The sequence below is a fragment of the Pantoea sp. SGAir0184 genome (assembly GCF_043544755.1).
Genome location: NZ_CP028050.1, coordinates 2,003,650 through 2,060,081 on the forward strand (window position 1 = coordinate 2,003,650; position 56,432 = coordinate 2,060,081).

Annotated in this window: 53 protein-coding genes, 2 tRNA genes and 1 other RNA gene (2 of these 56 only partly in view); 29 read left to right on the forward strand and 27 right to left on the reverse strand. The window is 55.6% G+C overall.

Annotation, left to right across the window (positions count from 1 at the left end):
- On the forward strand, positions 1-545 hold the end of the coding sequence (rnd, locus tag C1N60_RS09395) for a ribonuclease D (RefSeq protein ID WP_059009717.1). 577 nt of this gene lie to the left of the window's left edge; the window shows 545 of its 1,122 coding nt (coding positions 578-1,122); its start codon lies off the left edge, out of view; the stop codon is at positions 543-545.
- 55 nt (positions 546-600) lie between these two features.
- Here the strand turns inward: rnd and minE are convergent, their stop codons facing one another.
- The 3 genes from minE to minC are packed head-to-tail and all read right to left on the reverse strand — an operon-like array spanning position 601 to position 2,427.
- Complete coding sequence (gene minE, locus C1N60_RS09400; RefSeq protein ID WP_010616394.1) at positions 601-870, reverse strand: cell division topological specificity factor MinE; 270 nt, start codon at positions 868-870, stop codon at positions 601-603.
- A 3-nt stretch (positions 871-873) separates the two neighbouring features.
- Complete coding sequence (gene minD / locus C1N60_RS09405) at positions 874-1,686, reverse strand: septum site-determining protein MinD (protein WP_021510042.1); 813 nt, start codon at positions 1,684-1,686, stop codon at positions 874-876.
- Between the two features lie 33 nt (positions 1,687-1,719).
- Positions 1,720-2,427, reverse strand: a complete 708-nt coding sequence (minC, locus tag C1N60_RS09410) for a septum site-determining protein MinC (protein ID WP_021510043.1) — start codon at positions 2,425-2,427, stop codon at positions 1,720-1,722.
- Between the two features lie 153 nt (positions 2,428-2,580).
- On the opposite strand from minC, the gene C1N60_RS09415 reads away from it, so the two are divergent.
- The 3 genes from C1N60_RS09415 (at position 2,581) to C1N60_RS09425 (ending at position 4,298) form a co-directional block, all read left to right on the forward strand.
- Positions 2,581-2,856 (forward strand): YcgL domain-containing protein, encoded by a 276-nt coding sequence (locus C1N60_RS09415; RefSeq protein WP_021510044.1) that lies wholly within the window; start codon positions 2,581-2,583, stop codon positions 2,854-2,856.
- Positions 2,857-3,126: 270 nt separating this feature from the next.
- The gene (locus tag C1N60_RS09420) at positions 3,127-3,786 is read left to right on the forward strand and encodes a fumarylacetoacetate hydrolase family protein (protein ID WP_021510045.1); all 660 of its coding nucleotides are present in this window, start codon (positions 3,127-3,129) and stop codon (positions 3,784-3,786) included.
- Between the two features lie 65 nt (positions 3,787-3,851).
- A complete protein-coding gene (locus C1N60_RS09425) occupies positions 3,852-4,298 on the forward strand; it encodes a YcgN family cysteine cluster protein (protein ID WP_021510046.1) in 447 nt (148 codons plus the stop codon).
- Positions 4,299-4,355: 57 nt separating this feature from the next.
- Here the strand turns inward: C1N60_RS09425 and dsbB are convergent, their stop codons facing one another.
- Complete coding sequence (dsbB, locus tag C1N60_RS09430; RefSeq protein ID WP_040679952.1) at positions 4,356-4,886, reverse strand: disulfide bond formation protein DsbB; 531 nt, start codon at positions 4,884-4,886, stop codon at positions 4,356-4,358.
- A gap of 309 nt (positions 4,887-5,195) precedes the next feature.
- Between dsbB and fadR the strand changes: the two genes are divergently transcribed.
- Positions 5,196-5,915 (forward strand): fatty acid metabolism transcriptional regulator FadR, encoded by a 720-nt coding sequence (gene fadR, locus C1N60_RS09435; protein WP_058757728.1) that lies wholly within the window; start codon positions 5,196-5,198, stop codon positions 5,913-5,915.
- Between the two features lie 324 nt (positions 5,916-6,239).
- Here fadR and C1N60_RS09440 read toward each other — a convergent pair whose 3' ends face one another.
- Positions 6,240-7,775, reverse strand: a complete 1,536-nt coding sequence (locus C1N60_RS09440; protein WP_031280208.1) for a SpoVR family protein — start codon at positions 7,773-7,775, stop codon at positions 6,240-6,242.
- A 499-nt stretch (positions 7,776-8,274) separates the two neighbouring features.
- Here C1N60_RS09440 and C1N60_RS09445 point away from each other — a divergent pair, with 499 nt between their 5' ends.
- Entirely contained in the window at positions 8,275-9,576 is a 1,302-nt protein-coding gene (locus tag C1N60_RS09445) for a D-amino acid dehydrogenase (RefSeq protein WP_058771249.1), read from the forward strand.
- Positions 9,577-9,597: 21 nt separating this feature from the next.
- Positions 9,598-10,668: a catabolic alanine racemase DadX gene (gene dadX, locus C1N60_RS09450; RefSeq protein WP_394521714.1), complete on the forward strand. Its 1,071-nt coding sequence runs from the start codon at positions 9,598-9,600 to the stop codon at positions 10,666-10,668.
- On the opposite strand, the gene C1N60_RS09455 is transcribed toward dadX, so the two are convergent.
- The 6 genes from C1N60_RS09455 to yeaG all read right to left on the reverse strand — a co-directional run bounded on the left by C1N60_RS09455 (position 10,661) and on the right by yeaG (position 19,387).
- Complete coding sequence (locus C1N60_RS09455; protein ID WP_238561973.1) at positions 10,661-11,854, reverse strand: multidrug effflux MFS transporter; 1,194 nt, start codon at positions 11,852-11,854, stop codon at positions 10,661-10,663. The genes dadX and C1N60_RS09455 overlap by 8 nt on opposite strands.
- 120 nt (positions 11,855-11,974) lie before the next feature.
- A complete protein-coding gene (wbaP, locus tag C1N60_RS09460; protein WP_058757724.1) occupies positions 11,975-13,441 on the reverse strand; it encodes an undecaprenyl-phosphate galactose phosphotransferase WbaP in 1,467 nt (488 codons plus the stop codon).
- Between the two features lie 378 nt (positions 13,442-13,819).
- The gene (locus C1N60_RS09465) at positions 13,820-14,053 is read right to left on the reverse strand and encodes a DUF1480 family protein (RefSeq protein WP_021510054.1); all 234 of its coding nucleotides are present in this window, start codon (positions 14,051-14,053) and stop codon (positions 13,820-13,822) included.
- Between the two features lie 75 nt (positions 14,054-14,128).
- Complete coding sequence (locus C1N60_RS09470) at positions 14,129-15,856, reverse strand: potassium/proton antiporter (protein WP_021510055.1); 1,728 nt, start codon at positions 15,854-15,856, stop codon at positions 14,129-14,131.
- Between the two features lie 231 nt (positions 15,857-16,087).
- Positions 16,088-17,362 (reverse strand): YeaH/YhbH family protein, encoded by a 1,275-nt coding sequence (locus C1N60_RS09475; RefSeq protein ID WP_031280211.1) that lies wholly within the window; start codon positions 17,360-17,362, stop codon positions 16,088-16,090.
- Between the two features lie 90 nt (positions 17,363-17,452).
- The gene (gene yeaG / locus C1N60_RS09480) at positions 17,453-19,387 is read right to left on the reverse strand and encodes a protein kinase YeaG (protein ID WP_021510057.1); all 1,935 of its coding nucleotides are present in this window, start codon (positions 19,385-19,387) and stop codon (positions 17,453-17,455) included.
- Between the two features lie 409 nt (positions 19,388-19,796).
- Between yeaG and C1N60_RS09485 the strand changes: the two genes are divergently transcribed.
- Positions 19,797-20,546, forward strand: a complete 750-nt coding sequence (locus C1N60_RS09485) for a MipA/OmpV family protein (protein WP_058774604.1) — start codon at positions 19,797-19,799, stop codon at positions 20,544-20,546.
- 83 nt (positions 20,547-20,629) lie between these two features.
- Entirely contained in the window at positions 20,630-21,478 is an 849-nt protein-coding gene (locus C1N60_RS09490) for an aldo/keto reductase (protein WP_152390960.1), read from the forward strand.
- Between the two features lie 24 nt (positions 21,479-21,502).
- Here the strand turns inward: C1N60_RS09490 and C1N60_RS09495 are convergent, their stop codons facing one another.
- Positions 21,503-22,378 (reverse strand): D-hexose-6-phosphate mutarotase, encoded by an 876-nt coding sequence (locus tag C1N60_RS09495; RefSeq protein ID WP_058771253.1) that lies wholly within the window; start codon positions 22,376-22,378, stop codon positions 21,503-21,505.
- Positions 22,379-22,452: 74 nt separating this feature from the next.
- Entirely contained in the window at positions 22,453-23,451 is a 999-nt protein-coding gene (gene gapA / locus C1N60_RS09500; protein ID WP_021510061.1) for a glyceraldehyde-3-phosphate dehydrogenase, read from the reverse strand.
- Positions 23,452-23,789: 338 nt separating this feature from the next.
- Here gapA and msrB point away from each other — a divergent pair, with 338 nt between their 5' ends.
- Both msrB and C1N60_RS09510 read left to right on the forward strand, forming a co-directional pair.
- Positions 23,790-24,200 carry a peptide-methionine (R)-S-oxide reductase MsrB gene (gene msrB, locus C1N60_RS09505; protein ID WP_021510062.1) on the forward strand — a complete coding sequence of 137 codons (411 nt, stop codon included), beginning with the start codon at positions 23,790-23,792 and terminating at the stop codon, positions 24,198-24,200.
- Positions 24,201-24,202: 2 nt separating this feature from the next.
- Positions 24,203-24,484: a YeaC family protein gene (locus C1N60_RS09510; RefSeq protein WP_104189023.1), complete on the forward strand. Its 282-nt coding sequence runs from the start codon at positions 24,203-24,205 to the stop codon at positions 24,482-24,484.
- Between the two features lie 35 nt (positions 24,485-24,519).
- Here C1N60_RS09510 and pncA read toward each other — a convergent pair whose 3' ends face one another.
- The 3 genes from pncA to sppA all read right to left on the reverse strand — a co-directional run bounded on the left by pncA (position 24,520) and on the right by sppA (position 28,100).
- Entirely contained in the window at positions 24,520-25,128 is a 609-nt protein-coding gene (gene pncA, locus C1N60_RS09515; RefSeq protein ID WP_058781815.1) for a bifunctional nicotinamidase/pyrazinamidase, read from the reverse strand.
- A gap of 16 nt (positions 25,129-25,144) precedes the next feature.
- Positions 25,145-26,158, reverse strand: coding sequence for an asparaginase (gene ansA / locus C1N60_RS09520; RefSeq protein ID WP_058757717.1), 1,014 nt, complete (start codon positions 26,156-26,158; stop codon positions 25,145-25,147).
- A gap of 85 nt (positions 26,159-26,243) precedes the next feature.
- The gene (gene sppA, locus C1N60_RS09525) at positions 26,244-28,100 is read right to left on the reverse strand and encodes a signal peptide peptidase SppA (protein ID WP_394521715.1); all 1,857 of its coding nucleotides are present in this window, start codon (positions 28,098-28,100) and stop codon (positions 26,244-26,246) included.
- 171 nt (positions 28,101-28,271) lie between these two features.
- Between sppA and C1N60_RS09530 the strand changes: the two genes are divergently transcribed.
- The 4 genes from C1N60_RS09530 to C1N60_RS09545 all read left to right on the forward strand — a co-directional run bounded on the left by C1N60_RS09530 (position 28,272) and on the right by C1N60_RS09545 (position 32,260).
- Positions 28,272-28,823: an NAD(P)H nitroreductase gene (locus C1N60_RS09530; RefSeq protein WP_058774609.1), complete on the forward strand. Its 552-nt coding sequence runs from the start codon at positions 28,272-28,274 to the stop codon at positions 28,821-28,823.
- A 153-nt stretch (positions 28,824-28,976) separates the two neighbouring features.
- Positions 28,977-30,020, forward strand: a complete 1,044-nt coding sequence (gene selD, locus C1N60_RS09535) for a selenide, water dikinase SelD (RefSeq protein ID WP_059009697.1) — start codon at positions 28,977-28,979, stop codon at positions 30,018-30,020.
- A gap of 21 nt (positions 30,021-30,041) precedes the next feature.
- Positions 30,042-31,964: a DNA topoisomerase III gene (locus C1N60_RS09540; protein ID WP_104189030.1), complete on the forward strand. Its 1,923-nt coding sequence runs from the start codon at positions 30,042-30,044 to the stop codon at positions 31,962-31,964.
- Positions 31,964-32,260 carry a YnjH family protein gene (locus C1N60_RS09545; protein WP_021510070.1) on the forward strand — a complete coding sequence of 99 codons (297 nt, stop codon included), beginning with the start codon at positions 31,964-31,966 and terminating at the stop codon, positions 32,258-32,260. Before C1N60_RS09540 ends, C1N60_RS09545 begins: the two co-directional genes overlap by 1 nt.
- Positions 32,261-32,293: 33 nt before the next feature.
- On the opposite strand, the gene xthA is transcribed toward C1N60_RS09545, so the two are convergent.
- From xthA to C1N60_RS09575, 6 genes are all read right to left on the reverse strand, one after another.
- A complete protein-coding gene (gene xthA, locus C1N60_RS09550) occupies positions 32,294-33,100 on the reverse strand; it encodes an exodeoxyribonuclease III (RefSeq protein WP_264443376.1) in 807 nt (268 codons plus the stop codon).
- Positions 33,101-33,458: 358 nt separating this feature from the next.
- Positions 33,459-33,585, reverse strand: a non-coding RNA gene (locus tag C1N60_RS09555) — RtT sRNA.
- 40 nt (positions 33,586-33,625) lie between these two features.
- Positions 33,626-33,710: transfer RNA gene (locus C1N60_RS09560), tRNA-Tyr, on the reverse strand.
- Positions 33,711-33,754: 44 nt separating this feature from the next.
- Positions 33,755-33,839, reverse strand: a tRNA-Tyr gene (locus tag C1N60_RS09565).
- Positions 33,840-33,983: 144 nt separating this feature from the next.
- Positions 33,984-34,832, reverse strand: a complete 849-nt coding sequence (gene purU, locus C1N60_RS09570) for a formyltetrahydrofolate deformylase (RefSeq protein WP_031280214.1) — start codon at positions 34,830-34,832, stop codon at positions 33,984-33,986.
- A gap of 57 nt (positions 34,833-34,889) precedes the next feature.
- Positions 34,890-35,345: a YchJ family protein gene (locus tag C1N60_RS09575; RefSeq protein ID WP_040679954.1), complete on the reverse strand. Its 456-nt coding sequence runs from the start codon at positions 35,343-35,345 to the stop codon at positions 34,890-34,892.
- Between the two features lie 96 nt (positions 35,346-35,441).
- Here C1N60_RS09575 and rssA point away from each other — a divergent pair, with 96 nt between their 5' ends.
- The 5 genes from rssA to C1N60_RS09600 all read left to right on the forward strand — a co-directional run bounded on the left by rssA (position 35,442) and on the right by C1N60_RS09600 (position 40,952).
- Positions 35,442-36,347, forward strand: a complete 906-nt coding sequence (gene rssA / locus C1N60_RS09580) for a patatin-like phospholipase RssA (RefSeq protein ID WP_021510074.1) — start codon at positions 35,442-35,444, stop codon at positions 36,345-36,347.
- Between the two features lie 101 nt (positions 36,348-36,448).
- Positions 36,449-37,465: a two-component system response regulator RssB gene (rssB, locus tag C1N60_RS09585; protein WP_021510075.1), complete on the forward strand. Its 1,017-nt coding sequence runs from the start codon at positions 36,449-36,451 to the stop codon at positions 37,463-37,465.
- Between the two features lie 192 nt (positions 37,466-37,657).
- A complete protein-coding gene (galU, locus tag C1N60_RS09590; protein ID WP_021510076.1) occupies positions 37,658-38,566 on the forward strand; it encodes a UTP--glucose-1-phosphate uridylyltransferase GalU in 909 nt (302 codons plus the stop codon).
- Between the two features lie 23 nt (positions 38,567-38,589).
- Positions 38,590-39,930 carry a UDP-glucose dehydrogenase family protein gene (locus tag C1N60_RS09595; RefSeq protein ID WP_021510077.1) on the forward strand — a complete coding sequence of 447 codons (1,341 nt, stop codon included), beginning with the start codon at positions 38,590-38,592 and terminating at the stop codon, positions 39,928-39,930.
- A gap of 14 nt (positions 39,931-39,944) precedes the next feature.
- Positions 39,945-40,952, forward strand: coding sequence for an NAD-dependent epimerase (locus C1N60_RS09600; RefSeq protein WP_394521716.1), 1,008 nt, complete (start codon positions 39,945-39,947; stop codon positions 40,950-40,952).
- 98 nt (positions 40,953-41,050) lie between these two features.
- Here C1N60_RS09600 and hns read toward each other — a convergent pair whose 3' ends face one another.
- Positions 41,051-41,458, reverse strand: coding sequence for a histone-like nucleoid-structuring protein H-NS (gene hns / locus C1N60_RS09605; protein ID WP_031280215.1), 408 nt, complete (start codon positions 41,456-41,458; stop codon positions 41,051-41,053).
- A gap of 82 nt (positions 41,459-41,540) precedes the next feature.
- Positions 41,541-41,852 carry a hypothetical protein gene (locus C1N60_RS09610; protein WP_146068783.1) on the reverse strand — a complete coding sequence of 104 codons (312 nt, stop codon included), beginning with the start codon at positions 41,850-41,852 and terminating at the stop codon, positions 41,541-41,543.
- A gap of 10 nt (positions 41,853-41,862) precedes the next feature.
- Here C1N60_RS09610 and tdk point away from each other — a divergent pair, with 10 nt between their 5' ends.
- Positions 41,863-42,483 (forward strand): thymidine kinase, encoded by a 621-nt coding sequence (gene tdk / locus C1N60_RS09615; protein WP_058774613.1) that lies wholly within the window; start codon positions 41,863-41,865, stop codon positions 42,481-42,483.
- A gap of 53 nt (positions 42,484-42,536) precedes the next feature.
- Here the strand turns inward: tdk and adhE are convergent, their stop codons facing one another.
- Positions 42,537-45,215: a bifunctional acetaldehyde-CoA/alcohol dehydrogenase gene (gene adhE / locus C1N60_RS09620; protein ID WP_058771261.1), complete on the reverse strand. Its 2,679-nt coding sequence runs from the start codon at positions 45,213-45,215 to the stop codon at positions 42,537-42,539.
- Positions 45,216-45,659: 444 nt separating this feature from the next.
- On the opposite strand from adhE, the gene C1N60_RS09625 reads away from it, so the two are divergent.
- The 7 genes from C1N60_RS09625 (at position 45,660) to oppF (ending at position 54,270) form a co-directional block, all read left to right on the forward strand.
- On the forward strand, positions 45,660-46,307 hold the full coding sequence (locus C1N60_RS09625; RefSeq protein WP_031280216.1) for a YchE family NAAT transporter: 648 nt from the start codon (positions 45,660-45,662) through the stop codon (positions 46,305-46,307).
- Positions 46,308-46,878: 571 nt separating this feature from the next.
- A complete protein-coding gene (locus C1N60_RS09630; RefSeq protein ID WP_394521717.1) occupies positions 46,879-48,513 on the forward strand; it encodes an ABC transporter substrate-binding protein in 1,635 nt (544 codons plus the stop codon).
- 158 nt (positions 48,514-48,671) lie between these two features.
- Positions 48,672-50,312: an oligopeptide ABC transporter substrate-binding protein OppA gene (gene oppA, locus C1N60_RS09635; RefSeq protein WP_021510084.1), complete on the forward strand. Its 1,641-nt coding sequence runs from the start codon at positions 48,672-48,674 to the stop codon at positions 50,310-50,312.
- 81 nt (positions 50,313-50,393) lie between these two features.
- A complete protein-coding gene (oppB, locus tag C1N60_RS09640) occupies positions 50,394-51,314 on the forward strand; it encodes an oligopeptide ABC transporter permease OppB (RefSeq protein ID WP_136547356.1) in 921 nt (306 codons plus the stop codon).
- A gap of 15 nt (positions 51,315-51,329) precedes the next feature.
- Positions 51,330-52,238, forward strand: coding sequence for an oligopeptide ABC transporter permease OppC (gene oppC / locus C1N60_RS09645; protein WP_021510086.1), 909 nt, complete (start codon positions 51,330-51,332; stop codon positions 52,236-52,238).
- 11 nt (positions 52,239-52,249) lie between these two features.
- Positions 52,250-53,269: an ABC transporter ATP-binding protein gene (locus tag C1N60_RS09650; protein ID WP_021510087.1), complete on the forward strand. Its 1,020-nt coding sequence runs from the start codon at positions 52,250-52,252 to the stop codon at positions 53,267-53,269.
- Positions 53,266-54,270 carry a murein tripeptide/oligopeptide ABC transporter ATP binding protein OppF gene (oppF, locus tag C1N60_RS09655; protein ID WP_021510088.1) on the forward strand — a complete coding sequence of 335 codons (1,005 nt, stop codon included), beginning with the start codon at positions 53,266-53,268 and terminating at the stop codon, positions 54,268-54,270. The genes C1N60_RS09650 and oppF overlap by 4 nt, the downstream gene beginning before the upstream one ends.
- Before the next feature lie 58 nt (positions 54,271-54,328).
- Here oppF and C1N60_RS09660 read toward each other — a convergent pair whose 3' ends face one another.
- Both C1N60_RS09660 and cls read right to left on the reverse strand, forming a co-directional pair.
- On the reverse strand, positions 54,329-54,658 hold the full coding sequence (locus C1N60_RS09660) for an HI1450 family dsDNA-mimic protein (RefSeq protein WP_013509338.1): 330 nt from the start codon (positions 54,656-54,658) through the stop codon (positions 54,329-54,331).
- Positions 54,659-54,695: 37 nt separating this feature from the next.
- Positions 54,696-56,156 carry a cardiolipin synthase gene (cls, locus tag C1N60_RS09665; protein WP_104092997.1) on the reverse strand — a complete coding sequence of 487 codons (1,461 nt, stop codon included), beginning with the start codon at positions 56,154-56,156 and terminating at the stop codon, positions 54,696-54,698.
- A gap of 162 nt (positions 56,157-56,318) precedes the next feature.
- Here cls and C1N60_RS09670 point away from each other — a divergent pair, with 162 nt between their 5' ends.
- A protein-coding gene (locus tag C1N60_RS09670) for a YciY family protein (protein WP_088517180.1) crosses the window boundary here: on the forward strand, positions 56,319-56,432 show its 5' portion. Its footprint extends 60 nt past the window's final position; the window shows 114 of its 174 coding nt (coding positions 1-114); the start codon lies at positions 56,319-56,321; its stop codon lies off the right edge, out of view.

Below are 56,432 nucleotides of genomic sequence, written 5' to 3' on the forward strand. Positions count from 1 at the left end.
TACTGCAGCCGGAAGAGGCGTGGCGCGATATCACCAACGCGTGGCAGCTGCGTCCGCGCCAGCTGGCGGTGCTGCAGCGCCTGGCCGCGTGGCGTCTCAACCTCGCCCGGCAGAAAGACATGGCGGTGAATTTTGTGGTGCGCGAAGAGAACCTGTGGAAAGTCGCGCGCTTTATGCCCGGCAGCCTTGGCGAGCTGGATCATCTCGGCCTGAACGGTCACGAAATTCGCTTCCACGGTAAGGCGCTGGTGGCGATGGTGGCAGAAGCGCAGGCGCTGGATGAGGCCGCATTACCGCCGCCGTTGCCTAATCTGATTGACCACGCGCATTACAAGCAGGCGTTTAAAGCGATTAAAGCGCTGGTACAGCAGGTGAGTGAGCAGACCGGTTACAGTCAGGAGCTGTTAGCATCACGGCGCCAGATTAACCAGGTGCTGAGCGTGCACTGGGGACTGAAGAGCGCCACGCGTCCGCCGGAACTGCTGGCAGGCTGGCGGGGTGAGGTGTTGAAAGCCGGTATCGACGAGATTTTACACACGCTGTAAGCGGAACGTTTTCCCCTGCGCAACCACGCAGGAGAAAATCAGGAACCCGCTACAATCATTTAGGAACGTCTTCCGTCTCCGGCAGCGTCACGTTGAGCTCGAGGATAGAGATGTCATCCCCTTTCTGATCCAGCTGCACCGTGACCATGTCCGGGTCAATTTTCACGTATTTACAGATCACTTCCAGGATATCGCGCTTGAGCTGCGGCAGATAGTGGGGCTCACTGTCGCCCCTTCTGCGTTCGGCCACGATAATCTGCAGCCTCTCCTTGGCTATGTTGGCTGTGTTCTTCTTACGGGATAAAAAGAAATCAAGTAATGCCATTGGTTATCCCCCGAACAGGCGTTTCAGGAAACCCTTCTTCTCTTCTTCGATAAAGCGGAAGGGGCGTTCTTCGCCAAGCAGGCGATCTACGGTATCAGCGTAAGCTTTACCGGCGTCAGAGTTTGCATCGAGGATCACGGGCTCACCCTGGTTAGACGCGCGCAGCACCGACTGATCTTCCGGAATCACGCCGACCAGAGGAATGCGCAGGATTTCCAGCACGTCTTCCATGCTCAGCATGTCGCCACGCGTTACGCGTCCCGGGTTATAGCGGGTCAGTAACAGGTGCTCTTTTACCGGCTCTTCGCTGTTTTCAGCGCGACGTGATTTCGACGAGATGATGCCGAGAATACGGTCTGAGTCACGCACGGAAGAGACTTCCGGGTTGGTGGTAATGATCGCTTCATCCGCGAAGTACAGCGCCATCAGCGCACCGGTTTCGATACCGGCCGGCGAGTCGCAGACGATAAAATCGAAGTCCATTGCCGCCAGGTCGTTCAGCACTTTTTCCACGCCTTCGCGGGTCAGGGCATCTTTATCACGGGTTTGTGAGGCGGGCAGAATATAAAGCTGCTCGGTGCGCTTGTCGCGAATCAGTGCCTGATTCAGCGTCGCATCGCCCTGAATAACGTTGACAAAGTCATACACCACGCGGCGTTCACAGCCCATGATCAGGTCGAGGTTACGCAGACCGATATCGAAATCGATCACCACGGTTTTTTTGCCTTTCTGCGCTAACCCTGTGGCGATGGCCGCGCTTGACGTGGTCTTGCCAACGCCCCCTTTACCCGATGTAACTACAATGATGCGTGCCATAAATGTTGATTTCCTTAACGAAAGAAAAGGGGCCTAATTAAGTGTCTGGATGGTGAGCGCGCCCTCTTTAAGGCACAGGCGCGCAGCTTTACCAAAGAATTCCGCCGGGATCTGGTCCATGATCCAGTATTCGCCGGCAATGGAGACCAACTCTGCTGACAGGTTGGTGCAAAAAATCTGGCAGTCGCGATCGCCGCTGGCACCGGCCAGCGCGCGGCCGCGCATCATGCCGTAAATATGAATGTTGCCGTCTGCCACCAGTTCGGCACCGGCGCTGACGCTGCTGGTGACGATCAAATCGGCGTTGCGCGCATAAATCTGCTGACCGGAACGCACTGGCGTATTGATGATACGCGTTTTGCTGGCCGGTTCGCTGACCGGCGGCGCGACCGCTTCCGGCTCCGGCGCGGGCGCATCAGCGCGTTTGCGGTTCTCTTTACCCTCTGACAGCACCGGCAGGCCAGCGCGGGCAATCATCTTTTTCAGGGCTTCATCTTTGCAGCCGCTCACGCCCACAATGCGTAAGCCGGTGGCGCTGACGGCCTGCTGCATCTGCTTCCAGTTGATGTCACCGTTCAGGGCTGACACGTTCAGCACCACCGGCGCGTTGTGCAGAAAAGCCGGGGCCTGGTCGATTTTGTCCTGCAGCGCCTGACGAATCACCTCGGGTTGCGAATGGTGCAGATGAACAACTGACAGGGTAAAACTGCTGCCCTTGAATTCGATTGGCGATTGCGACATCTGTCCTGACTCAGTCCTGTTTTACGACCCTGAAGTAAACGCCGATAAAATCGTCATTAACACCCGCGGGTCAATATTCGAAGTTCTGCAAGCATGTTATAGTTACTGCTATATTCAGGCAAGTGACGCCCTTAGTTAATTCGAGTAAAAAATATGTTTTGTGTGATCTATAGAAGCCCGCAACGCGACCAGACTTATCTGTATGTAGAAAAAAAAGACGATTTTTCGCGCGTCCCTGAAGAACTGCTGCGCGGCTTTGGCAAACCGCAGCTGGCGATGGTGCTGTCGCTCGACCAGCGCGACAGGCTGGCCAACGCTGACATCAATAAAGTGAAGCAGGGTTTAAGCGAACAAGGTTATTATTTGCAGATCCCACCACCGGTTGAAAGTCTGCTCAACATTCATCTTGAACAGGGTAAAAAAGTTTAATTCAGATTCATCTGTAAAAATATATCCTGTAAATATAATCAGTGCTTCGGCATTAATTTAATTGCTCACCTTAACCCATTATTGTGGGCAATAATCGTTGTCTTAAGCGGCGGACCTGATGAACAGGGGAACGGCTTTTGCCGCTTTCCGTCACGTGCGCCGCGATAAACCCGCTAATATAGTGCTCAGCAGCCTGCCACGTTCCGGCGGCTGATGAGACATCTTCGCCAGCGCGGCTGGCACCAAACACAACTCAAGCAGGGGATTAGCATGTATCAGCATCGTAACTGGCAGGGCGCGCTGTTGGATTATCCGGTCAGCAAAGTGGTGTGCGTCGGCAGCAACTATGCAAAGCATATTAAAGAGATGGGCAGCGCCACCCCGAGTGAGCCGGTGGTGTTTATCAAACCGGAAACCGCAGTGTGCGATTTGCGGCAGCCACTGTCGATCCCGGCCAGCTTTGGTGAGGTGCATCATGAAGTGGAGCTGGCGGTGCTGATTGGTGCCACCCTGAAGCAGGCCAGTGAAGAGCACGTGGCAAAAGCGATTGCCGGTTATGGCGTCGCGCTGGATTTAACGCTGCGCGATTTGCAGGCCGGGTTTAAGAAAGCCGGTCAGCCATGGGAGCGCGCCAAGAGTTTCGATAACTCCTGTCCGCTGTCCGGGTTTATCCCGGCGGCTGAATTCAGCGTCGATCCGCAGGATGCCGAACTCAAGCTGGTTATTAATGGCGAGGTGCGCCAGCACGGCACCACGGCAGATATGATCCACAAAATTCTGCCGCTGATTGCTTACATGAGCCAGTACTTCACGCTGCGCGCCGGTGACGTGGTGCTGACCGGTACGCCTGAAGGCGTGGGCCCGCTGCGCTCCGGCGATAAGCTGGAAGTGTCGCTGGCCGGTCACGGTATCAGCACCCGCGTACTGTAATACTTGCATCACCGCACCTGAAGCTTTATAAGGTGCGGTCTTGTTGCTCAACCCGGACCGCTATCATGACCGACCAACCTTTCTGGCAGACCAAACGCCTGGACCAAATGAACGACGCAGAGTGGGAATCGCTGTGCGACGGCTGTGGACAGTGCTGTCTGAATAAGTTGCAGGATGCGGATACCGATGAGATTTACTTCACCAACGTTGCCTGCAATCAGCTCAACATCAAGACCTGTCAGTGCCGCAATTATGAGCGTCGCTTCGAGTACGAAGAAGATTGCATCAAGCTGACGCGAGAGAATCTCACCACCTTTAACTGGCTACCGCGCACCTGCGCTTACCGGCTGTTGGGGGAGGGCAAAACGCTGCCGGCGTGGCACCCGCTGATTGCCGGGTCGAAGAAGGCGATGCATGCTCAGCGTATTTCGGTGCGATACATCGCGGTGCGCGAGAGTGAAGTGCGCGACTGGGAAGAACACATTATAGACCGGCCGGATCGTAACGGCTGATAATGCAACAGGCAGCCGCGGCTGCCTGTTTTGTCTGAGACTTAGTTTGACTGGGACTCAGCGACCAAACAGATCGCGACGTTTTGCTTTGAACGGTTGCGCAATCAATACCAGAATGCCCACCAGTAGATAAGCGGCAAAAATCACGATCATCCACTGCGGCATGCTCCAGGTCAGGAAAGTCCATCCGCGTTCGGCGCAGTCACCGCTGGCGACAAATACCGCCGGCAGCCATTTATCCAGCGGCAGCCAGCTCGGGAAGCGAGCAGCAAAATCGCAGGTCACAAACGGGTTGGGATGCAGCTGAATCATGGTGTGCTCATAAGAGAGGCGTACCCCTTCATAAGCGCTGTAGAGCCAGATGGCGATGGCTGCCCAGCGCAGCGGCGTTTTAGGCGCAATTGCACCCACCAGGCCGGCGCCCATGACGCCAAACAGCGCACAACGCTCATAGATACACATTACGCAGGGTTGCAGTCCCATCACGTGCTGAAAGAACAGCGCAACCAGTTCAAAAACCAGGGCGGTCAGGGCCATTAATAACCAGGCACCGCGTCCGCGTGAGCATTGATTCAAGTATCGCAACATATTGCTTTTCCCGTAGCCGTTAATGCATCGCAGTGTAAACCAAAAGCGTACCCGTGCCAGCCAGGCAGGGGGAAAAAATCATGTATAAAAATGACTTATCCCTGATCCACGCCAAAAAATCGTGGCTTTTAGCACACGGCATCAAAAGCGCCCACGCAAGCGCAGCGTAACCCACGGCTTTTTTCGCTGCGCAGCTGCCGAATTTTGCGCCAGCGCGCGCTTTTAATCCGCTGGCAGGCTATTTCCGCTATGACCCCTCTGGTATGATGAGTGCCATTACGACAAAGAAAGCAACGAGAAATAAATGCTATGGTGATTAAGGCACAGAGCCCTGCAGGATTCGCTGAAGAGTACATAATTGAAAGCATCTGGAACAGCCGTTTTCCGCCGGGATCGATTCTTCCTGCCGAACGTGAGCTTTCTGAACTGATCGGCGTGACCCGCACCACTCTGCGTGAAGTGCTGCAGCGGCTGGCTCGTGATGGCTGGCTGACCATTCAGCATGGTAAACCCACCCGCGTCAATGATTTCTGGGAAACGTCTGGTCTTAATATCCTCGAAACGCTCGCCCGTCTTGACCACGACAGTGTGCCGCAGTTAATTGATAACCTGCTGTCAGTGCGCACCAATATCGCGTCGATCTTTATCAGTCGCGCGCTGCGCCATCATCCGGATAAGGCGCGTGAAGTGCTGGAGAGTGCGCTGAGCGAGGAAGATCAGGCTGAAGCCTATACCGAGCTGGATTACCGCGTATTTCGCGGCCTGGCCTTTGCTTCCGGCAACCCGATTTACGGCCTGATTCTCAACGGTCTGAAAGGGCTGTACACCCGCGTTGGCCGCCATTACTTCTCAAATCCGGAAGCGCGTGAACTGGCGCGTAACTTTTATCGTCAGCTGGCGGATCTGTGTGGCAAACAGCCGACGCAGGATCAGATCGTCGACAGCGTGCGTAACTACGGCCGCCGCAGCGGTGAAATCTGGCACAGTATGCAGAAAAGCATGCCGGATGATTTGAGCAGTAAGCGCTAACAGCGCACTAAGGTTTGGCGGGCTCCTGTCCCGGACAGCCAGTATCCGCTGCTGCCGGGCTGCTCCTCGCGCCGCTTACGCGGTACCTTCGGCGTTCACGTTGCGCCTGACGGACCGGCCGGTATCGGTCTTCCTGACCGGCCCGGCCTGATTCCCGCCTCCCCGCGGGAATCTCCTGGCGCAACGTAAAAGCCTCAGCGCTGCGAATAGCCCGCCGCATCAGCGGATACTGACTGTCTGTGAAGTTGGTGCAGGATTATCTGTGAGATTAGGGGCTTACAACGCAGGATGATAAATGCTCGTCCCTGAGCATGGAGATTTTGTTTAAAGCGCCGGTCCGCGCGCCGGACAGCGATCCAGCAGCTCCACGCTGCCATCTTCGTTCTGCTGTTCCAGATTGACATCAAAACCCCACAGCCGATGCACATGCTTCAGCACATCGCGACGGCTCTTATCGAGCGGGGCGCGCTGCTGCGGCACATAGCGTAGCGTCAGAGAACGGTCACCGCGCAGGTCAACGTTGTACACCTGAATATTCGGCTCCAGATTGCTCAGATTGTACTGCGCTGACAGCTGCTGACGAATCGCGCGATATCCCGCCTCATCATGAATGGCGGCAATCTCAAGATAGTTATTACGATCGTCGTCCATTACCGTAAACAGACGGAAATCCCGCATCACTTTCGGCGACAGGAACTGGCTGATAAAACTCTCGTCTTTAAACTCGCGCATGGCGAAATGCAGCGTCTTAAGCCAGTCGGAGCCGGCGATGTCCGGGAACCAGTAGCGATCTTCCTCAGTTGGCGACTGACAGATGCGCTTGATGTCCTGGAACATGGCAAAGCCCAGCGCATACGGGTTGATACCGTTATACCACTGGCTGTTATACGGCGGCTGATACACCACGTTGGTATGGCTGTGCAGGAACTCCATCATAAAGCGCTCCGACACTTTGCCCTCATCGTACAGGTGATTCAGAATGGTGTAGTGCCAGAAGGTCGCCCAGCCTTCATTCATCACCTGGGTCTGTTTCTGCGGGTAAAAATACTGGCTGACTTTACGCACAATGCGCAGCACTTCACGCTGCCACGACTCCAGCAGTGGCGCGTTCTTTTCCATAAAGTACAGCAGGTTTTCCTGCGGCTCAGAGGGATAGCGCGCCGCCTCGACCTGAGTAAACTCTTTCTCTTTGCGTGGCAGGGTGCGCCACAGCGTATTGACCTGGCTCTGCAGATACTCTTCCCGGCTTTTCTGCCGCGCTTTCTCTTCCTGCAGCGAAATCTTTTGCGGGCGTTTATAGCGATCGACGCCATAGTTCATCAGCGCATGACAGGAGTCCAGCAGTCGCTCGACCTCTTCCACGCCATAACGCTCTTCGCAATCAGAGATGTAGTTACGCGCGAACAGCAGATAATCGACAATTGAGCTGGCATCGGTCCAGCTGCGGAACAGGTAGTTGTTTTTGAAGAAAGAGTTGTGGCCATAGCAGGCGTGCGCCATCACCAGCGCCTGCATGGTCATGGTGTTCTCTTCCATCAGGTAAGCGATACAGGGATTCGAGTTAATGACGATTTCATACGCCAGTCCCTGCTGACCATGTTTATAGCGCTGCTCGGTTTCGATGAACTTCTTGCCGAACGACCAGTGGGCATAATTGATGGGCATCCCCACGCTGGAGTACGCATCCATCATCTGCTCGGAGGTGATCACTTCGATTTGGTGCGGGTAGGTATCGAGCCCATAGCTTTTGGCCACGCGGTCGATCTCCGCCAGGTAGACATCAAGCAGCTCAAAGGTCCAGTCGGGACCGTCACTGAGTCGTTTGCTGTTGCGGGTTGGCTCGTCAAACATTGTCGTCATAGCGCACCTCTGTTTTGCAAGCGGCAGGCAACAGAGTGTCACCTGTCACGATCGTTTAAGGCTTCATCCTGAGAAAGACAGCCCAAAAAAACTGAGCGAACACTTCAATGATAGTCCACTGTCGCTTATCCGATGCGGGAACTCAATCGAATTCTTTTGGTACAAAATCATCATAATAGGCGTGCTTTGGTAGCTAATAAGGTTATGTGTTATCTGAGTGATAAATTGCAGCATTAAATCCTGTTTATAAGCGCGCGATATGACTGCGGCGCTTTCTCCTGAAAAAAGTGAGATGCTCTGCCTTTCGCATAATAATTCGCTGGTTAACGCTTTTAAGGCACAAAAAACTCTGATTTTGGCGCGACCGCATGATTTCAGTGTGCAGTTAAGTGAAAAACATGTGAAATGAAAGGGTCGAATGTAATATCAGTTCAGCCATCGGGTTATGCTAAACCCGATGGTGATACCAGTTAATTATGCTTTTCGCGATGAGGGGCTTATGCGCGTAGTCATTCTGGGTAGTGGTGTCGTAGGGGTAGCCAGTGCGTGGTATCTGGCGCAGGCGGGGCATGACGTCACCGTAATCGATCGCCAGCCCGGCGCGGCGCTGGAAACCAGTGCCGGCAATGCCGGGCAAATTTCGCCCGGCTATGCGGCACCCTGGGCGGCGCCCGGTGTACCGCTTAAGGCGGTAAAGTGGATGTTTCAGAAGCATGCGCCGCTGGCAGTGCGACTCGACGGCAGCAAATTCCAGCTGGAGTGGATGTGGAACATGCTACGCAACTGCGACATGCGTCACTACCAGGAAAACAAGGGCCGTATGGTGCGTATCGCCGAATACAGCCGCGACTGCCTGAAGGCACTGCGCAGCAGCACCGGTATCGCCTATGAAGGGCGCCAGGGCGGCACTTTGCAGCTGTTCCGCACGCAGCAACAGTTTGACAGCGCCAGCAAAGACATCGCGGTACTGCGTGAAGCGGGGGTGCCCTATGAGCTGCTGGAAGCGCATCAGCTGCACAGCGTGGAGCCGGCGCTGGCGGGTACCGCGCACAAGCTGACCGGCGGCCTGCGCCTGCCGAATGACGAAACCGGTGACTGCCAGCTGTTTACCCAGCGTCTGGCGGCGATGGCAGCCGCAGCCGGCGTCACTTTCCGTTATGACACGTCGGTGGATCAACTGTTGCGCGAAGGCAATCGCATCTATGGCGTGAAGTGCGGCGATGAGGTCATCAAAGCCGATGCTTACGTCGTGGCGTTTGGCTCTTACTCCACGGCGCTGCTGAAAGACATCGTGTCGATTCCGGTCTATCCGCTGAAAGGCTATTCCCTGACTATCCCGATCAAAGATCCGCAGGGCGCGCCGGTCTCCACCATTCTGGATGAAACCTATAAAGTGGCGGTAACACGCTTTGATGACCGCATTCGCGTCGGTGGCATGGCCGAAATCGTTGGTTTTAACACCAAACTGTTGCCGGCACGACGTGAAACGCTGGAGATGGTGGTCCGCGATCTCTATCCTGAAGGCGGGTATGTTGAACAGGCTACCTTCTGGACCGGACTGCGCCCGATGACGCCAGATGGCACGCCAATTGTCGGGCGCACGCCGCTGACCAATCTCTGGCTGAACACCGGGCACGGTACGCTGGGCTGGACGATGGCCTGTGGTTCCGGCCAGTTGCTGGCCGATCTGATTTCGGGACGTAAACCGGCCATCGCCGCCGACGACTTGTCGGTGCTGCGTTATCTGCCGGGCTTTGCGGCCCCGGCATCGCCGCTGCGTAATGCCAGCGCGACGCGCTGATACTTCAGGGAGAGTAAAAACATGTCACGTCCTACGGGTGCCACCATTAATCAACAGGCGCTGCGCCACAATCTGGCGATTGTGCGTCAGGCGGCACCGCACGCGCGCGTCTGGTCGGTGGTGAAGGCCAATGCCTACGGCCACGGCATTGCCCGCGTATGGCAGAGTCTGGCGGAGACCGACGGTTTCGCGCTGCTGAATATGGAAGAGGCGATCCTGCTGCGCGAGCAGGGCTGGAAAAAGCCAATTCTGCTGCTGGAAGGCTTCTTTCACGCCGATGACCTGACGCTGATCGATCGCTATCGCCTGACCACCAGCGTACATAGTAACTGGCAGATTCAGGCGCTGGCGAAGGCGCAGCTGTCGGCGCCAGTCGATGTTTATCTGAAGATCAACAGCGGCATGAACCGTCTCGGTTTTCGTCCGGAACAGGCGCAGGCGGCCTGGCACAAGCTGCGTGCGTTGCCCAGCGTGGGGGAAATGACGCTGATGGCGCACTTTGCCGATGCGGAAAACCCGCAGGGGCTGGTGGAACCGATGCAGCGCGTCGAACAGGCGGCGGAAGGGCTGAACTGTCCGCGTTCGCTTGCCAACTCAGCGACCACGCTGTGGCATCCGCAGGCGCATTTTGACTGGGTGCGGCCCGGCATTATTCTCTACGGCGCGTCACCGAGCGGCGACTGGCAGGATATCGCCAGTACCGGTCTGCAGCCGGTAATGACGCTCAGCAGTGAAATTATTGGCGTACAGCAGATCGGTGCCGGCGAGGGTGTTGGCTACGGTTATCGCTACCACGCGGCCGCGCCACAGCGTATCGGTATTGTGGCCTGTGGCTATGCTGACGGCTATCCGCGCCATGCGCCGACCGGTACGCCGGTCAGCGTTGATGGCATCCGCACGCAAACGCTTGGGGCGATCTCGATGGACATGATGATGATTGACCTCGAACCCTGCCCGCAGGCGGGTATCGGTTCGCGCGTGGAGCTGTGGGGCAACGAGGTGAAAATTGATGAGGTAGCGAAAGCCGCCGGAACGGTAGGCTACGAGCTGATGTGTGCACTCGCGCCGCGCGTCCCGGTCACGCTTAGTTAAGCGCCGTCACTGTACCACGCATGTTCTTACTGCAGCGCCAGGCGATCAGCGCCAGCGCTGCACCCACCAGCATCATCAGCGCTAACGCTGATTTCTCCGCCACCGGCAGCGCCACCATCGCCAGGCTGCCACCTGCACCGCCCGCCATCTGGATAAATCCCTGCAGCGCCGCTGCCACACCCGCCTGCTGCTGATACGGCTCCAGCGCATAGCTGGTGGCCGGACCGACGGTGAAGGCCAGGCCGGCTACCGAGATCGCCACCGGAATCATGTACAGCGACCAGTGCGTCTGCCAGGCCGCAGGTAACAGCGTCATCCCCGCCACCAGCAGCAGCGCACCGAGCAGCATGGTGACAAACCCCATGGCGAGACAAAATGGCCGGCCCGCCTTGCGAATGGTTTTATTAACAAAGGCGCTGACCAGCATGATCCAGAAACCGTTGGCGCCAAAGGCAAAGGAAAACTGCAGCGGCGTCAGGCCACCTTCGGTCATCAACACGTGCGGCGCCAGCGAAACGTAGGTCAGCACCATGCCGAGCGCGCCCGCGTTGGCAAAGGCGAAAGCGAGAAAGCGCGGCTGCCGGGCGATGGCAGCATACTGCGCCAGCGGCAGCCCTTTAACGCGCAGCGTGTCCGCCGGACGCGTTTCCGGCAGTGCGACCACCACAATGACGCCAATCACCAGCGCATAGCCGCACAGGAACCAGAAGGGCGCACGCCAGCCATAGGCTTCCGCCAGAATACCGCCGAGCAGCGGTGCCAGCGCCGGCACGATGTTCAGCGCGCCATTGAGGAAACCATAAGCGCGCGCCGCGGCATCGCCGCTCAGCCGATCGCGCACGCCGCTAAATGCCACCACCGCGCTACAGCATACCGCGCAGCCCTGAATCAGGCGCGCCAGGAAGAACACCGGCCAGACGGTGGCGGTTGCAGCCACTGCGCTGCCGATGATGTAGAGCGCGAGGCCGATCAGCGCGATCGGCTTACGGCCAAAATTATCCACCAGCGGACCAGTAACCAGCTGACCGATACCCATCACCAGCAAAAACAGCGGAATGGTGGTCTGGATCAGACTGACCGGGCTATGAAGACCGTCGGCAATCTGCGGCAGCGTGGGGAGGTAGAGATCAATGCCCAGCGGTGCCAGCAGCACCAGGCTCAAAAGGAGTAGGGTAAACTTTTGCATTACGAACCAGTAACGTCCTGTTAAACAGGCGAGAAGGGTAATGAGTCTGCGGCCAAAAAGAAAGGGCTAAAACGAAAAGGCGATGTCTGCCGGGACGGCGCAGACATCGCGTCGAGGGTATCAGTAAGCACCGTCGCGGCGCAGCACCACGCCAGCGGTTTTGAACAGAATGGCGATGTCGGTCCACAGCGCCCAGTTCTTCACGTACCAGGAGTCAAAATAGACGCGCGTGTCGTAGTCGATATCGTTACGCCCGCTGACCTGCCACAAGCCGGTCATGCCCGGTTTGGCCATCAGATAGTAGTCGACATCGCCCGCGTAGCGTTCCAGCTCAGCTTCAATCACCGGACGCGGTCCCACCAGACTCATTTCGCCGCGAATCACGTTCCACAGCTGGGGCAGTTCATCCAGGCTGGTTTTCCGCAGGAAGCCACCGATTTTGGTGATGCGCGGATCGTTCTTCAGTTTGAAATCACGATCCCACTCAGCGCGCGCTTCGGCACTGGTGGCCAGCAGATTCTGCAGCACTTCCTGCGAGTTGGTCACCATTGAACGGAACTTCAGGCACTTAAACTTCACGCCATCCTGACCGACGCGCTCGTGGCCGTAAATAGCGTTACCGCCATCGCGCTTCACCATCCAGCACAGCAGACCGAACACCGGGGCAAGAAACAGCAGCAGCAGTGAGGCAACCACCACGTCGAAAGTGCGCTTGAGGAAACGCGAGGAGCGTTTCGCCAGGTTGTTACTGACGCGCAGGATCATCACTTCATGGCTGAAGATAAACGACATATCGGTGCCATACAGCGGCACACCGCGCAGCGTAGGGATAACCGAAATTGAGCGGCATTTCATCTTGGACAGAAACTTCAGCCATTTATCGCGCACCACCTGCTGTTCAAATTCGGTGGCGACGATAAATTGCGTGTTGTCACGGTCCATGGTTTGCCAGTTGATGTCTTTCCAGGTAATAACCGGCACGCCGTTAACACTTTCCTGGTGAGGCTCATCATCCAGCGAGATAAACGCCTGCACGTTATAGCCCAGAATCTCCTCGCTCTGCAGCGCTGCGTAGGCTTCCATGGCGTTTTTACCGGAGCCGATGATAATGGTCTCTTTCTGCCACTGGCCAGCGCGATTGATGGCACGCTTCACGCCGGCGCGCATCAGCGGCAGCAGCAGCAGGGCATAGGTCCAGCTAAACACCCACACCATGCGCGAGAAGTCCCATTTGGAAAAGGCAATCAGCGCCAGATCCAGCAGCGAAAACACAAACAGCGTTTTGACAATTTCTTTCAGCTCAAACCAGAACGGTTTGCGGTAGGTATAGTGGCGCATACGCACCCAGAACCAGGCTGTGCACAGCACTGACAGACCTAACTGTGCGACAAAGCGGTATTCAATTTGCTGCGGCGGAATAAAACTGTCCAGTTCTCCCCAAATACCCTGGACGGTGGCCGCGGATAAAAATAATGCCAGGTTCAGTGCAATTAAATCCGAAAAGCTGAGTGCCACTTTCGCGATGAGATTTTTGCGCAGTCCGCTCCACGAGCGGGTTGCATCGTTCATTACCAATGTACTTGCCATAAAACCTGCTCTCTTTTCTTAAGTAAAAGATGGCCTGACCAGAATCAAGTACGCGCTCAGGAGTCGTCCGCTGAAAGCAGAAATAAAATAATATTCAGCGAGATATGAGTCAGTGCTGCCATAAGCGCTGCATGGAAAGGGCCGTTTGAGACGTGATTTACGTCACGAAAAGCTGCAGCAACGTTTAAGAGTATGCAGGAGTTATTTGACAGAGTTAATATGGAAAGAGTCTGAAAAAACAATATTTGATTAAAGTACGGACTACCTAATCTGTTGAAAAATAATATTAAAAGTAAAAGGTGCCATGAAATAACAGACTATTTTAAGACTACTTTTCGGAATGACCGCCAGTCAAAGTGAATGGCGGTGAGGAAAATATCAGGCCGGTTTTTTCAATACCCAGCGGTCTTGCTGCTTGTCATAGTGGCCGATCTGCAGATCGACCGGTTCGCCATCAATCCACGCCGGTACGCTGGTTTCATGATCCCAGCCGTCGAGCTGATAACTCAGGCCGGGGTTGGTATGGCAGGGGATGCCGACGGTATCCAGCTTCTCCACATCCATTACTGCATCGACGATCTCGTAACGACCAATCTTCACCACGTGTCCCATCATCTTCTCCCGTTTGCTGGGTGGAATAGTGATCATAGACGCTGACACGCAGTTTACGAGCGATACGGCCTCGGATTATTCCTTCTCTTCCCGCACGCGTACCCCGATTTTGACGATTTGGTTATCCTCTTTTTCCGCCACCGTCCACGTCAGCTGGTTCCACTCGACCTGATCTCCCACCACCGGCGTGCTGCCGAGCAGACCCATAATCAACTGGCCGAGCGACTGCTGATCGTTAGTCTCTTCATCAAGCTCCAGGCCATAGATCTGCGCGACATCGCGCAGGCGCGCCTCGGCATCAAGGATAAAGTCACCAAAGAAGCGCTGATCCAGCGCCACCGGCGGCGTCTGGCTGAACATTTTGCCCAGCGCCGGCAGGTCGCGCTCGCGGCCAATAACGCACAGCACGTCACCCTCTTTCAGACGCGTATTGCCGTTGGGGTGCATCAGCGCGTTATCGCGGAACAGGGCGGCAATACGCGTTTCGCGCGGCATTTGTAAATCGCGCAGCGCGGCGCCGACGCACCATTTGTCGGCGCTGAGCTGATAAACAAACTGCTCCCACGGATTTTCCGGATGGATATCCAGCCCGACGCGGCTGATGGGTGACGCGGTCGGCGGTACCACTACCTTAGCCCGTTTAGCGGCATAGCCCAGCGACGTGCCCTGCAGCATCAGAGATACCAGTACCACGAAGAAGGCGATATTGAAGTAGAGTTTTGAATTCTCCAGCCCGGCCATCATCGGGAACACCGCGAGGATAATCGGCACCGCACCGCGCAGGCCTACCCAGCTGATAAAGATGCGTTCACGTCCGGTAAAGCCTTTAAACGGCAGCAGCCCGACCAGAATCGACAGCGGACGCGCCACCAGAATCAGCCACAGCGAGAGAATCATCGCCGGCAGCGCGATATGCCACAGATCAGACGGCGTCACCAGCAGGCCAAGCACGATAAACATACCAATCTGGCTCAGCCAGGCCATGCCGTCGAAAGTTTGCAGAATGCCGTGGCGGTTACGAATCGGGCTGTTGCCCAGCAGGAAACCACACAGATAGACCGCCAGGATGCCGCTGCCTTCCATCACCGTGGTCAGGGCAAACACAATGATGCCGCCGCTCAGCGCCAGCAGCGGATAGAGCCCTTGCGCCAGGCTGATGCGGTTGATCAGTTGCTGCAGCGCCCAACCGCCGCCCAGTCCGAGCACAATGCCCAGGCCGAACTGCTGCACCAGATGCACCACAAACATCCAGCTCAGACCGCTCTGCCCCTGCTGGATCATGTCGATCAGCGTAATGGTAAGAAACACCGCCATCGGATCGTTACTGCCTGATTCAATCTCCAGCGTGGAACTGACACGCTCGTTAAGCCCTTTGTCGCCCAGCAGTGAAAACACCGCTGCGGCGTCGGTCGAGCCGATAATGGCGCCAATCAGGAAGCCCTGCATCAGATCGAGCTTAAACAGCCAGGCGGCAGCCAGACCGGTGAGGCCGGCGGTAATCATCACGCCAACGGTGGCCAGCGACAGCGCCGGACCAAGCGCCACCTTGAACGAGCTGGCCTTGGTGCGCATGCCGCCGTCGAGCAGAATGATGGCCAGCGCCAGGTTGGACACCAGATAGGCCACCGGATAGTTATCAAAGGCAATACCGCCGATGCCGTCCACGCCGGTCAGCATCCCCAGCGCCAGGAAGATCACCAGAATCGGGATACCGAGACGCGACGAGAAGGAACTCAGCAGAATACTTGCTGCGACCAGCACGGAACCAATAATGAACAAACTGTAAATCATGCTGGCATTCAACGGCGTTCTCCTGCGGCGGGGCATAAAAAAGCAAATTGCGGGCAATTCACACAGACAAGGTGAAAAGATAATGCCTTATCAATAGCTTGTCAGCGGTTAATTGCACATTTTTTCATTCTGTGGCGTGCTATCCCATAGAAGGTTAAATCCGCACAGAAAAACAGCAGGGTTTTCAGAGGGGTTAAGCCGGGCGGGGTAAAGAAAAAGCCGGTCGGTGACCGGCTGGTAAACTCAGGCTTCAGCGACCTGTTTGTGGAAAAGCTCACGAAATACCGGGTAGATGTCTTCCGGCTCGCGGATGTGCTGAATGGCAAAGTTATCAAACATCGCCTGCAGATGCTCATACTCGCGCCACAGGGTTTGGTGCGCCCGTCGGGTAATCTCAATGTAGCTGTAGTAGCGCACCACCGGCAGAATATGCTTCGCCAGAATTTCATGACACAACGGTGAGTCATCCGCCCAGTTATCGCCGTCCGAGGCCTGCGCCGCATAGATATTCCACTGCGACGGGTCATAACGCTCTTTCACCACTTCGTCCATCAGCTTAAGCGCGCTGGAGACGATAGTGCCGCCGGTCTCCTGAGAGTAGAAGAACTCCTGTTCATCGACTTCTTTCGCCTGAGTATGGTGACGGATATACACCACATCGACGTTTTTGTAAGTCCGGCTGAGGAACAGATAGAGCAGGATATAAAAGCGTTTCGCCATATCCTTGGTCGCCTGGTCCATCGAGCCGGAAACGTCCATTAAGCAGAACATTACCGCCTGGCTGGACGGTTCAGGCCGCTTCTCGAAATTCTTGTAACGCAGGTCAAAGGTGTCGATAAACGGCACGCGCTCAATGCGCGCCCGCAGTTCCGCAATCTCTTTACGCAGCCGCTCCTCTTCCAGCAGTTGCGCCGGCTCGCTGTTTTCGACTTCGCTCAGTGTGGCTTCAAGTTCGTGCAGCATACGACGCTTGCCTGCGGTCATGGCGGTTCTTCGCGCCAGCGAGTTTTGCAGCGAGCGCACCACGCTGATATTGGCCGGCACGCCATTCGAGGTGAAGCCCGCGCGGTGAGTTTTGTACTCATTGAGCTGGCGATGCTGATTTTTGCGCAGGTTAGGCAGCGCTAAGTCTTCAAACAGCAGATCGAGGTACTCATCCTTCGATATCTGAAACACAAACTCGTCCTGACCTTCTCCGTCCTGGCTGGCATTACCCTGACCGCTGCCGCCACCACCGCCGCCCTGCGGCCGCTCAATGCGGTCGTTTTGCACAAAGTGGTCGTTCCCCGGATGCACGCGATGACGACTGCCGCCGCGCCCCTGATGGAAAATCGGCTCGTTGATGTCGTCAACAGGAATCGACACCGATTCGCCACTCTCCACGTCGGTGACCGAACGCTTGTTGATGGCCTCGGAGATCGACTGTTTGATTTGCGACTTATAACGGCGCAAAAAGCGCTGCCGGTTGACCGCACTTTTATTCTTGCCGTTAAGACGCCGATCGATGAAATAGGCCATAAATTCCCCCAAACTACGCTGTAAGCCAGGCCGGAACGGGTCCGGCCTCCTCAGACGGCATGTGAACGCCGCGTAGCTTACCTCTGTCGATTATGACGATTTGCGCACGCGCAGATACCATTCGCACAGCAGACGCACCTGCTTGCGGGTATAGCCTTTTTCCATCATGCGATCGACAAAATCGTCGTGTTTTTTCTGTTCATCCGTCGATGTTTTGGTGTTGAACGAAATCACCGGCAGCAACTCCTCGGTGTTGGAGAACATTTTCTTCTCGATCACCGTGCGCAGTTTTTCGTAGCTGGTCCAGTTTGGATTGCGTCCGTTATTCTGCGCCCGTGCGCGCAGCACAAAGTTAACAATCTCGTTACGGAAATCTTTCGGATTACTGATCCCGGCAGGTTTCTCGATCTTTTCCAGCTCGGCGTTGAGTGATTCACGATCGAACAGCTGGCCGGTATCCGGATCGCGATACTCCTGATCCTGAATCCAGAAATCCGCGTAAGTGACGTAGCGGTCAAAGATGTTCTGACCATACTCCGAATAGGATTCGAGGTAAGCGGTCTGAATCTCTTTGCCAATGAACTCCGCATATTTCGGAATCAGATAGCCTTTCAGGTGTTCCAGATACTTCTCCGCCTGATCCTGCGGGAACTGCTCGCGCTCGATCTGCTGTTCCAGCACGTAAAACAGGTGCACCGGGTTAGCCGCTACTTCGGCATGGTCGAAGTTAAACACGCGTGACAGAATTTTAAACGCGAAGCGGGTCGACAGGCCGTTCATGCCTTCATCCACACCGGCGTAATCGTGATACTCCTGCCACGATTTCGCTTTCGGATCAGTGTCTTTCAGGCTTTCACCGTCATAGACGCGCATCTTCGAGTAGATGCTGGAGTTTTCTGGCTCTTTCAGGCGCGACAGAATCGAGAAACGTGCCAGCGTTTCCAGTGTGCCGGGTGCGCATGGCGCGGTGGTCAGCTCACTGTGGTTGAGCAGTTTTTCATAAATTTTGATCTCCTCGGACACGCGCAGGCAGTAAGGCACCTTCACGATGTACACACGGTCAAGGAAAGCTTCGTTGTTCTTGTTGTTACGGAATGTCACCCACTCTGATTCGTTGGAGTGCGCCAGAATAATGCCGTTAAACGGCAGGGCGGAAATCCCTTCGGTACCGTTATAGTTACCTTCCTGAGTGGCGGTCAGCAGCGGATGCAGCACTTTAATGGGTGCTTTAAACATCTCCACGAATTCCATGATGCCCTGGTTAGCGCGGCACAGCGCACCCGAATAGCCGTAGGCATCCGGATCGTTCTGCGCGTGGTTTTCCAGCTTACGGATATCCACTTTACCCACCAGCGCTGAAATATCCTGGTTGTTCTCATCACCCGGTTCGGTTTTGGCGATAGCCAGCTGTTCCAGAATCGACGGCCACACTTTCACCACTTTGAAGCGGGTGATGTCGCCGCCAAAGTCATGCAACCGTTTTGCCGCCCACGGCGACATGATGGTGCCAAGGTAACGCCGCGGCACGCCGTACTCTTTTTCCAGAATATTGGCGTCTTCCTGCGGATTAAACAGGCACAGCGGATGGTCATTGACCGGGCTGCGTTCACCGTCGGCACTCAGCACATAGATCGGCACGCGCTGCATCAACGCTTTAAGCCGTTCGGCCAGCGAGGATTTACCGCCGCCCACCGGGCCGAGCAGATACAGAATCTGTTTCTTCTCCTCCAGCCCCTGCGCGGCGTGTTTCAGGTAGGAGACGATCTGCTCAATCGCTTCCTCCATACCGTAAAACTCTTCAAAGGCCGGATAGCGTCCGATGACGCGGTTCGAGAAGATACGGGAAAGGCGAGGCTCCTGGGCAGTATCGACCATCACAGGCTCACCGATGGCCATCAATAGTCGTTCTGCCGCGTTGGCGTATGCACTGCGATCCTGCTTACAGATGGTGAGGAATTCCTGCAGTGTGAACTCTTCGTCCTTGGCAGCTTCATAACGCTGACGATAGTGATCGAATATATTCATAGCGATGCCCGTCCTTTCGTTTTTAGCACAGGTAAAGGAGCGTAATAAGATGCTCTTGCAGCTCCCGGAAGATATTCTTTATTGAGTACAGCAACCCTTATGCCAACCTGACGATTTTTTATCGGGATTCACAATTCTTATGGTTACTCTGCTCGTACAAAAAATTCTCGTCTTACTTTTACTGTAGAAGGCAATCAGAAAAATTGCTCCGTCTTTTCTCCTTATTTAGCGATATATCAATAACAAAGTCTCATAAGCGCTAAGGGCGTCACGCCCTTGCGGCAACAGGTGCGCTGCGTCTCAGACGCTTTTGACAGGATAAAAAGGAAATCAACATTAAAAGTTAAACCAGTGGCAAAATTTGGTTAGACTCTGCGTGTGATTGTTATATTAATGGAATGAATAAATTGTGAACCATTTCAAACTTAAAGCGCTTGCTCTGATGTGTCCTTGCTATTTTGCGGCGTTCAGCACTTACGCTGAACCCGTGTCACTTGGGGCTTCGGTTATTTATGCCCAGTCGCCGTACCGCGGCGGCCAGGACCGATATCTGCCGATCCCGGTCATCAATTATGAGGGGGAAAACTTTTGGTTCCGCAGCCTGCAGGGCGGTTATTACCTGTGGAAAGACCCGCAAAATCAGCTGTCGTTAACGCTGCTGGGCTCGCCGCAGCAGTATGACCCGAAAGATAACGATCTGGGCGATATGAAAGGGCTGGACAAGCGTCGCATGACGCTGATGGCCGGCGCGACTTATCGTCACGTCGCTGACTGGGGGATTGTGCGTACCGCGCTGCTGGGCGATGTGCTGAATAACAGCAACGGCATGATTTGGGACCTGACCTACCTGTACCGCTTTGATTTCGGCGCGTTCAGCCTGACACCGGGCATTGGCGCAATGTGGAACAGTGCCAACCAAAACCGCTATTACTACGGCGTTTCCGGCCACGAAAGCGCGCGTACCGGCATTGATCGCTATCACCCGGACGACAGCTGGTCGCCTTACGTCGAGATGAACGCCAGCTACCAGATTAGCGAGAGCTGGAACGCCAGCCTGTCAGGCCGTTACACCCGTTTCGCCAGCGAAATTAAAGACAGTCCGATGGTAGATAAAGACGGTCAGTTTACGCTGTGGACCGGCGTCAGCTACAGCTTCTGATGACCGCACGAACGCCTCATAATGAGGCGTTTTTGTTACCCTGCACCAATATTGCGCCCTGTAATGGCGCAACGGGAGGTGAGATGAAGACAATTCAGTTCAATGACGATACGCCGTTACCGGCTATCGGCCAGGGCACCTGGTATATGGGCGAAAATCCGGCACAGCGGGCGCAGGAAATCGCTGCGCTGCAGGCTGGACTGGACGCCGGACTGAAACTGATCGATACCGCTGAGATGTATGCCGAAGGCGGCGCGGAAGAGGTGGTCGGCGCTGCGCTGCGCGGACGGCGCGATCAAGCCTGGCTGGTATCAAAAGTTTACCCGTGGAACGCCGGTGAGGTCGATGCGATTGACGCCTGTGAGCGCAGTCTGCGCCGTCTGCAGACGGACTATCTCGATCTTTATCTGCTGCACTGGCGCGGTAATGTACCGCTGGAAGAGACCGTGCGCGCCATGCAAACGCTGCAGCAGCAGGGCAAAATCCGCCACTGGGGCGTCTCCAATTTTGATAGCGACGATCTGCAGGAGCTGTGGAGTGAAGCCGGAGGGATGGGCTGCGCGACTAATCAGGTGCTATACCATCTGGCTTCACGCGGTATTGAATTCGATTTACTGCCGCTCTGTCAGCAGCACCATACGCCCGTCATGGCTTACTGTCCGCTGGCGCAGGCCGGACGGCTGCGTCAGGCGCTGTTTGACGATGCGACTTTGCAGCAGATTGCACAACAGAAGGGCATCAGCATCGCTCAGTTGCTGTTGAGCTGGGTGATTCGCCAGCCGGGCGTAATGGCCATTCCCAAGGCGGGCAGCGTGGCGCACGTGCAGGAGAATGCGGCGGCCCTGAATATCACCCTGACCAGCGATGAGCTGGCGCTGCTGGATCGCGCCTTTCCGCCGCCGCAGCATAAACTGGCGCTGGATGTGGTGTAAACGGCGCGTGCGCGCCGTTCAGCATTACTTATTGCGGATTCTCAGCGTGACGCCAAGGCGGGCAGGGGTTTCTCCGGCACTTTTCATCGGTTTGCTAATCCGCGCCGTCTCCACGCATACCATGGTTTTATAACCATCATTAGGCATATCGGCCATGCTGCAGGACAGTGCCGGGCCAGGATTCCAGGTGACAACGTCACTTTGATAATGGTGATAGACTTCAATCTGGCGTTTACCGGCGCGATCGTGGATCACGCTGCAGTCTTCCGCTGCGGTATGAATGCGATCAACCCGATCGGGATAAGTTTGTTTCCCGTCCGCTGCGCTGCCGATGGCACTGTCCTGCACCTTATCGATGTAGCTGTTGCCGAGCCCGCTGACTTCAACCTGCGCAATGTCCGCCACCTGAAAATAGCTGTGCAGCGCGGCAGTGGCTTCATAATCGCCCCAGGCTTCCAGCTCAATCTCACAGTGTTCAGCAATGCGGAAGCGCGCCAGCAGTGTGAAGTCGTGCGGCCACAGTTTTTTCGTTTGTGCATTACTTTCCAGCGTGAACGTCAGCATGACCGCATCTTCGTTCTCATCATGCGCCGTCAGCGTCCACGGCTGATTGCGGGCAAAGCCATGCGCAGGTTCACCTGCCGGACCAAACCACGGCCAGCAGACCGGCACGCCGCCGCGAATGGCTTTTCCGCTGACGAATGGCGTCTTGTCGCTGAGCCAGATGGCGGGCTGCTGACCGGCCGGTTGCCATGCCAGCAGGTGCGCACCCTGCAGGGCAATGGCGGCGCGCACTTTCGGATGGCTGATCACCAGAATCGATAATTCACCCATCTGACGCTGCGACAGGTAAGGGGTGATCTGCGTCACCACGGGCAAGTTAAAGAGCGAATTGTGCATTGTCAGACCTTCTCTCATCCAATCGAAAAAAAAGGGGCGACCGAAGTCACCCCTTGTCTGTTTAGCCGGTTAGCTTACTTAGCAGCAACCAGTGCAATCAGATCCAGAACCTTGTTGGAGTAACCGGTTTCGTTATCGTACCAGGAAACCAGTTTCACAAAGTTGTCGTTCAGAGCGATACCGGCTTTCGCGTCGAACACGGAAGTCAGGGTTTCGCCGTTGAAGTCGGTAGAAACCACGTCGTCTTCGATGTAGCCCAGCACGTCTTTCATGTCACCTTCAGCAGCGGCTTTGATGGCTGCACAGATGTCTTTGTAAGACGCTGGTTTTTCCAGACGGACGGTCAGGTCAACCACAGACACGTTTGGCGTCGGTACGCGGAACGCCATACCGGTCAGTTTACCGTTCAGCTCTGGCAGAACTTTACCTACTGCTTTCGCTGCGCCAGTTGAAGATGGGATAATGTTCTGTGCTGCACCGCGGCCGCCGCGCCAGTCTTTGTGAGACGGGCCATCAACGGTTTTCTGGGTGGCGGTGGTGGCGTGAACAGTGGTCATCAGACCTTCAACGATACCGAACTTGTCGTTGATCACTTTAGCCAGCGGTGCCAGGCAGTTGGTGGTGCAGGAAGCGTTAGACACGATGTCCTGGCCGGCATATTTGTCGAAGTTGGCACCACGAACGAACATTGGGGTGTCATCTTTAGACGGGCCAGTCAGAACCACTTTCTTCGCGCCGGCAGTGATGTGTTTACGTGCGGTTTCGTCGGTCAGGAAGATACCGGTTGCTTCAGCAACAACGTCAACGCCCACTTCGTCCCATTTCAGGTTAGCCGGGTCTTTCTCAGCGGTAACACGGATTTTTTTACCGTTAACGATCAGCGCGCCATCTTTCACTTCTACGGTGCCGTCGAAACGACCGTGTGTAGAGTCATACTTCAGCATGTAAGCCATGTAATCGGCGTCGAGCAGGTCGTTGATCGCGACGATTTCGATGTCAGAACGCTGCTGAGCAGCACGGAAAACGATGCGACCGATACGGCCAAAACCGTTGATACCTACTTTGATAGTCATATATTCCACCAGCTATTTGTTAGTGAATAAAAGGTTGGCTGTAAAATTACAAAAACCTTACCAGGCGTCAAGCGGAATCGTGTCAATTGTTGCGACAGGTCAATTCCAGCGCCAGGAATAATTGGGTGCGCAAACGCTTGCGCAGCGCCCTTATTGCGCACCTATCTTACGCCGAATGCAGACTAAAAAGGGATGACTGTTGCAAAGAGTGATCGTCATCACAAAATTGCGCAGTGCTGGTCGGGGCAAAAGCATCCGCACGAAAAAAGACCCGGAAGATGTTGTTCGTTTGTTAGAATACTAGACGATTTTTACAGAATGACACTCCGGAACTCAAAATGGCTAAAGACACCGCACCCGAGGCAAAAATTGCCCAGCTGTCGGAAATGCAGCGCTACGTCACTCAGCATCGTGGAACCGAACCGCCTTTCACCGGCGCGCTGTTGCACAACAAGCAGGAGGGTATCTATCACTGCCTGGTCTGCAACGCACCGCTGTTTCTCTCCGAAACCAAGTATGACTCCGGCTGCGGCTGGCCGAGCTTTTACCAGCCGTATAACGATGAAGCTATCCGCTATCTGGAAGATGACTCGCACGGTATGCACCGCGTCGAAATCCGCTGCGGTAACTGCGACGCCCATCTGGGCCACGTCTTCCCGGATGGCCCGCAGCCAACCGGTGAGCGCTATTGTGTCAACTCAGCGTCGCTGAACTTTACCGACGAGCAGGGCAATCAGCACGAGGGCTGAGCATGAAGCAGGAACTGGAAGCAATGCTGGCGGCGATGACGCCGGAAGTCTACGAGCGCCTCGCCACCGCGGTGGAAACCGGCAAGTGGCCAGACGGCGTGGCGCTGACGCAGGATCAGAAAGATAACTGTCTGCAGCTGGTGATGCTGTGGCAGGCGCGGCACAACGACGAACCGCAGCACATGACCATCGGTAAAGGCGGCGAGATGGTGATGAAGTCGAAAAAACAGCTGAAGGAAGAGTGGGGAATCGAGTCCGACGTGACGCGCATCAACCTGCATTAACCGGCTGCAGGGCTGGAGAGCTCCAGCCCTGATTTTCAGATAATGACCGCACCCTGCGCCTGCATCTGCGCGATCGCGATCTCGCTGTCGTCCGGATTGAGATTGACGCCCCGGCAGCCTTCCTGCACCACCTCAACGTGATATCCCAGTTCCAGCGCATCCAGCACGCTGTACTTGACGCAGTAATCGGTCGCCAGGCCCAGCATCACCAGGTGAGTAATGCCGCGCTCGCGCAGCCAGCTGTCGAGCTCGGTTTTGCGGCGGTGCCCGTTATCGAAAAAGGCGCTGTAGCTATCCACATCCACATCGCCGCCTTTATGGAACACCGCATCAATCAGACTGCGATCGAGATCCGGATGGAAATCCGCGCCCTGTGAGTGCTGCACGCCGTGATCCGGCCACCAGATCTGCGCCAGACCATTCAGTTCACCGAGGGTATACACCGGCTCGCCAGAGACCGAGGCAAAGCTGCCGTGATTGGCCGGATGCCAGTCCTGCAACGCCACCACGCATTCACCGCGCGCGTGGAATTCGCGTGCATAGCGATTAGCAACGGCAACCGTCTGGTCACCTTCACGCACGGCCATCGGGCCGCCGGGGCAAAAATCGTTCTGAATATCGATGATTATCAATGCCCGCTTCATGGGATTTTGCTCCGTATCAGTCTTCGGTCAGTTCGCCACGTAAATTCTGCTGCATTTTGGCACGAATTTCAGCGCTGGTGAGGTTCTGGCTTAACAAAAAGTGCAGTTTAGTCAGGGTGGCCTCGACGGTCAGATCAAAACCACTGATCACGCCGGCGTGTTCCAGTGCGTTGCCGGTGGCGTAACCGCCCATGTTGACCTTGCCGGACATGCACTGCGTCAGGTTCACCACCACAATGCCGCGCTCGCTGGCCTGCTGCAGTTCGGCAAGAAACTCGGCGTTTTGTGGCGCGTTGCCCACACCGTAAGAGCGCAGAATCAGCGCCTTCACCGGCTGACGCAGGAAATTGCGCACCACGTCGGCAGAGATGCCTGGATAGATGGTCACCACGCCAATCGGCTGAGGCGTGATCGGATGGACGATCAGCTCACCGCTGCCGCGCGGTGCTGGTGGCGTATTGAGACGGCGAATATGGATGCCTGCTTCCAGCAGCGGCGACAGGTTCGGTGACGCAAACGCATTAAAGCCGTCGGCGTGGGCTTTGGTGGTGCGGTTACCGCGGAATAGCGTGTTGTTGAAGAACAGCGCCACTTCATTAATCGGATAGTTAGCCGCGACGTACAGCGAGTTCAGCAGGTTCTGCTGACCGTCTGAGCGCAACTCGGCCAGCGGGATCTGCGACCCGGTGACGATCACCGGCTTGGCCAGGTTCTCCAGCATGAACGACAGCGCCGACGCGGTGAACGCCATGGTATCGGTGCCATGCAGAATGACGAAACCGTCATAGCGATCGTAGTTCAGCTGGATGTCGTCTGCGATTGACTGCCAGTCCTGCGGCGTCATATCCGAGGAGTCAATCAGCGGATGGTATTCGTGGATGGTGAAATCCGGCATTTCCGGACGGTGAAACTCTGGCATCATCGCCAGCTGCTGCTGCAGATGGCCAGAGACCGGAATGTAACCCTGCGCGGAGCGTTGCATACCGATGGTCCCGCCCGTGTAGGCTACATAGATATTTTTCTTTTGCATGAATGGACTCAGACTTGCCGTAAAACGCGCAGTATAAGGGGATTAGCGGGGAAAAGCAGCCCGACCAGCGGCCGGGCTGTAAAGATTAGCGTACGTTGCCGCAGGTCAGGCAGAACGCGTAACGGTTTTGCGGATCGTTGAGATTATTCATCAGGCCGGGCTGCGCCTGCAGCGCGCCCATCACTTCGCTGACCGGTGCCGGCAGCCACACTTTCAGCGCGGCCGGCAGCACGGCCTGCGCCGACGCATTCATCTGGTTAAGCAGCAGGTCGATCATCCCCGGATCGTCCTGATACCAGCTCAGTTCAGGTTTCGCGACCTTCGCCAGCTCGGCGGCTTTGGCCACCGCATCGTCGAAGTCGCCCAGCGCATCCACCAGCCCGTTGGCTTTGGCATCGCTACCGGTCCAGACGTGACCCTGCGCAATGGCATCAATCTGCTGTGGCGTTTTATGGCGTGACGCCGCGACCAGACCGACAAAGTTGCGATAACCGTTTTCAATGGTCAGCTGCATCAGCTGCTGCACTTCAGTCGGCAGCGCTTTGGTGGTCGACACATCCGCCAGCGGCGAGGTGGCAACGCCATCGCTGTGCACACCGATGCTGCTCAGGCTATTCTCCACCGTATTGATCACGCCAAAGATGCCGATCGACCCGGTCAGGGTGCTCGGCGCAGCAACGATGTAGTCGGCCGGCGTGGAGATCCAGTAGCCGCCCGATGCCGCCATGCCGCCCATCGACACCACCACCGGCTTACCGGCATCGTGCGCCGCCGCCAGCTCTTCACGAATGGCCTCAGAGGCCGTTACGCTGCCGCCCGGGCTGTTGACGCGCAGCACAATGGCTTTGATTTTGTCGTCGAGGCGGGCGTCACGGATTTGCGCAGCGGTGGTGTCGCCACCGACGTTGCCGGCGCTCTCTTCGCCGTCCATGATGGCGCCGCTGGCGAGAATCACCGCAATGTTGCCATCCTGCTGCGTCGGTTGTTTGACGTTGTAGTCATAGATGCTGACGTTGCGGTAGTCATTGCTGGCTTTATCCCAGCCAAAGGTTTTCACCAGCTCGCGATCGGCGGCAGCGCGCGAATCCAGCACATCCACCAGTTTGTTATCCAGGGCATATTTAGCGGTATCGCCCTGAACGGCCTGCAGACCGCTGATGATGCCCGCCGCCCCCGGGAACAGCTGCTGCGGCGTGATTTGCCGGTTGGCGGACACCGTGTTGAGGTAGTTCTGCCACAGCTGGCCGACCCAGCGGCCATCAGCATCGCGCGCTTCCGGCGACATATCATCACGCAGGAAAGGTTCAACTGCGGACTTATAGGTGCCGACACGGAACACGTGTGAGCTGACTTTCAGCTTATCCAGCAGGGATTTGTAATAGAGGCCGTTGGTGGCGAAACCGTGCAGATCCACCGTGCCCTGCGGCGACAGATAGACCTTCGTGGCGTAGCTGGCGAGATAGTATTGCGCCTGGCTATAGCTGTCGCTGAGGGCAAAAATGGGTTTGCCCGCGTCGCGGAATTCGCGCAGCGCCTTACCCACGTACTGCAGCGAAGGCTGATCGCCGCCGGCAAAATCGCGCAGATCCAGCACCATGCCGGTGATATTTTTATCGCTCTTTGCCTGACGAATGGCATCGACCACATCAAACAACGAATTTTCCTGCAAACGATCGCTGCTGGCACCCAGCAGCTGGCGGCTGATGCGGCTCAGACGATTGCTGACCGACGGTTTGTCCACCAGCACGCCGCTCAGATCGACTTTCAGCGCACCCTGCTGCACCGGTTCACTGCTGCTGGCGCTGGATAGCTGCAGCCAGATGCCGACGCCGGCCAGAATTAACACAATCAGGAACAGATTCAGGATAAATTCCCGGATAAAATTCAGCACCCGCCAGCTCCAGCGGAACAGGCCAGCAATAATTCGCCACAATGTGCGCATAAACTCTCCATATTCACGTAGCCAGGGCAGCCGGTATGCGGTCTGCCCCGATGTCGGGTTCATCCTAAAGAGCAGCGTGCGAAAAGTCAGCAGGAAATCGCGCCAGACTGTTACAAAAGATCGCGCTGTGCCAGGATTAGCCCACGCTTTGTTAATCACGGGAGAATCAAGATGGATGCACTCGAATTACTGGTAAACCGTCGTTCAGCGTCGCGTCTGACCGAGCCGGCACCGGCCGGTGAGGTGCTGCAGAATATTCTGCACGCGGGTATGCGCGCACCGGATCATGGCACGCTGCAGCCGTGGCGCTTCATCATTATTGAAAATGAGGGGCGCGAACGCTTCAGCCATCTGCTGGAGCAGGCCGCACGCGACAGCCAGCTGGATGACAAAGCCATTGAGAAGGCCCGGACGTCGCCGTTCCGCGCGCCGATGATCATTACCGTTGTCGCGCACTGCGAAGCCTCCGCCAAAGTGCCGCGCTGGGAGCAGGTCGTGTCCGCGGGCTGCGCGGTGATGGCGATGCAAATGGCGGCCGTCGCGCAGGGCTTTAACGGCATCTGGCGCAGCGGGCCATGGACCGATCATCCGCAGGTACGCGCCGCCTTTGGCTGCCGCGAACAGGATGCGATTGTGGGTTTCCTCTACCTCGGTACGCCGCAGCTGAAAGCCAATACCACCGTGGTTGCGCCCGACAGCGAGGCGTTTGTCAGTTATTTCTGACAGACAGCAGCGGGTTTCTGCGGCAAGGTGCATGCAACGACACTGATTGCACAGTCGCTGTGCGAAAGATCGCGCTTAGCGGCGACAGCGCTTACCAGCAGCGGGCAGCCAGGCTAACATAGCCCTCTCTGTTCAGCGCACAAGGAACCCGCCATGAGCGAACCGCTTCGTTTGACGCAATACAGCCACGGCGCTGGCTGCGGCTGTAAAATTTCACCTCAGGTGCTTGAGACCATTCTGCACAGCGAACTGGCTGCCTTTCACGATCCGCAACTGCTGGTCGGCAATGAAACCCGTGACGATGCTGCCGTGTACGATCTTGGTAACGGCACGGCGGTGGTCAGCACCACTGACTTCTTTATGCCCATCGTTGACGATCCGCACACCTTTGGCCGTATCGCGGCCACTAACGCCATCAGTGATATTTACGCCATGGGCGGCAAACCGATCATGGCCATCGCTATTCTCGGCTGGCCGGTTAATGTGCTGGATGCGAAGGTGGCACAGCAGGTGATTGAAGGCGGTCGCGCGGCCTGCCAGGCGGCCGGCATCGCGCTGGCGGGGGGCCACTCAATCGATGCGCCGGAGCCGATTTTTGGCCTTGCCGTTACCGGCATCGTTGACGTGGCGCGCGTGAAAAAGAACAGCGCTGCGCAGGCGGGCTGCGAGCTGTTCCTCACCAAACCGCTCGGCATCGGTATTCTGACTACTGCAGAGAAAAAAGGGCTGCTGCGTGCGGAGCATCAGACGCTGGCGGCGCAGGTGATGTGCCAGCTCAATAGCGCAGGGGCGGAATTTGCTAAACTGCCCGGCGTCAGCGCCATGACCGATGTCACCGGCTTTGGTCTGCTGGGGCACCTGAGTGAAATCTGTCTGGGCTCCGGCCTGCGCGCACACGTGCAGGCCGCACAGGTACCGCGTCTGCCCGGCGTGGACCAGTACATTGCGGCCGGCGCGGTGCCGGGCGGCACCAGCCGCAACTTCGCCAGCTACGGCGAGCACATTTCTGCCATGGATGAGGCCACGCGCGCACTGCTGTGCGATCCGCAAACTTCCGGCGGGCTGCTGGTGGCGGTACAGCCTGACGCTGTGGCGGCGTTTCGCGCGTGCGCGGCGCAGGCTGGCGTTGAGGCCACGGCGATTGGCACACTGCTGCCGGCCGACCGCGCCCATCCACTGATTACTGTAGTCACCTGACGTAAAGGAACGACGCCATTCATGCGTTTGTTTATTGCTGAAAAACCCAGTCTGGCACGCGCCATCGCCGATGTGCTACCCAAACCGCATCGACGTGGCGACGGCTATATTGCCTGTGGTAATGACCAGGTTGTGACCTGGTGTGTCGGGCATCTGCTGGAGCAGGCGCAGCCTGACAGCTATGACAGCCGCTATGCGCGCTGGAATCTGGCAGATTTACCCATCATCCCGGATAAATGGCGCCTGCAGCCGCGCCCGTCGGTGGCGAAGCAGCTCAAAGTGATCGAGGGTTTACTGCAGCAGGCCAGCGTGGTGGTGCACGCCGGTGACCCGGATCGCGAAGGACAACTGCTGGTCGACGAAGTGCTCGATTATCTGCAGCTGCCGGCTGAAAAGCGCCAGCAGGTGCAGCGCTGCCTGATTAACGACCTGAATCCTGCGGCGGTCGAGCGCGCGGTAAGCCGTCTGCGCGAGAACCGTGAATTCATTCCATTGTGTGTCTCGGCGCTGGCCCGGGCGCGCGCCGACTGGCTTTATGGCATCAACATGACCCGCGCCTGGACGCTGCTGGGCCGCAACGCCGGTTACGACGGCGTGCTCTCGGTGGGACGCGTACAGACGCCGGTGCTGGGGCTGGTGGTGAGGCGCGATGAAGAGATCGAAAACTTTGTGCCGAAGGATTACTTCGAAGTCAAAGCGCACATCGTCACCCCGAAAGAGGAGCGCTTCGTTGCCAGCTGGATCCCCAGCGATGCCTGTGAACCGTGGCAGGATGACGAGGGCCGTTTGCTGCATCGTCCTCTCGCTGACCACGTGCTTGAACGTATCAACGGCAAACCAGCGTGGGTTACCGGCTACAACGATAAGCGGGAGTCAGAAACGGCGCCGCTGCCATTTTCCCTCTCCAGCCTGCAAATCGAGGCGGCGAAGCGTTTTGGCCTGAGTGCCCAGACGGTACTGGACTGCTGTCAGCGTTTGTATGAAACCCATAAGCTGATTACGTATCCGCGTTCGGACAGCCGCTATCTGCCGGATGAACATTTTGCCGGACGTCATGCGGTGCTGAACGCCATTCAGGCGCATCAGCCGGACGTGTCGCTGCCAGCGGATTTCAATGCGGATCAGAAAAATCGCTGCTGGGACGATAAAAAAGTGGATGCGCACCATGCCATCGTTCCTACGGCGCGCGCCAGCAAGGTGAACCTGAGCGACAATGAAGCCAATATTTACGGTCTGATTGCGCGCCAGTATCTGATGCAGTTTTGTCCCGACGCGGTATTTCGCAAATGCGTCATCGACCTCGATATCGGCGGTGGCAGGTTCGTCGCCAAAGCACGTTTTCTTGCCGAAGCCGGCTGGCGTGCGCTGCTGGGCAGTAAAGAGCGCGATGAAGAGAATGATGGCACGCCGCTGCCAGTGGTGAGTAAAGGCGATGAGCTGTTGTGTGAGCGTGGTGAGGTGCTGGCGAAGCAGACTCAGCCGCCGCGGCCGTTCACCGACGCCACGCTGCTGTCGGCCATGACCGGTATTGCCCGCTTTGTGCAGGATAAAGAATTAAAGAAAGTGCTGCGTGCGACCGATGGTTTAGGAACGGAAGCGACGCGCGCCGGCATCATAGAATTGCTGTTCCGCCGTACATTTCTGGTGAAAAAAGGTCGCTATATTCACTCAACCGAGGCGGGCAGGGCGCTGATTCATGCGTTACCTGAGATGGCCGCGCGGCCGGATATGACGGCGCACTGGGAGTCAACGCTTACCCGCATCAGTGAAAAAGCCTGTCGCTATGATGAGTTTATGCAGCCGCTGGTCAGTACCTTAATTGGTTTGATCGGTGAGGCGCGCCAGAGGCCGTCGCTGCAGGCTTTTCGTGGATTAGCCGCGACCGGAGCGAAGACGCGCAGTAAAGGCAAAACGCCCCGGCGCAAAACGAAGGAGACGGAATAATGCGTTACGCAACGCTGTTGCTGAGTGGGCTGCTGTTGTGCAGCCATGCCGCGCTGGCTAATCGCCAGCCGGAGCCCGCGCGAATGGGCAATACCGATGTGGTGGTGGATATGCCGCCGGAAGTGTGGACGCAGGGGCAGAATCGTCAGCAGAACAACTGCCTGCAGTGCTGTATCTATGAAAACCGCAGCTACTCCGAAGGCGCCGTGGTGAAAGCAGAGGGCGTATTGCTGCAGTGTGCGCGTGACGAAAAAGTGCTGGGTACCAATCCGCTGATTTGGAAAATCATTAAATAAGCGAGCGTGGCGCGCAGGCGCCACGCTGTTCAGTTACAGCCTGAAACTGGACCACACCGGCGCGTGATCGGACGGTTTGTCCATACTGCGAATGTTGTAGTCGATGCCGCTGTCGATGCAGCGTGATGCCAGCGGTGGGCTGGCCAGCAGCAGATCGATGCGCAGACCGCGGTTGTCATCAAATCCTTTTGAGCGATAGTCGAACCACGAGAAGCGATCGGCGGTTTCCGGGTTTTTCTCACGCCACGTATCGACCAGTCCCCACTGCAGCAACCGGTCCATCCACTCGCGCTCTTCCGGCAGGAAAGAGCATTTGCCGGTGCGCAGCCAGCGCTTGCGGTTCTCTTCACCAATACCAATGTCCAGGTCGGTACTGCTGATGTTCATATCGCCCATGATCAGCACCGGCTTGTCGGCCGCCAGTTGCTGCTCAAGATAGCTTTGCAGGTCGCGATAAAACTTCTCTTTGGCCGGGAACTTGATGGGATGGTCACGGCTTTCCCCCTGCGGGAAGTAACCGTTGATGACGGTGATATCGCCAATCGGGCTGGGAATTTCTGCCATGATCAGACGTCGCTGGGAATCTTCGCCGTCATCAGGAAAACCGCGTCGAACTGCCACCGGCTGCGTCTTGGTCAACAGCGCCACGCCGTAATGGCCTTTCTGGCCGTGATAAAACACGTTGTAACCCAGCTTGCTGACCTCTTCCAGCGGGAACATATCATCGTGCACTTTAGTTTCCTGCAGGCCGATGACATCCGGTTGATGCTGTTCAACCAGCGCCGCCAGCTGATGAGGGCGTGCGCGCAAGCCGTTGATGTTAAAAGAGACAAATTTCATTTCGCTGCCATTTTTCGTCGCAAAAGGTTGCGGCGATGGTAACCAGGTTTGCGGCAAAAGTCATGGCTTGCGTCATAAGAGCGTGACGATAAGAGCGAGAGGCAGCACGCAGGTGATTTGTGGTGGTGGACGCAGGAGAGCGGGGTCAGGCAGGCGGTGCCGTTCAACTGGGGCGTTGATGTGAATATCAAAGTGCGCATTAATGCGCACCCTACAATCCGGGTGACAACTGGGACGATGAGAATAGAAACCGGTCACATGGGTAACACTTGAGTCCGTATCACTGTAGGGTCGCCATTGATGGCGACCTGCATCGCGTAAATTCAGATGTCGGTCTGGTGAAAAGTGCAGCATGAAATGGTGGCGGGAGAAGGATTATTCGCCGCAAGCGGCTCACCCTGCGGGCCGCGCTGCGCGCGTTGTCTCACTGCGTTCGACCCGAACCTTCGGTCGAAGCTTCTCATCCTTCTCCAGGTGTTATTAACTGGCTTTATTGACTGGCTGGAAGAAGAGTGCAGCATGAGATGGTGGCGGGAGAAGGATTCGAACCTTCGAAGTCGATGACGGCAGATTTACAGTCTGCTCCCTTTGGCCGCTCGGGAATCCCGCCAGGGATATGAAGCTCAGAAGATTCAGGCACAGAATGGATTCAGATGGTGGCGGGAGAAGGATTCGAACCTTCGAAGTCGATGACGGCAGATTTACAGTCTGCTCCCTTTGGCCGCTCGGGAATCCCGCCACTGGCCTGAATCTTTATGCCTGAAAGCGGGGCGCATCATACCAAATGCGTTCAGTCTGTAAAGCGCCCGCAGTAAAAAACTCAATCGTTTGCCCACTTTTTACGCGTGGCGCTGAAGAGTTGCGCAAATCAGCGCCGCAGTGGTTAAAGAATGATCGTGCGGTTGCCGTAAACAAACACGCGCTGGCCCAGCACTTTATACAGCGCGCGGCTTAGTACATTCTTTTCCACGTCGCGTCCGGCACGCATCATCTCTTCAGCGGTATAGCTGTGATCGACGTTAATCACGTCCTGCATGATGATCGGGCCTTCATCCAGGTTGTCGTTCACGTAGTGCGCGGTGGCACCGATGATCTTCACGCCGCGCTCATAGGCCTGATGATAAGGACGGGCGCCAATAAAGGCTGGCAGGAACGAGTGGTGAATATTGATGATCTGGTTGGGATAACGCTGCACAAACGCCGGCGTCAGCACGCGCATGTATTTCGCCAGCACCACGTAATCCGGCTGATAGCGATCGATCTCATCCGCCATGCGGTTATCGTGCTCTTCGCGCGTCAGGCCTTCATGGCTGACCAGCACGAACGGGATGTCAAAACGCTCGACCAGCGAACGCAGCGTTTCATGGTTACCAATAACGGCGGCGATTTCCATGTCCAGACCACCAAAGGCACTCTTCATCAGCAGATCGCCCAGGCAATGCGCCTCTTTGGTGACCAGAATCACCACGCGGCGACGTCCGGCGCTGTGCAGCTCACGTACCGAACCGGTCGGCAGCGCGCTGTCGAGGTCAGCCAGCAGCGTGTTGTCGTTGAAAATGCCTTCCAGCTCTGTGCGCATGAAAAAGCGCCCGGTACGGTGATCGACGAACTCATTGTTCTGCACAATGTTCAGTTCGTGCTTGTAGCAAATGTTGGTGATCTTGGCGATCAGACCTTTGGCATCGGGGCAAATGGTCCGTAAAACTTTTCGTTGCATGGTTTGCGCTTGCATCTCGATCAGAGTCCTGTCAAAGCGATGAATGGTGAAGCTGTTGGGCATCTGTCCAGATTAGCCACAACATTTTTTGTATTTTTTATCGGAGCCACAAGGACAGCGATCGTTACGCCCTAACTCCGGCGTTGTTCCGTCGACATAGTACCAGCGTTGATCCTCGCGAAGAAAGCGTGAACATTCATACAGGCTGCAGGTACGGCCTTTTTCGAGATAACGCGCAAAAAAAGTGACGAAGGCTTCATTCTCATGGCTTCCGTGATTACAACGGGTTACATTCAGGCCAAGCCATTCTGTGGTGGCGAAACTTTCGGATAATAGCGTCTCCAGTCCGGCCACGCGCTGGCTGGGATGCCAGGTTTCTACCAGCCAGGCGGCGTTTTGCTTAACGTAAGCGCTGTAACGCGAGCGCATTAACTGTTCAGCGCGCTGTGGCGTTTGTTGCCCGTTCAGAAAGGGCTGACAACATAGGCTATACTGCTCTCCGCTGCAGCAGGGGCACTTTTCGGACACATCATCTCCTGAGAGTGATTAAAGTTAATGAAAGTGTGCGCTATGTTAGCCGACTGGCCAGCGTGAAGCTACGCATCAGGTTGATCACGAGGTGAGATGAGAAAAGTCAGGATTGGGCTGGCCCTGGGATCGGGCGCTGCCAAAGGCTGGGCGCATATTGGTGTCATCAACGCGCTGGAGCGCGCCGGTATTGAGGTGGATGTCGTCGCCGGCTGTTCCGTCGGCGCACTGGTGGGTTCTGCCTACGTCAACGGCCGTCTGGCGTTGATGGAGAAGTGGGTCAGCGCATTTCGCTACTGGGATGTTATCCGTCTGATGGACCTCTCATGGCAGCGTGGCGGCCTGCTGCGCGGCGACCGGGTGTTTAGCCATATCCGTCAGCTGATCCCTAACGAGCTTATCGAAGACGCGGATAAGCGCTTTGGCGTGGTGGCAACCAACCTCAGCACCGGACGCGAGCTGTGGCTGACCGAAGGTGATTTGCACCAGGCGGTGCGTGCATCGTGTAGTATGCCAGGCTTATTGCCTCCGGTTGGCTACAATGGTTATTGGCTGGTGGATGGTGCGGTGGTCAACCCGGTGCCGATTTCGCTGACCCGCGCGCTGGGCGCTGACATTGTGATTGCCGTTGACCTGCAACATGATGCGCACCTGATGCAGCAGGATCTGCTGTCGGTCACGCCGCAGAGCGGTGAAGAGGCGGCAGCGGCAGAAGCACTGAGCTGGGGCAAAAAACTGCGCCAGCGTCTGATGGGGTTAACCCATCGGCGCGCCAGCCAGTCTCCAGGCGCGATGGAAATTATGTCTACGTCAATCCAGGTTTTGGAAAATCGCCTGAAACGTAATCGTATGGCAGGCGATCCGCCGGATGTGCTGATTCAGCCTTTTTGTCCGCAGATTTCAACGCTGGACTTTCATCGGGCTGAAGAGGCCATTGCGGCAGGCAAGGCCGCCGTGGAGAAAAAAATGGATGAACTATTACCGCTGGTCCGTAGCAGATAATCAGTTGTTCATTCACGGGGGTTGTGACTTCAGCCAATTCTGAAAGGCGCAACGGCGTTTTATGAACCACTATTGAAATATCTGGTACGCAGGGGGAGAGAATGGAAAAACCGCTAATCGGCAAAAAGATACTCATTGTCGAAGATGAGGTCGTTTTCCGTTCATTGCTGGACACATTGTTAACTGGCCTCGGAGCCAGCACGTTCGAAGCGGGCGACGGACTCGACGGCCTGAATTTACTCGCCGCGCAGTCGGTGGACCTGGTCATTTGCGATCTGGAAATGCCGCGCATGGGCGGTATTGAGTTTGTCGAGCGAATTCGTACACGCGGTAATAGCGTGCCCATCCTGATCATCTCCGCCACGCAGAACATGGCCGACATCGCCCACGTGCTGCGCCTTGGCGTGCAGGACGTGCTGCTCAAGCCGCTAAAAAACCTGGAACGTTTCCGTGAAGCGGTGTTTGAGTGCCTCTATCCTTCGATGTTCACCTCGAAAGTGGAAGAAGATGAACAGCTGTTTCAGGACTGGGATGCCCTGGTGCGCGATCCGCTCGCTGCCGCCAAGCTGCTCAAACAGCTGCAACCGCCCGTCCAGCAAACCATCGCCAGCTGCCGCATAAACTACCGTCAACTCACCATGGCGGAACAGCCGGGGCTGGTGCTGGATATTGCCGCGTTGTCGGACAAAGATCTGGCGTTTTATTGCCTGGACGTGACGCGTGCCGGCGACAACGGCGTGCTGGCTGCATTATTGCTCAGAGCACTGTTTAACGGTTTATTGCAGGAGCAACTGTCCGGGCAAAAGCAGCGTCTGCCGGAACTCAATGGTCTGCTGCGCCAGGTGAATATGCTGTTGCGTCAGGCCAACCTGAACGGTCAGTTCCCGCTGCTGGTGGGCTACTATCATCGTCAGTTGAAAAATCTGATTCTGGTCTCAGCCGGTCTGAATGCCACGCTGCACATCAATACTCAGCAAATCCAGCTCAGTAACGGTGTGCCGCTTGGCACTATGGGCAGCACCCATCTTAATCAAATCAGCCAGCGCGCCGATGCCTGGCAATGTCACGTCTGGGGAGCCGGCGGCCGGCTTCGCCTGATGTTATCGTCCGAAGAATAGCCACTCAGATTTATATTTTCCGCGGGTTAAAGACAGGGCCAAAGCTTAGCTTTACACTTGGGTAATAGTCTTAAATTCCGCGGATTAACTCCATCCAGGATAAATCCGTCTGACACTAACTGATATACTCATTTCGTTTTTAAACCGACATATCAAGTATTAACTTGAACGGCCTATTAAGAGAGGTATTTGATGTCTGCCTATAAGTCTAAAGTAAAAAAAGCGGTAATCCCGGTTGCAGGTCTGGGTACGCGTATGCTGCCTGCCACCAAAGCTATTCCAAAAGAAATGTTACCGCTGGTCGATAAGCCGTTGATCCAGTATGTCGTGAACGAGTGTATTGCTGCGGGTATTAATGAGATCGTGCTGGTTACGCACTCCTCTAAAAACTCCATCGAAAACCATTTTGATACCAGTTTCGAACTGGAAGCGATGCTGGAAAAACGCGTGAAGCGTCAGCTGCTGGATGAAATCCAGTCCATCTGCCCGCCACACGTCACCATCATGCAGGTACGTCAGGGTATCGCCAAGGGCCTCGGTCACGCCGTGATGTGTGCTCATCCGCTGGTCGGTGATGAGCCAGTCGCGGTGATTCTGCCAGACGTGATTATTGATGAGTACGAATCTAACCCAACCAAAGATAACCTGGCAGAAATGCTAACGCGCTTCGAAGAGAGCGGTCGCAGCCAGATCATGGTTGAGCCAGTCGCCGATGTCACCGCTTACGGCGTGGTTGACTGCCAGGGCGCAGAGTTGGCACCGGGCCAGAGCGCACCGATGGTGGGCGTGGTTGAGAAGCCAAAAGCCTCGGAAGCGCCATCTAACCTGGCGGTAGTCGGTCGTTACGTGCTGTCTGCGGACATCTGGCCTCTGCTGGCGAAGACCCCTCCGGGTGCCGGCGGCGAAGTGCAGCTGACCGACTCCATCGCCATGCTGATGGAAAAAGAGACCGTAGAAGCTTACCACCTGACCGGCGTGAGCCACGACTGCGGTAACAAACTGGGTTATATGCAAGCTTTTGTTGAGTATGGCGTGCGTCATCCGGTGCTGGGCAAAGATTTCGCTCAGTGGCTCGACGGCGTTGCAGGCAACAAAAAGTAATTCATTAAGCACAGGATAATTCAATGAAAGTCACTGTATTTGGTATCGGCTATGTCGGTCTGGTTCAGGCTGCGGTGTTAGCCGAAGTCGGACATGACGTTCTCTGTATTGATGTCGACGAAAAGAAAGTCGAAAACCTGAAAAAGGGCATCATCCCAATTTTTGAACCGGGCCTGACGCCGCTGGTTATGTCTAACTATGAAGCGGGGCGTCTGAAATTCAGCACCAACGCAGAAGAGGGCGTAAACCATGGCGTAATGCAGTTTATTGCTGTGGGCACGCCGCCGGATGAGGATGGCTCTGCCGACCTGAAATATGTGACTGCGGTTGCGCGTACTATTGCGCAGCACATGAACGATCACAAAGTCGTCATCGACAAATCTACCGTGCCGGTAGGCACCGCTGACCGCGTGCGCGCGGTGATGAGCGAAACGCTGAAGCAGCGTGATGCCAATATCGCGTTCGATGTGGTCTCCAACCCGGAGTTCCTGAAAGAGGGCGCCGCAGTTAACGATTGCATGCGTCCGGAACGTATCGTGGTGGGCACTGACAATGATGAAGTGGTCGAACTGCTGCGTGAACTGTACGAGCCGTTTAACCGTAATCACGATCGCATGATTCTGATGGATATCCGCAGTGCAGAGCTGACCAAATATGCAGCTAACTGCATGCTGGCGACCAAAATCAGCTTCATGAACGAGATTTCCAACCTTGCGGAACGCCTGGGTGCTGACGTGGAAAAAGTACGTCAGGGCATCGGTTCTGATTCACGCATCGGTTATCACTTTATTTATCCGGGCTGTGGTTACGGCGGTTCCTGCTTCCCGAAAGACGTGCAGGCGCTGATTCGCACTGCAGAGTCAATCGGCTACACCCCGCGCCTGTTGCAGGCAGTAGAAGACGTCAACGATTCGCAGAAGAACAAGCTGCCGACGTTTATTAAACGTCACTTTGGCGACGATCTGCGTGGCAAGACGTTTGCGCTATGGGGTCTGGCGTTCAAACCGAACACCGACGACATGCGTGAAGCCTCAAGCCGCGTGCTGATGGAAGCACTGTGGCAGGCGGGCGCAACGGTGCAGGCGTTTGATCCGGAAGCGATGGAAGAAGCCCAGCGCATCTACGGTCATCGTGACGATCTGAAGCTGTGCGGCACTAAAGAAGCTGCGCTGCAGGGCGCCGATGGTCTGGTGATCTGCACCGAGTGGCAGAACTTCCGTGCTCCGGATTTCGACGTGATTAAATCCTCGTTAAAACAACCCGTGATTTTTGATGGTCGTAACCTGTATGATCCGGAGCGTATCAGCAAACGCGGTTTCGTTTATTATGCAATCGGCCGCGGAGCGTCTATTCAAATTGTGTAATAAATGAGGGATGTATGAATTTTCTGGTCACCGGCGCGGCAGGATTTATTGGTTTTCACGTTAGTCAGCGTTTGCTGGCTGCCGGTCACCAGGTTGTTGGTATCGATAACCTGAATGATTACTACGATGTCAGCCTGAAACAGGCGCGCCTCGACCAGATTAGCGCACATCCCGCGTTTACTTTTCTTAAAATGGACCTGGCAGATCGCCAGGCCATTTCTTCCCTGTTTGAACAGCATGCTTTTGCGCGTGTGATCCATTTAGGTGCACAGGCGGGTGTTCGCTATTCCATCGAGAATCCGCACGCCTACGCTGATGCCAACCTGATTGGTCACTTAAATATTCTGGAAGGTTGCCGTCATCATAAGATTGGCCACCTGCTGTATGCTTCATCGAGTTCGGTTTATGGCCTGAACCGTAAAATGCCGTTCTCCACGGATGATTCCGTTGATCATCCGGTATCACTTTATGCTGCGACGAAAAAAGCCAACGAATTAATGTCGCATACCTATTCACATCTTTACCAATTACCTACCACCGGATTGCGCTTCTTTACCGTTTATGGTCCGTGGGGCCGTCCGGATATGGCGCTGTTTAAGTTCACCCGCGCGATGCTGGCCGGTGACGCGATTGATGTGTATAACCGCGGCCAGATGACACGTGACTTTACCTATATTGATGATATTGCCGAAGCGATTGTGCGTTTGCAGGACGTGATTCCGCAGGCAGATGAAAACTGGACGGTGGAAAACGGCTCGCCTGCCACCAGTTCGGCGCCGTATCGCGTGTACAATATTGGCAATAGTCAGCCTACCAGCCTGATGACTTACATTGAGTCGCTGGAAAAAGCGCTGGGGATTGAGGCGAAGAAAAATATGCTGCCGATGCAGCCCGGCGATGTATTAGGCACCAGTGCAGACACCCAGCCGCTGTATGACGCGATAAATTTCCGCCCGCAGACCAGCGTAGAGCAGGGCGTGCAGCATTTTGTTGACTGGTACCGCGACTTCTATCAGCAATAAGTCGCGATAAAAAAAGGAAGCCAGCGGCTTCCTTTTTTCTTACCCGGTGTAAAACAGAGCACAGCGCCAGGGCTGGCATGCTGCGAAGCACTGGTTCCTTACAGCAGGAAATCGTCCAGTTGTTTACCTTGTTCTTCAATCGCTTTTTTAATCACGGCTGGCGTACGTCCCTGGCCGGTCCAGGTACGGTTCTCACCGTTCTCGTCGACGTAACCATACTTCGCCGGACGTGCCGCACGTTTGGCTTTACCTGGCGCTTTGGTTTCCGCTAATGCCTGCAGCAGTTCGTTTGGATCAATACCGTCTGCCATCAGCATTTCACGATATTGTTCCAGCTTACGGCTGCGCTCGGCATTTTCCGCCTGGGCGAGAGATTCTTCTTCACGACGTTCATTCACCACAACCTCAAGTTTTTCCAGCATCTCTTCCAGTGTTTCCAGAGAGCATTCCCGAGCCTGCGCGCGCAATGTACGGATATTATTAAGAATTTTAAGTGCTTCGCTCATTGTCCTAATCTCAAAATATAATAAATGGAGTTGTTCTGCCGCCTCATAATAGTGGCGGCGAAAAATAACTGCAATAGCCAGATTAAAAAGCAAAACGTAAAGTTAATGTTGTTAAGCTTTTTAAGGCGCTATTTATTATTCTTTTTATAGATTTGATAGCACAGGTTTTGCAGGGATAAATACCGCTGTGCGCCTTTCGCCCGGGCATCAGCGCTATTAATGCTGAATAAAATTGCTGCATGATGACGGCTTTGACATAACGTGCGAAATGTTGATAACGATGCCGCTGATCTATGATCATGGCGTTAATTTGAGCAGTTGATAAAAATAATGCATCGCAACAGTGCAGCAGCTTTATGATAGACTCACGCGCAACAGTTTCGGGCAGTGACAAGAGACATTTTATGGCGCAACTCTATTTTTATTACTCAGCGATGAACGCGGGAAAATCCACCGCACTGCTGCAGTCTTCCTACAATTACCATGAGCGCGGCATGCGTACGCTGGTGTATACCGCGGAAATTGACGACCGCTTCGGCGCCGGAAAAGTCAGCTCGCGTATTGGTCTTTCGTCTCCGGCTTTTTTATATAACGCGCAGACCAACCTGGAAAGTGAAATAGCGGAACAGCACGCGAAGCAGACGGTTCACTGTGTACTGGTGGATGAGAGCCAGTTTCTGACGCGGGAGCAGGTGAAAGCCCTGTCGGACGTGGTAGATAATCTGGATATTCCGGTGCTGTGTTATGGTCTGCGTACCGACTTTCGCGGTGAGTTATTTACCGGCAGTCAGTATTTACTGGCCTGGGCCGATAAGCTGGTGGAATTGAAAACCGTGTGTCACTGTGGACGCAAAGCCAGCATGGTGTTACGACTGGATGCTAAGGGTAAACCGTTCAGCGAAGGGGAGCAGGTGGTGATCGGTGGTAATGAGCGTTATATCTCTGTGTGCCGCAAGCACTATAAACAGGCGATAAATGACGGCTCGCTAAACGCCATTTACGGTTCACAACTGCCTCACGCCTGAATAGCCGCAGCATAAAAAAACCCGCCGCAGCGGGTTTTTTTATATCAGGCCAATCAGGCCTTCTTGGTTTTCTTCTCACTCTTAACGGCTTTAGCTTCACCCTCAGCAGCAACACTGTTATCTGCTTCTGAGAACTCACGTCCATAGAAGGTATCCAGCATGATTTGTTTCAGTTCAGCAATCAGCGGATAGCGTGGGTTAGCACCGGTACACTGGTCATCGAACGCATCATCCGCCAGCTTGTCGACTTTCGCCAGGAAGTCAGCTTCCTGCACGCCCGCTTCGCGGATAGAGGTTGGGATACCCAGCTGAGTTTTCATCTCTTCCAGCCATGCCAGCAGTTTTTCAATTTTCTGCGCGGTACGGTCACCGGCAGCGCTCAGACCGAGATGGTCAGCAATCTCAGCATAGCGGCGGCGTGCCTGCGGACGGTCGTACTGGCTGAAGGCAGTCTGCTTGGTTGGATTGTCATTCGCGTTGTAGCGAATCACGTTACAAATCAGCAGGGCGTTGGCCAGACCGTGTGGAATGTGGAACTCAGAGCCCAGTTTATGCGCCATGGAGTGACACACGCCGAGGAAGGCGTTGGCGAAAGCGATACCGGCAATGGTCGCCGCATTGTGAACACGCTCACGAGCTACAGGATTTTTCGCGCCGTCGCGGTAGCTGGCAGGCAGATTCTCTTTCAGCAGTTTCAGTGCCTGCAGCGCCTGACCATCGGAATATTCGTTGGCCAGTACCGATACGTAGGCTTCCAGCGCATGAGTGACGGCATCCAGACCACCAAAGGCGCACAGCGAACGCGGCATCTCCATTACCAGGTTGGCATCGACAATCGCCATATCCGGCGTCAGGGCATAGTCTGCCAGCGGATATTTCTGGCCGGTGGCATCGTCGGTCACTACCGCAAACGGGGTAACTTCTGAACCGGTACCGGAAGTGGTGGTGATGGCCACCATGCGCGCTTTGACACCCATTTTCGGGAACTTGTAGATACGTTTACGGATGTCCATAAAGCGCAGCGCCAGTTCTTCAAAGTGGGTTTCCGGATGCTCGTACATCACCCACATAATCTTGGCCGCATCCATCGGTGAACCGCCGCCCAGGGCGATGATCACGTCAGGTTTGAAGCTGTTCATCTGCTCGGCACCTTTACGTACGATGCTCAGCGTTGGGTCTGCTTCTACTTCAAAGAACACTTCGGTCTCAATACCGTGTGATTTCAGCACGCGGGTAACCTGGTCAGCATAACCGTTGTTGAACAGGAAGCGGTCGGTGACGATAAAGGCGCGTTTTGCACCGTCTGTCGCCACTTCTTCCAGCGCAATTGGCAGAGAACCGCGGCGGAAGTAGATAGACTTCGGAAGTTTATGCCACAACATATTTTCAGCTCGCTTGGCCACGGTTTTCTTGTTGATCAGGTGTTTTGGACCCACGTTTTCAGAGATAGAGTTACCACCCCATGAACCGCAGCCCAGTGTGAGTGAAGGGGCCAGCTTGAAGTTATACAGGTCACCGATCCCGCCCTGTGAAGCCGGGGTGTTGATCAGGATGCGCGCGGTTTTCATTTTGTCGCCGAAGAAGTTAACGCGCTCGCGCTGGTTATCCTGGTCGGTATAAAGACAGGAGGTGTGGCCGATACCGCCCATTGCCACCAGTTTTTCTGCTTTATCCACCGCATCGTAATAGTCTTTCGCGCGGTACATGGCCAGCGTTGGCGAGAGCTTCTCATGGGCGAACGGCTCAGACTCATCCACCAGTTTCACTTCACCAATCAGAATTTTGGTGCTCACCGGCACGCTAATCCCTGCCAGTTCAGCAATTTTGTAAGCCGGCTGGCCGACAATCGCCGCGTTCAGCGCGCCATTTTTCAGGATGATATCCTGCACCGCTTTCAGCTCTTTGCCCTGCAGCAGGTAGCCACCGTGGCTGGCGAAGCGCTCACGCACGGCATCATAGACAGAATCCACCACAATCACTGACTGTTCAGACGCGCAAATCACGCCGTTGTCGAAGGTTTTTGACATCAGGATCGAGGCAACCGCGCGTTTGATATCGGCCGTTTCGTCAATCACCACCGGAGTGTTACCCGCGCCCACACCAATCGCTGGTTTGCCGGAGCTGTAAGCCGCCTTCACCATGCCCGGACCACCGGTGGCGAGAATCAGGTTGATATCCGGGTGATGCATCAGCTGGTTAGAGAGCTCAACCGATGGTGCATCAATCCAGCCAATAATGTCTTTTGGCGCGCCGGCCGCGATAGCAGCCTGCAGTACGATATCTGCCGCTTTGTTGGTGGCATCTTTGGCACGTGGATGAGGAGAGAAGATGATACCGTTACGGGTTTTCAGGCTAATCAGGGCCTTGAAGATGGCGGTAGAGGTCGGGTTGGTGGTGGGCACGATGCCACAAATCAGGCCAATCGGCTCGGCGATGGTGATGGTGCCAAAGGTATCATCGGTGTCCAGCACGCCACAGGTTTTTTCGTCTTTGTAAGCGTTATAAATATATTCGGAAGCGAAGTGGTTTTTGATGACTTTATCTTCAACGATACCCATGCCGGATTCGGCAACGGCCATTTTGGCGAGAGGGATACGGGCATCGGCAGCGGCGAGGGCGGCTGCACGGAAAATGGTATCAACTTGTTCCTGACTAAAATTGGCGTATTCGCGCTGTGCCTTTTTAACACGTTCTACCAGTGCGTTAAGCTCGGCAACATTAGTAACGGCCATAATACTCTCCTAAGGAAGTTAAACTTTTTTAGTAAACAAGCCTGAATCCAGAAGTATAGTCTCGTTACGCTTATGGATAGCTAAGGATGGCGATGCCCGTGCCGTTGCTTACTAAAAAGGTTTTTCCGCCAGGATGACCTGTGTCACAGGGTTGAGTTCCGATGGGCTAAGATTACCCCTGATGGGGTAGGCGATTTATGATGCAGATCAATTTAACTATCAGCTGACACCTTTCAGCGCTCACTTTTGCAAGTAAAGTTAGCGTCGACGGCTACAGAAGCCGATCTGACCCGCTGCAGGCCGATAACATCGCGCTAACAGTAGCGGAATAAACTGGGATAGTGCTTTAAGTGCAGCATTTATTTCTGCGTTAGCCTCTGGTGTTTCGCCAGGCTTTTGCACTACATTAAGCGCGATTTTTTTCGCCATCACCTGGAGCCCACCGTGACCCCTGCGCTACTCGATCTTTCTGGCTACATTAAATTTTTTGTGGGTTTGTTCGCGCTGGTTAACCCGGTCGGCATTATTCCGGTATTTATCAGCATGACCAGCTACCAGGCGGTGGCGGAGCGCAATAAAACCAACCTGACCGCGAACCTGGCGGTGGCGATTATCCTCTGGACCTCGCTGTTTCTTGGCGACGGTATCCTGCATCTGTTTGGTATCTCGATTGACTCTTTCCGCATCGCCGGTGGCATTCTGGTGGTCACCATCGCCATGTCGATGATCAGCGGCAAGCTGGGTGAAGACAAACAGAACAAGCAGGAGAAGTCAGAAACGGCGATTCGCGAAAGCATCGGCGTGGTGCCGCTGGCGCTGCCGCTGATGGCGGGGCCGGGCGCGATCAGCTCGACCATTGTCTGGAGCTCGCGTTATCACAGCTGGCCAAATCTGCTGGGCTTTACCCTGGCGATTGCGATATTTGCCTTCTGCTGCTGGTTATTATTCCGGGCCGCACCGCTGATGGTGCGCGTATTGGGACAAACCGGTATCAACGTCATTACGCGTATCATGGGGCTGCTGCTCATGGCGCTGGGCATTGAATTTGTCGTGACCGGAATGAAAGCCCTGTTTCCAGGATTACTGAATTAACGGCGGTTATTTTTTATCGCTAAGCGCTTTGTGAACCAGAATGGTGCAATTAAACGAAATATTGCACCATTATAGTGATTTTATTTGTCGCGCTTAATATTGGCTTAACCTCATCAGTTTTACTACTTATGCCATCCTGCACATAGCCTGACCCGCAAAATACTGTGATAATTGTCACAGTATATCCCTCTGCTCTGCAAATAATCCGCAGTATCATTCTATGGCTTGCGCTGTAAATCCGAATAAATATCCGGGCTTCAGCATTGAAAGCAGCAATATTCGTAAATATTATAAAGTTAGTTGATTAACGAATAATTAACGTGCAAATCAGGCTGAAATTCATTGTTTATCAGTGGATTAATCGATAATTTTGCTCAAGAATTAACACTTTTCCTGTGCGCGGCAACGTGATAAAAGAGAATCAGCTAACATTTTTGTGGTTTAGCTTTGGCGTGCGGGCAACGCTTCTGATAATTTTCGGCTCACCGCAAAATTTTTTATCTGCTAGCAACAAATGTGTACGCTTCTTGCTTACTGCTATCAGGTTTATGTTGAAGGTTGATATTGGTTGATGAAAAGCATGGTAGCGAAAACGGCAGCGCGCACGTTTCTGGCGCTTTGCCTATCCAGTGCGCTGGCGCAAAGTCAGGCCGCTGAGATCCCAGCCGGGACGTCATTAGCGGATACGCAACGCATCGTTATTAACAACGGCAGCGAAGTGTCCTCGCTTGATCCACAAAAAGTCGAGGGTGTGCCGGAATCCAATGTGATTCGCAATCTGCTGGAAGGACTGGTTGAGACCGACAACAACGGTCAACTGGTGCCCGGCGTGGCGCAGCAGTGGCAAAATCAGCAGGGCCGCATCTGGACGTTCACGCTGCGTAAAGACGCCCGCTGGAGCAATGGTGAGCCTGTCACCGCGCAGGATTTTGTCTACAGCTGGCAGCGTCTGGCCGATCCCCGCACCGCCTCGCCGTACGCCAGCTATTTGCAGGCTGCGCACATCAGCAACATTGATGCCATCCTCGCCGGTAAAGCTGCGCCTTCCCAGCTCGGCGTGAAAGCGCTGGACGATCATCATTTGCAGGTTACGCTCTCTGAACCGGTCCCGTATTTTGTTGATATGCTGGCTCATACTTCGATGAAACCGGTGTATCGTCCGGCGGTAGAGCAGTGGGGCGATGCCTGGACACAGCCGCAGCACTACGTGGGTAATGGTGCTTACACGCTGGCAGATTGGGTGGTGAACGAGCAGATCGTGGTGAAGCGTAATCCGCACTACTGGGACAATGCCCATACCACGCTGGACGAAGGCGTGTTTCTGGCGCTCACCTCTGAGAATAGCGATATAAACCGCTATCGCAGTGGCGGTACCGACATGACCAACAGCGTGGTGCCGCCCGATATGTTCAAAAAGCTGCAGCAGGCGCTGGGAGACGAAGTAAAAGTCAGCCCGCTGCTGTGCACCTTCTATTACGAAATCAATAACAAGAAAGCGCCGTTTGACGACGTCCGCGTACGCAACGCGCTGAAGTTAACGCTCGACCGCGACATCATCGCGCAGAAAATTATGGGGCAGGGACAGATCCCGGCCTACGGCCTGACGCCGCCCTTTATTCACGGTATTTCTCTCAATACGCCAGCGTGGGCGCAGCAGACGCAGGCGCAACGTAACGCGGCAGCGAAGCAGCTGCTGGCGGAAGCTGGCTTCAATGCCCAGCATCCGCTGCGTTTTACCCTGTTGTATAACACCTCAGAACAGAACAAGCGTCAGGCGATTGCGGCTGCCTCGATGTGGCAAAAGAATCTCGGTGCGCAAGTCACGCTGCAAAATCAGGAGTGGAAAACGCTACTGGAGACACGTCATCAGGCACAGTTTGATGTGGTGCGCGCCACCTGGTGTGCGGATTACAACGAGCCATCCAGCTTCCTCAATCTGCTGCTGAGTGGCTCCTCCATCAACACTGCGTTTTATCACAGCGCCGCATTTGATGCGCTGATGGCGCAAACGCTCAACACCGCGGATGACGCGCAGCGCGCGCAGCTCTATCAGCAGGCTGAACAACAGTTGGATCAGGATTCACCGATCATCCCGGTTTACTACCGCGTTAGCGTGCGGCTGGTGAAGCCGTGGGTGGGCGGTTTCAGCGGCAAAGATCCGCAGGATATGCTGGCGCTGAAATACTATTACATAAAGAAACATTGAGTAATGTGACGATCCGGCGCTACAGTCGGGCGTCACGTTGCCGTGGTAACCCTGCAGGGTGGTAGTGATCTTCGCGCAGACAGGCGGAGATCTCCCGGAAACGGGGTACGCCGGGCGGTCAGCCGACCCGGTGACGATAATAAAACTGGAGCGTAATAATGAACAACATCACGAAAAAAAGCCTGATCGCCGCAGGCGTACTGGCGGCCATCGGCGCGCTGGCAGGGAATGCTGCACTGGCGGCCAACGTACCGGCGGGTACCGAATTGGCAGCGAAACAGGAACTGGTGCGCGGCAATGGCGATGAAGTGCAGTCGCTGGATCCGCACAAAATCGAAGGCGTGCCGGAAGATAATATCGCCCGTGACCTGTATGAAGGTCTGATCGTGAGCGACAGCAACGGCAAGCCGGTTCCGGGTGTCGCGGAAAGCTGGGAAAACAAAGACTACAAAGTCTGGACTTTCCATCTGCGTAAAAATGCCAAATGGTCAAACGGCGAGCCGGTCACCGCGCAGGACTTCGTCTACAGCTGGCAGCGTCTGGTCGATCCCAAAACCGCCTCGCCCTATGCGAGCTACCCGCAGTATGGCCACATCCTCAACGTGGATGACATCATCGCCGGCAAAAAACCGACCTCCGATCTCGGCGTGAAAGCACTGGATGACCACACGCTGGAAGTGACGCTGAGCGAGCCGGTACCGTACTTCGATAAGCTGCTGATTAACGCGGTGATGTCACCGGTGTATAAGCCAGCCATTGAGAAGTTTGGCGACCAGTGGACGCAGCCGCAGAACTGGGTCGGCAACGGTGCCTTCAAACTGGAATCTCACGTGATCAACGAACGCGTGACGCTGGTGCGTAACCCGGAATACTGGGACAACGAACATACCGTACTGAATAAAGTCACCTTCCTGCCAATCAACTCCGAAGTCAGCGATGTGAACCGTTATTTCTCCGAGAACGGCAGCGACATCACTTACAACAACATGCCGATCGAGCTGTTTAAAAAACTGCAGCGTGATAACGGTAAAGAGCTGATGGTGAAACCGTATCTGTGCACCTACTACTATGAAATTAACAACCAGAAAGCACCGTTTACCGATGTCCGCGTGCGTACCGCGCTGAAGCTGGGTCTGGATCGCGACATCATGGTGAACAAAGTGCTGGCGCAGGGTCAACAGCCGGCCTACAGCTTCACCCCGCCAGCCACTGACGGCATGGAACTGCTGCCGCCGGACTGGTACAAGTGGGATCAGAACAAGCGTAACGAAGAAGCGAAGAAACTGCTGGCCGAAGCCGGTTATACCGCTGACAAACCGCTGACCTTCAACCTGCTGTACAACACCTCCGATCTGCACAAAAAACTGGCGATTGCCGCCTCGTCCATCTGGAAAAAGAACATCGGCGTCAACATTAAGCTGGAAAACCAGGAGTGGAAAACCTTCCTGGATACCCGTCATCAGGGCAACTTCGATGTCTCCCGCGCGGCATGGTGTGCCGACTATAACGAACCGACCTCCTTCCTGAACATCATGCTGTCGGACAGCAGCAGTAACACCTCGCACTATAAGAGCGCGGACTTCGACAAAGTGATTCACGATGCGGTGAAAGCGGCGGATGACAAAGCGCGCGTGGCCGATTATCAGAAAGCAGAGCAGATCCTGGATAAAGACAGCACCATCGTGCCGGTTTACTACTACGTGAACGCGCGTCTGGTGAAACCGTACGTTGGCGGCTACACCGGCAACGATCCGCTGGATAAAACCCTGGATAAGAACCTGTACATCATTAAGCATTAATAGCACTCAGGCTATCGACAGTGGCGGTGCTGCGGCGCCGCCTTTTTGACTTTGTGAAGCAACAGCCTGGTAGGTACGGCAATGTTAAAATTCATCCTGCGTCGGCTCCTTGAAGCCATCCCGACGCTGTTTATTCTGATTACCATCTCCTTCTTCATGATGCGACTGGCACCCGGTAGTCCGTTTACCGGCGAGCGTACGCTGTCGCCAGAAGTCATGGCCAACATTGAGGCCAAATATCACCTCAACGATCCGATCGGCAAACAGTATGTCAGCTACCTGGTACAGCTGGCACACGGCGATTTCGGGCCGTCGTTTAAATATAAAGACTACTCGGTTAACTACCTGGTCGGTCATGCGTTTCCGGTATCGGCCAAACTGGGGCTGGCAGCCTTCTTCCTTGCGGTGGTGCTGGGCGTCACGGCGGGGGTTATCGCCGCGCTGAAGCAAAACAGTTTGTGGGATTATGCGGTCATGGGGGTGGCGATGACCGGGGTGGTCATTCCCAGCTTCGTGGTGGCACCGCTGCTGGTACTGATCTTTGCCATCACCCTGCGCTGGCTGCCAGGCGGCGGCTGGAATGGCGGCCAGTGGAACTACATGCTACTGCCGATGGTGGCGCTGTCACTGGCTTACATCGCCAGTATCGCCCGTATCACCCGCGGCTCGATGATTGAAGTGATGCACTCCAACTTCATCCGCACCGCGCGTGCGAAAGGTCTGCCGTTGCGCCGTATTGTGCTGCGCCACGCGCTGAAGCCGGCGCTGCTGCCGGTGCTCTCCTATATGGGGCCGGCGTTTGTTGGCATCATCACCGGTTCGATGGTAATCGAATCAATTTACGGTCTGCCGGGCATCGGTCAGCTGTTCGTCAACGGCGCACTAAACCGTGACTACTCGCTGGTGATGAGCCTGACCATTCTGGTCGGCGTGCTGACCATCCTGTTCAACGCGATCGTTGACGTGCTGTACGCCGTTATCGATCCGAAAATTCGTTACTGATGGTGGAGCTCGCTCATGATGTTAAGTAAGAAAAATAGCGAAGCTCTGGACGCGTTCAGCGAAAAGCTGGAAGTGGAAGGGCGCAGCCTGTGGCAGGACGCACGTCGCCGCTTTATTCATAACCGTGCGGCCCTTATCAGCCTGCTGGTGCTGCTGGTGATTGCGCTGTTCGTGGTGTTCGCCCCGATGCTGGCGCAGTTCAAATATGATGATACCGACTGGGCGATGATGTCTGCACCGCCGGACACCACCTCAGGCCACTGGTTTGGCACCGACTCCTCGGGACGTGACCTGCTGGTGCGCGTGGCGATTGGCGGCCGTATCTCGCTGATGGTCGGCATCGCTTCAGCGCTGATCGCGGTGCTGGTGGGCACGCTGTACGGTTCGCTGGCCGGCTACCTCGGCGGCAAGATTGACTCGGTGATGATGCGTATCCTGGAAATCCTCAACTCGTTCCCGTTTATGTTCTTCGTCATCCTGCTGGTGACCTTCTTTGGCCGCAATATCCTGCTGATCTTCGTTGCCATTGGCATGGTGTCATGGCTGGATATGGCGCGTATCGTGCGCGGCCAGACGCTGGGACTGAAGCGCAAAGAGTTCATCGAAGCGGCGCAGGTCGGCGGCGTTTCTACCGGCAATATCGTGCTGCGCCACATCGTGCCGAACGTGCTGGGCGTGGTGGTGGTGTATGCCTCGCTGCTGGTGCCAAGCATGATCCTGTTTGAATCCTTCCTGAGCTTTCTTGGCCTCGGCACCCAGGAGCCACTGAGCAGCTGGGGCGCGCTGTTGAGCGACGGCGCCAACTCGATGGAAGTTTCACCGTGGCTGCTGATGTTCCCGGCGGGCTTCCTGGTGGTGACGTTGTTCTGTTTCAACTTTATCGGCGATGGCCTGCGTGACGCCCTCGACCCGAAAGATCGTTAAGGAGTTTCCCGATGACCCATCATGATACTCAGCAGCCGCTGGCGGCTGCACCTGCGGGAAACGCTAACCTGCTGCTGGACGTTAAAGATCTGCGCGTCACCTTCAGTACCCACGACGGCGACGTGACCGCTGTGAACGACCTCAACTTTTCCCTGCGCGCCGGTGAAACGCTGGGCATTGTTGGTGAATCCGGCTCCGGAAAATCGCAAACCGCGTTTGCGCTGATGGGACTGCTGGCGAAAAATGGTCGCATTGGTGGCTCGGCGCAGTTTAACGGCAGCGAAATCCTCAATCTGCCGGAAAGCAAGCTGAACAAGCTGCGCGCGGAGCAGATTGCGATGATTTTCCAGGACCCGATGACATCGCTCAATCCGTACATGCGCGTCGGCGAACAGCTGATGGAGGTGCTGAAACTGCACAAAGGCATGAGCAGCGCCCAGGCGTTTGAAGAGTCGGTGCGCATGCTGGACGCGGTGAAAATGCCGGAAGCGCGCAAACGCATGAAGATGTTCCCGCACGAGTTTTCCGGTGGCATGCGTCAGCGCGTAATGATCGCCATGGCGCTGCTGTGCCGGCCAAAGCTGCTGATTGCCGATGAGCCAACCACCGCGCTGGATGTCACCGTGCAGGCGCAAATCATGACGCTGTTGAATGAGCTGAAGCGTGAATTTAACACCGCCATCATCATGATCACTCACGATCTCGGCGTTGTTGCCGGGATCTGTGACAAGGTACTGGTGATGTATGCCGGGCGCACCATGGAATATGGCCGTGCGCGCGATGTGTTCTACCAGCCGGCGCATCCGTACTCGATCGGTTTGCTGAGCGCGGTGCCGCGTCTTGACGCGGAGGGTGAGTCGCTGACCACCATTCCCGGCAACCCGCCCAACCTGTTGCGTCTGCCGCAGGGCTGTCCGTTCCAGCCGCGCTGCGCATATGCCATGGATATCTGTGCCAAATCACCGCCGCTTGAACCGTTTGCCGAAGGGCGCCTGCGCGCCTGCTTCAAACCGGTGGAGGAATTAGTATGAGCACCGTAATCGAAGAGAAAAAAGTGTTGCTGGAAATCGCCGATCTTAAGGTGCATTTCGATATCAAAGACGGCAAGCAGTGGTTCTGGCAGCCGCCGAAAACCCTGAAAGCGGTGGATGGTGTCAGTCTGCGTCTGTATGAAGGCGAAACCCTCGGCGTGGTCGGTGAGTCCGGCTGCGGCAAATCCACGCTGGCGCGCGCCATTATCGGCCTGGTGAAAGCCACCGACGGGCGCGTGGCGTGGCTGGGGCGCGATCTGCTGGGCCAGAGCCAGGAAGAGTGGCGTCAGGCGCGCAGTGACATTCAGATGATCTTTCAGGACCCGCTGGCCTCGCTCAACCCGCGTATGACCATTGGTGACATCATCGCCGAACCGCTGCGCACCTACTATCCAAAGATGCCGCGTCAGGAAGTGAAGGATAAGGTTAAAACCATGATGATGAAGGTCGGTCTGCTGCCGAACCTCATCAACCGCTATCCGCACGAGTTCTCCGGTGGCCAGTGCCAGCGTATCGGTATCGCTCGTGCACTGATTCTTGAGCCGAAGCTGATTATCTGTGATGAGCCGGTGTCGGCGCTCGACGTGTCGATTCAGGCGCAGGTGGTTAACCTGCTGCAGAAACTGCAGCGTGAAATGGGCCTGTCGCTGATCTTCATCGCGCATGACCTGGCGGTGGTGAAGCACATCTCTGATCGCGTACTGGTGATGTATCTCGGCCACGCGGTTGAGCTGGGTACCTATGATGCGGTGTATAACGATCCGCAGCATCCGTATACCAAAGCGCTGATGTCGGCGGTGCCGATTCCTGATCCGGACCTGGAGAAGAATAAGCAGATTCAGCTGCTGGAAGGGGAACTGCCGTCGCCAATCAATCCGCCATCAGGCTGCGTGTTCCGCACCCGCTGCCCGATTGCCGGCCCGGAGTGCGCCAAAACCCGACCGTTACTCGAAGGCAGTTTCCGCCATGCGGTGTCCTGTCTGAAGGTTGATCCGCTTTAATAGCGGTGCCATAAACAACAACGCCGGGCAGTGCCCGGCGTTTTTTATGCGCTGCGGCTTATTCACGCCACAGAATATGACACAGCTTGTGATCTTTCTCGCGGCACAGCAGGATGCGCGCGAACACATCGGTAATCGGTTCGCCGTCCGCTTCACCGAGGCCGATCACCACTTCTGAGAAGAAGTCAGGGTTGAGATCGAAATCCACATGTTCCTGCCAGTCTTCTGATGGATCAAACAGCTCGGCGCCGCCGCGCTCTTCAAATTGCAGATTGAACAGAATGATGTCTGCCGGATCGAGGTTATCGCCTGCCAGCTCAAGAAAAATATCGTAAGCCTGTTCCAGCGTTTCATCTTCGGTAAGGCGATTATTTAAATCCATGGTCATTCCTGCTTGCCCTGAGGCGGTAATATTTTCGCTCGTTTTACAGTAAAGGGCTAAAGAAGTAAAACAGTCGTTCGACGATGCGCTGCCACCAGGCACGTTTTGCCCAGCGCGCGCCGTCCAGCAGACGCGAACGGGCGATATAATCATCCTGGACGGTGGCGAGATCGCTACCAAAGCCGTCATCATCCACCACCAGCGTGATCTCGAAGTTGAGCCACAGGCTGCGCATATCCAGGTTCACCGTGCCCACCAGGCTGAGCTGACCGTCCACCAGCACACTCTTGGTGTGCAACAGGCCATCTTCAAACTGATAGATTTTCACCCCGGCTTCCAGCAGTTCAGTGAAGAAGGCGCGGCTGGCCCAGCCGACCAGCAGCGAGTCATTATTGCGCGGTACAACAATGCTCACCTCAACGCCACGCAGCGCGGCGGTACAGATGGCGTGCAGTAAGTCGTCGCTCGGCACGAAGTAGGGCGTGGTCATGATCAGCTGCTCGCGCGCCGAATACACCGCTGTCAGCAGCGCCTGATGAATCATGTCCTCCGGGAAGCCCGGACCTGAGGCGATCACCTGAATGGTGTGACCGCTCTCCTGCTCAAACGGCATCACATTGCCGTCCGGCGCTGGCGGCAGAATGCGTTTGCCGGTTTCGATTTCCCAGTCGCAGGCGTAGACGATGCCCATGGTGGTGGCCACCGGGCCCTCCATGCGCGCCATCAGATCAATCCACTGACCCACGCCAGCATCCTGTTTAAAGAAGCGCGGATCCACCAGATTCATGCTGCCGGTATAGGCAATGTAGTTATCGATCAGCACCACTTTGCGGTGCTGACGCAAATCCATGCGGCGCAGGAACACACGCCACAGGCTGACCTGCAATGCCTCGACCACATCAATACCGGCGTTGCGCATCATGCCCACCCACGGACTGCGGAAGAACGCCACGCTGCCGGCGGAGTCCAGCATCAGGCGGCAGTGCACGCCGCGCCGTGAGGCAGCCATCAGCGATTCCGCCACATCATCAGCCAGACCACCCGGCTGCCAGATGTAGAACACCATCTCAATATTATGGCGCGCCAGCTGGATATCGCGGATCAGCGCCTGCATCACGTCATCGGCGCTGGTCAGCAGCTGCAGCTGATTGCCTTTAACGCCGGCAATACCCTGACGATGACGGCACAGCTCGAACAGGGAACGCGCCACGTCACTGTGTTCAGTCGCGAAAATGTGACGACACTGTTTCAGGTCGTTGAGCCATTTGGCGGTCGAGGGCCACATGGTGCGGGCGCGTTCTGCGCGACGTTTACCTAAATGCAGTTCGCCAAACGACAGATAGGCGATAATACCCACCAGCGGCAGAATGTAGATGATCAGCAGCCAGGCCATCGCCGAGGTCACCGCACGCCGCTTCATCAGGATGCGCAGCGTAACCCCGGCAATCAGCAGCCAGTAGCCAAACAGCAGCAACCAGCTGATAAGGGTATAAAATGTGGTCATAAAGTGGACGTCCCGTTCGCGCTTTGATGGGCAAAGTTTACGTGTTGATTTGCGCCAGCGAAACCTTTAATCGTTGATGACGTTTCGATGAAGGTTTCGATTTGGCATTTTTAGCCAGATCACTATAATGCGTCGCGGGTTTAGCCAGTCAGAGAGGATGTGATGAGACGCAGCAGAAATGAAGTGGCCCGCTGGAGAATGTTACGCCAGGCGCATCGCCGTCGTGCCCGCTGGCTGGAAGGGCAGTCACGTCGTTATAAGCGCATCCATGCGATT

What these genes read in the sequence shown, in the direction of transcription:
- minC (WP_021510043.1), bottom strand. Translation starts at nt 2,427, where the DNA reads ATGTCGCAATCGCCAATCGAATTCAAGGGCAGCAGTTTTACCCTGTCA.
- C1N60_RS09415 (WP_021510044.1), top strand. Translation starts at nt 2,581, where the DNA reads ATGTTTTGTGTGATCTATAGAAGCCCGCAACGCGACCAGACTTATCTG.
- dsbB (WP_040679952.1), bottom strand. Translation starts at nt 4,886, where the DNA reads ATGTTGCGATACTTGAATCAATGCTCACGCGGACGCGGTGCCTGGTTA.
- oppC (WP_021510086.1), top strand. Translation starts at nt 51,330, where the DNA reads ATGATGTTAAGTAAGAAAAATAGCGAAGCTCTGGACGCGTTCAGCGAA.
- C1N60_RS09540 (WP_104189030.1), top strand. Translation starts at nt 30,042, where the DNA reads ATGCGTTTGTTTATTGCTGAAAAACCCAGTCTGGCACGCGCCATCGCC.
- C1N60_RS09510 (WP_104189023.1), top strand. Translation starts at nt 24,203, where the DNA reads ATGAAGCAGGAACTGGAAGCAATGCTGGCGGCGATGACGCCGGAAGTC.
- adhE (WP_058771261.1), bottom strand. Translation starts at nt 45,215, where the DNA reads ATGGCCGTTACTAATGTTGCCGAGCTTAACGCACTGGTAGAACGTGTT.
- minD (WP_021510042.1), bottom strand. Translation starts at nt 1,686, where the DNA reads ATGGCACGCATCATTGTAGTTACATCGGGTAAAGGGGGCGTTGGCAAG.
- selD (WP_059009697.1), top strand. Translation starts at nt 28,977, where the DNA reads ATGAGCGAACCGCTTCGTTTGACGCAATACAGCCACGGCGCTGGCTGC.
- oppF (WP_021510088.1), top strand. Translation starts at nt 53,266, where the DNA reads ATGAGCACCGTAATCGAAGAGAAAAAAGTGTTGCTGGAAATCGCCGAT.
- C1N60_RS09650 (WP_021510087.1), top strand. Translation starts at nt 52,250, where the DNA reads ATGACCCATCATGATACTCAGCAGCCGCTGGCGGCTGCACCTGCGGGA.
- tdk (WP_058774613.1), top strand. Translation starts at nt 41,863, where the DNA reads ATGGCGCAACTCTATTTTTATTACTCAGCGATGAACGCGGGAAAATCC.
- minE (WP_010616394.1), bottom strand. Translation starts at nt 870, where the DNA reads ATGGCATTACTTGATTTCTTTTTATCCCGTAAGAAGAACACAGCCAAC.
- C1N60_RS09595 (WP_021510077.1), top strand. Translation starts at nt 38,590, where the DNA reads ATGAAAGTCACTGTATTTGGTATCGGCTATGTCGGTCTGGTTCAGGCT.
- xthA (WP_264443376.1), bottom strand. Translation starts at nt 33,100, where the DNA reads ATGAAATTTGTCTCTTTTAACATCAACGGCTTGCGCGCACGCCCTCAT.
- C1N60_RS09495 (WP_058771253.1), bottom strand. Translation starts at nt 22,378, where the DNA reads ATGCACAATTCGCTCTTTAACTTGCCCGTGGTGACGCAGATCACCCCT.
- purU (WP_031280214.1), bottom strand. Translation starts at nt 34,832, where the DNA reads ATGCAAGCGCAAACCATGCAACGAAAAGTTTTACGGACCATTTGCCCC.
- sppA (WP_394521715.1), bottom strand. Translation starts at nt 28,100, where the DNA reads ATGCGCACATTGTGGCGAATTATTGCTGGCCTGTTCCGCTGGAGCTGG.
- pncA (WP_058781815.1), bottom strand. Translation starts at nt 25,128, where the DNA reads ATGAAGCGGGCATTGATAATCATCGATATTCAGAACGATTTTTGCCCC.
- oppA (WP_021510084.1), top strand. Translation starts at nt 48,672, where the DNA reads ATGAACAACATCACGAAAAAAAGCCTGATCGCCGCAGGCGTACTGGCG.
- C1N60_RS09465 (WP_021510054.1), bottom strand. Translation starts at nt 14,053, where the DNA reads ATGGGACACGTGGTGAAGATTGGTCGTTACGAGATCGTCGATGCAGTA.
- hns (WP_031280215.1), bottom strand. Translation starts at nt 41,458, where the DNA reads ATGAGCGAAGCACTTAAAATTCTTAATAATATCCGTACATTGCGCGCG.
- C1N60_RS09425 (WP_021510046.1), top strand. Translation starts at nt 3,852, where the DNA reads ATGACCGACCAACCTTTCTGGCAGACCAAACGCCTGGACCAAATGAAC.
- C1N60_RS09445 (WP_058771249.1), top strand. Translation starts at nt 8,275, where the DNA reads ATGCGCGTAGTCATTCTGGGTAGTGGTGTCGTAGGGGTAGCCAGTGCG.
- rssB (WP_021510075.1), top strand. Translation starts at nt 36,449, where the DNA reads ATGGAAAAACCGCTAATCGGCAAAAAGATACTCATTGTCGAAGATGAG.
- gapA (WP_021510061.1), bottom strand. Translation starts at nt 23,451, where the DNA reads ATGACTATCAAAGTAGGTATCAACGGTTTTGGCCGTATCGGTCGCATC.
- C1N60_RS09490 (WP_152390960.1), top strand. Translation starts at nt 20,630, where the DNA reads ATGAAGACAATTCAGTTCAATGACGATACGCCGTTACCGGCTATCGGC.
- C1N60_RS09630 (WP_394521717.1), top strand. Translation starts at nt 46,879, where the DNA reads ATGAAAAGCATGGTAGCGAAAACGGCAGCGCGCACGTTTCTGGCGCTT.
- C1N60_RS09660 (WP_013509338.1), bottom strand. Translation starts at nt 54,658, where the DNA reads ATGACCATGGATTTAAATAATCGCCTTACCGAAGATGAAACGCTGGAA.
- C1N60_RS09440 (WP_031280208.1), bottom strand. Translation starts at nt 7,775, where the DNA reads ATGACGACAATGTTTGACGAGCCAACCCGCAACAGCAAACGACTCAGT.
- wbaP (WP_058757724.1), bottom strand. Translation starts at nt 13,441, where the DNA reads ATGGCAAGTACATTGGTAATGAACGATGCAACCCGCTCGTGGAGCGGA.
- msrB (WP_021510062.1), top strand. Translation starts at nt 23,790, where the DNA reads ATGGCTAAAGACACCGCACCCGAGGCAAAAATTGCCCAGCTGTCGGAA.
- oppB (WP_136547356.1), top strand. Translation starts at nt 50,394, where the DNA reads ATGTTAAAATTCATCCTGCGTCGGCTCCTTGAAGCCATCCCGACGCTG.
- C1N60_RS09545 (WP_021510070.1), top strand. Translation starts at nt 31,964, where the DNA reads ATGCGTTACGCAACGCTGTTGCTGAGTGGGCTGCTGTTGTGCAGCCAT.
- C1N60_RS09455 (WP_238561973.1), bottom strand. Translation starts at nt 11,854, where the DNA reads ATGCAAAAGTTTACCCTACTCCTTTTGAGCCTGGTGCTGCTGGCACCG.
- C1N60_RS09600 (WP_394521716.1), top strand. Translation starts at nt 39,945, where the DNA reads ATGAATTTTCTGGTCACCGGCGCGGCAGGATTTATTGGTTTTCACGTT.
- ansA (WP_058757717.1), bottom strand. Translation starts at nt 26,158, where the DNA reads ATGCAAAAGAAAAATATCTATGTAGCCTACACGGGCGGGACCATCGGT.
- galU (WP_021510076.1), top strand. Translation starts at nt 37,658, where the DNA reads ATGTCTGCCTATAAGTCTAAAGTAAAAAAAGCGGTAATCCCGGTTGCA.
- C1N60_RS09530 (WP_058774609.1), top strand. Translation starts at nt 28,272, where the DNA reads ATGGATGCACTCGAATTACTGGTAAACCGTCGTTCAGCGTCGCGTCTG.
- rssA (WP_021510074.1), top strand. Translation starts at nt 35,442, where the DNA reads ATGAGAAAAGTCAGGATTGGGCTGGCCCTGGGATCGGGCGCTGCCAAA.
- fadR (WP_058757728.1), top strand. Translation starts at nt 5,196, where the DNA reads ATGGTGATTAAGGCACAGAGCCCTGCAGGATTCGCTGAAGAGTACATA.
- cls (WP_104092997.1), bottom strand. Translation starts at nt 56,156, where the DNA reads ATGACCACATTTTATACCCTTATCAGCTGGTTGCTGCTGTTTGGCTAC.
- yeaG (WP_021510057.1), bottom strand. Translation starts at nt 19,387, where the DNA reads ATGAATATATTCGATCACTATCGTCAGCGTTATGAAGCTGCCAAGGAC.
- C1N60_RS09420 (WP_021510045.1), top strand. Translation starts at nt 3,127, where the DNA reads ATGTATCAGCATCGTAACTGGCAGGGCGCGCTGTTGGATTATCCGGTC.
- C1N60_RS09475 (WP_031280211.1), bottom strand. Translation starts at nt 17,362, where the DNA reads ATGGCCTATTTCATCGATCGGCGTCTTAACGGCAAGAATAAAAGTGCG.
- dadX (WP_394521714.1), top strand. Translation starts at nt 9,598, where the DNA reads ATGTCACGTCCTACGGGTGCCACCATTAATCAACAGGCGCTGCGCCAC.